Origin of the sequence: Planococcus wigleyi (assembly GCF_014836985.1) — a bacterium.
In the GTDB taxonomy this organism is placed as follows: Bacteria; Bacillota; Bacilli; order Bacillales_A; family Planococcaceae; genus Planococcus; species Planococcus notacanthi.
In genome coordinates, this window is the sequence record NZ_JACSPU010000002.1 from 516,024 (window position 1) to 573,694 (window position 57,671).

Consider the following 57,671-nt stretch of genomic DNA (forward strand, 5'->3'; position numbering starts at 1 on the left):
GAAGGCTTTGATGCCCTGCTGGTGAGAAGCCAAACGCAAGTGACACGGGAATTGATTGAAAAGGCATCGAACTTGAAGATTATTGGACGCGCCGGTGTCGGCGTCGATAATATCGACTTGGAAGCTGCAACCGAACACGGCATTATCGTTGTCAATGCCCCCGATGGCAACACGAACTCTGCTGCCGAGCATACGATGGCGATGCTGATGTCAATGGCGCGCAAAATTCCACAAGCATTCCATGCACTGCGCAATCAAAACTGGGACCGCAAATCGTATGTCGGAGTCGAGCTGAAAAACAAGACCCTCGGAGTCGTCGGTTTTGGCCGGATTGGACAGGAAGTAGCGGCGCGTGCCAAAGGGCAGCGCATGAACGTCATTGCTTATGATCCGTTCCTGACTGCTGAAAAAGCAGAAAAATTAGGAGTGGATTTCGGATCGGTGGAGGATGTGTTGAAAGTGGCGGATTTTGTTACTGTCCATACACCTTTACTAAAAGAGACCAAGCACCTGATCAATAAAGAAGCATTTGAAATCATGAAAGATGGTGTCCAAATCATCAACTGTGCACGCGGTGGAATCATCGATGAAAACGCATTGTACGATGCTGTGAAATCAGGAAAAGTGGCGGGAGCAGCCCTTGATGTTTTTGAACAGGAGCCGATGGTTGATTTCCGTCTGTTGGATTTGCCGGAAATTATTGCAACGCCTCATTTGGGTGCCAGCACATTTGAAGCCCAGGAAAGCGTAGCAGTAGATGTCAGCATGGACGTTGTCAGCTATTTCACGACTGGAACTGTGCGCAATTCAGTGAACTTGCCATCTGTACCGAAAGAAATCATGAAAAAAATCGAGCCTTATTTCGATTTGTCAGAGCGTTTAGGTGCATTTTTGACAGATTTGACGGGTGTGGCTGCAGAAGAAGTCAATATCCGCTATGCAGGGGATTTGGCCAATATGGAAGTCGGACCATTAACACGCAATATGCTCAAAGGCTTACTGAAGCGCCATCTAGGCAAACAAGTCAATGACGTCAATGCCATGTATATCGCCAATCAAAAAGGGATTGTGGTCAACGAGCAAAAGACTACCGAAGCGAAAGGGTTTACGAGTCTGATCACTGTGGAAGTGAAAACGGCCCAAGGGACAAGAAAAGCAGCCGGAACTTTGATGAATGGACAAGGTGCGCGCATAGTCAAAGTGGACGATTATCTCGTTGATGTCGTACCAGAAGGCCATTTGCTGTTTGTGCGACACAATGACCGCCCCGGAGTTATCGGGCGTGTTGGAACCTTGCTTGGACAGGAAAATGTCAACATTGCCACAATGCAGGTTGGACGCTCAAATGCTGGTGGAGATGCGATTATGATGCTGTCAATCGATAGACCCGCCGAAGCAGGCAGCCTGGAGCAATTAGCGAAACTGGAAGAAATCCAGGGAGTCACTCCCATCAATCTATAAATGACAGAAAAAAGGCCCTCGCTTAGAGGGCCTTTTTTTAGGGTTGTATTTGTTCCAATAACTGAAGTAGTTCTTCCAAATGCTGAATTTCGTATGTCGGGATGATGGATTCATGTGGAGCTTTCTCTTCACGGTTAATCCAAACTGAGCGAATACCGGCTTTTTCAGCACCGATGATGTCGGTCATGAGATTATCTCCGACCATCAGCACTTCATCGGCGGAAAGGCCGAATTTTGATAAGGCATGATGGAAGATGTCAGGATCTGGTTTGCCTTTTCCGAACGCGCCCGAGATGATGATGTGGTCAAAGAAAGGAGCTATTTCCGGTGTGATTTCAAGTTTAATCTGCTGCAGGCTTGGCGACCCGTTGGTCAACAACAACAATTCATAACGGCCTTTTAAATCTTCCAATACTTTTAAACTTTCCTCGTAAAGGATAGGGTTTCTTTTGCGTGCTTCCGGGAAGTACTCAGCAAGCTGGCTGCCGATATCTGGATTGTCGATGCCGATTTTTTTCAATCCAACTGTCCAAGATTCCCGGCGGTAAGCCGGAACAATGGCTTTCATCTGCTGGAAATCAGATCCTTCATCATCGAAAGTGCCCCATAAGCCTTCGAAAGGGTTAATGCCGATCATTTTGGTGAAGTCGTATGTATTATATCCTGCATAGAGTTCAGTTGCCGCAGCTCTTACCGCTTCTTCCAAGCCGGAACAGTCCTGGCCGGTTAATTCTTCAGCTAATCGGCACGTTTCCTGGAATGCTGTTTCAACACTTTTCTTATCCCATAACAAAGTATCATCTAAATCAAAAAAAATCGCTTTGACCATCGGTATGTGCTCCTCCTGACAATATCTTTACTTTGCTCTAGTGTACTGGAAAAAGGGATAAAAACATAGGGAGTTCAGAGTTCTGTCACTGAAAATAACAGGGAGCAGGTGATATGATATGGGCAAGGAGTGAATACAATGACGCTAAGCAATTCGACAATGCTTTTGCTGGAAGAAGCCACTGAGTTTATAGAGATTTGTTACGATGAATTAGGGAAAAGCGAAGATCAGAAAGCCGAAAGACTGCTTGAAATCAAAACGGAAATCGAACGGACAGGAATTTACACCCACAGCTTTGAAGAATTGGAACATGGTGCACGCATGGCCTGGCGCAATAATAACCGCTGTATCGGCCGATTGTTCTGGAATTCACTGACGGTATTTGATGAACGGCATCAAACGACGGCTGAAGGAATTTTTAACGCTTTAGTTCAGCACATCGACTTTGCCGCGAATGACGGCAAAATCCGTCCTGCTATCACGGTATTTCGCGCGGCGCCGAAAAATGAAGATTCAATGCGTTTGTGGAACCATCAATTGATCCGATATGCTGGTTACGAAACTGCGGATGGCGTCATCGGCGATTCCAGTTCAGTAGAATTTACCAAACGGTGCGAGGAACTTGGCTGGAAGGGGGCTGGAACTGCTTTCGACATTTTGCCTTTGGTTATTCAGGTTCCAGGCGAAGAGCCTTTTCTAAAAGATATCCCGGAACAGTCAATTACCGAAGTCGAAATCAGACATCCTGAAATTCCAGAGTTCTCACAGTTAGGCATCAAATGGTATGGGGTCCCAATTATTTCCGATATGTTGTTGGAAATTGGCGGGATTGAATACAAGATGGCCCCTTTCAACGGCTGGTACATGGGTACGGAAATCGGCGCCAGAAATCTGGCGGATGAAGACCGGTATAATTTTCTGCCCGCTGTAGCGGAATTGATGGGGTTGAATACCCAATCGAATCGCTCCTTATGGAAGGACAAAGCGTTAGTCGAATTGAACATCGCTGTCCTGGAATCATTCCAGGAGGCAGGAGTGACCATCGTTGATCACCATACAGCAGCTAAACAGTTCAAGAACTTCGAAAAAAAAGAAGAAATGGAAGGGCGGGACGTCACTGGAAACTGGGCATGGCTGATTCCGCCGATGTCTCCAGCCACTACTCATATCTTCCACAAGCCTTATAAGAATAACCTGGTCAAGCCAAATTACTTCCATCAAAAAGCTTCCTATCACTCGTAAGGAGAGGATTCTGATGAAAGAGTTTAAAGTAACTTATTTTTTTGATGAAGAGCATTATATTCGCCGTTTTATTCATGTGGAATCACAGGAGAAAGCAGAAAAACTGGTGCAAAGCGAACGCGATCAGTACGTTTCTTTCCATGACAGCCGCGGAATCTACCACGAATTGAATACACGGAATGTCCGGGTCATCCAGATTTCTGAATACCATCGGACGGATAAAGTATAAAAGAAGCGGTGTTGCCTTAAAAGGCAGCGCTGCTTTTTCGTGGCTGAACGCCAATAAATTTTTAAATGCCTATAAGCCGACAACGCGAGTGCCTAGAGACAAATAAGCCCCCTTGCCGGCTTGACAAAGAGGCTATTCTATGAAATAAACGGAGTTCTTCGATCATTTTGGTAGTTCCGTGCCTTTGATTCGAAGCATTCGATTAGATGAAAACTGTGGTTTTTGACTGCAAAATACGTTACATCTAAAAGATTTGTACTATAATAGTACATAGTGAATATCATTCTGAAGGAAACTTTACAGAGAGAAGGAAATTTAATGGGACGCAAATGGAATAATATCAAAGAAAAAAAAGCATCTAAAGATGCTAACACAAGCCGAATCTACGCAAAATTCGGGCGTGAAATATATGTAGCTGCCAAACAAGGCGAGCCGGATCCAGAATCGAACCAGGCATTGAAAGTGGTGTTGGAACGCGCGAAGACTTACAGCATTCCAAGAGCGATTATTGACCGGGCAGTCGAAAAAGCCAAGGGCGGATCTGAAGAAAGTTACGATGAATTGCGTTACGAAGGTTTCGGTCCAAATGGTTCTATGGTGATCGTGGATACCTTGACCAATAACGTCAACCGCACAGCTTCGGATGTCCGTGCAGCGTTCGGAAAAAATGGCGGCAACATGGGCGTCAGCGGATCTGTTGCCTACATGTTTGACCATACGGCGGTATTCGGCATCGAAGGCAAGACAGCTGACGAAGTGCTTGAGCTGATGATGGAGGCGGACATCGACGTACGTGACATCATGGAAGAAGAAGACGGCGTAATCGTGTACGCGGAGCCGGATCAATTCCATATGGTGCAGGAAGCATTTAAAAGTGCCGGCATTACTGAATTTACAGTAGCGGAATTGACGATGCTTGCACAAAATGAATTGCCGTTGCCGGCAGATGCGCAAGAGCAATTCGAGAAAATGATTGATGCGATTGAGGATCTGGAAGATGTACAGCAGGTCTATCACAATGTGGACTTAGGCGAATAAAACCAAGAGGCGCTTTGATGAACTCAAAGCGTCTCTTTTTATGTAAAAAATTCTGATAATTAAAAATTTGACTTGTAATTCAAAAAAAGAATGACTATACTAACTTTGAATCGTTAGTTGAATTATTTAGTTTATTCATGAAAGTGCTTTCATTTTGGAGGGAGAAGTAAACATGTTTTTAGAGACGCTTAAAAATGAAGAGGCAAGAATTTAGAAAATACATTAAAAATTGGAGGAAAAACAAATGCTGAAAGAATTATCACCGAAAGCTGAAGAACTACGAGGGAAATTACTGAAATTCATGGATGATTATGTTTATCCGAACGAAGCGACTGTCGAAAAGTATCTGCAGGAAGCAGAAGACCGCTGGACAATTCCACCGATTATCGAAGAGCTCAAAGAAAAAGCGAAAGAACAGGGCTTATGGAATTTATTCTTAGACCATCCCGAATACGGAGCGGGGTTGTCGAATTACGATTACTCGCATCTATGCGAAATTATGGGACGTTCCCTGATTGCACCGGAACTGTTTAATTGCAACGCACCGGATACCGGCAATATGGAGGTCTTCGTCAAATATGGAACGGAAGAACAGAAAAAACAATGGCTGGAGCCTTTGCTGCGCGGGGAAATCCGTTCTTGCTTCTCGATGACCGAACCGGCTGTCGCTTCTTCAGATGCCACCAACATCCAAAGCAGCATCGTTCGTGACGGTGATGAATATGTCATCAATGCGAAAAAATGGTGGACTACCGGCGCTATGGATCCTCGCTGCAAAATTGCCATTGTTATGGGGAAAACAGATCCAAATGCAGCGAAGCATCAGCAACAGTCGATGATTCTCGTACCTTTTGATCTACCGGGAGTGGAAATTATCCGTCCGTTGACAGTCTTCGGTTATGATGATGCGCCGCAGGGCCATGCCGAAGTCCACTACACCAATGTACGTGTACCAGCATCGAATATGCTTTTGGGTGAAGGACGTGGGTTTGAAATTGCACAGGGCCGTCTTGGGCCAGGGCGCATCCATCATTGTATGCGTGCCATTGGAGCAGCCGAGCGGGCACTTGAGCTATTGTGCAAACGCGCCGATAGCAGAGTAGCATTCGGTTCAACATTGGCAGAAAAAGATGTTATCAAAGAAATTATTGCTGAAAGCCGAATCGAAATTGAACAGGCGCGTCTGTTGACCTTGCATGCGGCCCATAAAATTGATATGGAAGGCGCTAAGGCAGCGCGTAAAGAAATCGCCATGATCAAGATTGCAGCACCGCGTGTATCATTGAATGTCATCGATCGTGCCATGCAGGTATTTGGTGGAGCCGGCTTAACGGAAGACTTCCCGCTTGCAGCCCATTATGCCAATGCACGGACGCTCCGTCTGGTTGACGGTCCTGACCAAGTTCATTTACGCGATGTTGGTCGTCTCGAACTGTCTGAACAATTAAGAGAAAGTTCAAATGTGAAGTAGAGAACGGATATCACATAAAAAAGAAGAAAATTATTTCACCAACATGGAGGAGATGGTGGATATGAGTCTCCGAGAAAAAAAGGCAGCAAGAAAGAAAGAGGACATACTTCGGTCTGCTAGCCTGGTTATTGCTCGAAACGGATATCAAAATGCAACGATGGAAGATATTGCTGCCGAGTTGCTTATGACGAAAGGATCTCTTTATTACTACTTTAAAAATAAAGAAGAACTTCTATATGAATGTCATGAACTGATATTGTCAGGTGCGATGGAGAGATTAGAAGCACTTTTTCTTGAAAATCTGTCTTCTAAAGAAAAAATGCAGAAAGCCATTAAAATACATGTGGATCTTGTAATTAAGGAAAAAGAAGTTTTTAATCTGATCGGCAAACCGGAACAAATATTTTCTGAAGAGAATATTTGGAAAGTCCTTCAAAAACGGGATGAATATGCTGGCATTTTTGACAAAATAATTAATGAAGGAGTCGCTGAAGGTGAGTTTGTCATTCACCAGAAGAAAATGGCACGGATGATTATTTTGGGGGCCGCTAACTGGGTTCAGGTCTGGTATTCACCGGAAGGGAAATACACAAAAGAAGAAGTAGAAGAAATTTATGCAGAATATTTATTGAAAATACTCATGTAAAGAGTAGAAAACAAAAGAAATAAGATAAGTCAGAAAAACAAAGCGTCCGAGTGGATGATTTGAATTGGAATCTGTAGTACTTGCACAAGTGAATGCAGACTTTAACGTCGAAGTGCCCTCTTTAGAGTATGACTGTCCTAATCTTGGAATGGATGGTTGGAACCTTTTCTGATTCCATGATTTAAATATTTGTTCTTGCTTAAACACTCTAAAGAGTTCTTGCGGCGCATTATTAAATAGAAAATATATTTGTAACAAACAGAGTGGAAACGGTGGAAGGGGAAGTTGGAATATGAACAATGTCTACTTAATAGATGGAGCAAGAACGGCTTTTGGAGGATTTGGCGGATCATTCGCCAATACGGATGCTACCGAACTGGGAGCAGCGACGGCAGTTGAGGCTTTGAAGCGGTCGAACGTTAAAGCGGAGGACATCAACCATGTTTTTTATGGAAATGTCATCCATTCCAGTTTGAATGCCGCGTATATTGCTCGCCACATCGGATTGAAAGCGGGTGTACCGAAAGAGGTGCCAGCGTTGACCTTGAATCGTTTATGCGGCTCAGGCGCTCAAGCGGTCGTAACAGCAGCACAGCATATTTTGTTGGGAGAAGCTGATTTGGTATTGGCTGGAGGGGCCGAGAATATGTCGATGTCGCCATACTCCAGTTTTGACCAGCGTTTCAGCAAGTCAAAAATGGGCAATCTGCAATTCGATGACATGCTGACTGCAACGTTGACGGATCAGTATACAGGAAGCGGCATGGGAATGACCGCAGAAAAATTGGCAAAACAATACGATATTTCTCGCGAAGACCAGGATGCATTTGCGGTGGAATCCAATCAAAAAGCTGCCCGGGCGACTGAATCCGGTGCATTTGCAGAACAGATCGTCGGCGTGGAAGTGAAGACGCGAAAAGGAATGCTCTTGGTCGATAAAGACGAGCACATCAAACCGGATGCCAATCAGGAAGCGTTATCGAAACTGCGTCCATCTTTCAAGAAAGATGGGACAGTCACAGCTGGCAATGCTTCAGGAATAAATGACGGAGCGGCCTCGCTCGTCGTGGCGAGCGAGGAAGCGGTAAATAGGCATGGCCTAAAGCCAATGGCACGAATTGTTTCCTGGGGAGTAGTCGGGGTGGATCCGACCATTATGGGCATCGGACCTGTACCTGCCATCAAGCAAGCCTTGGAGCGGGCGGAACTGACGCTTGACGATATCGACTTGTTTGAACTCAATGAGGCGTTTGCCGCGCAATATTTGGCGGTGGAAAAAGAACTCGGTCTGGACCGTGATAAGGTTAATGTTAACGGAGGCGCGATTGCGTTAGGACATCCGGTAGGTGCGAGCGGTGCACGGGTCTTATTGTCGCTTGCCTATGAGCTGAAGCGCCGCGGAGGCAAATACGGAGTAGCCAGCCTATGTATCGGCGGCGGCCAAGGGATTGCGGTGGTGATTGAACATGCTTAAGCTGCCGGTTATCGTGGCGCCGATGTTTTTGGTGTCAACACCCAAAATGGTTATTGAAGCATCGAATGCAGGAGTGATCGGCTCTTTTCCACTGCTTAATGCACGTCCTGTCGAGACTTGTGCTGAATGGCTGAAAGAAGTGAAAGAATCCCTCGGAGACAAGCCTTGGGCAGTCAATTTCATTTGCCATCGCGGTTCAAATAAACGATATGAAGAGGATTTTGAGCTGATTCGCCAGTATGAACCGCCGATCGTCATCACGTCTCTCGGATCTCCAGCCGATGTTATCGAAATCGTCCACGCATATGGAGGGCTGGTTTATTCGGATGTCGCCAATATTCGGCATGCGAAAAAAGCGGCTTCCAGTGGAGTGGATGGCCTGATTCTTGTATGCGCAGGAGCTGGAGGACATGGAGGCACGATCAATCCATTCGCTTTTATTGCGGCAGTGAAAAAATTCTATACCGGAACGATTATTTTATCCGGGTCTTTATCTACAGGAGCGGATGTCGCTGCGGCTAAATTAATGGGAGCCGATTACGCCTATATGGGTACGCGATTCCTGGCAGCGGAAGAAAGCAGTGCGCCGGAAGATTATAAGCAGATGGTCATCAATTCATCAGTGGAAGATGTTCTCTATACCGATTCCTTCAGCGGTGTGCCGGTCAACGTATTGATTCCGAGCTTAATCAAACAAGGAATCGATCCGAAAACCTTGAAGCCAAAAGATGAGATCGATTTGTCGCACCTTGTCAACGCCAAGGCTTGGCGGGATATCTGGTCAGCGGGCCATGGTGTCACGACCATCACTAAACGGGAAACGACGAAGGAAATTGTGGATCAATTGCTTGCTGAATACGAGGAAGGGGTGGCTGAGCTTGTACGAAACAATTAAAACAGATCTTGAGGACGGAATCCTTACTTTAACCTTGAACCGTCCGGACAAAATGAACGCCTATACGGAACAGATGAACGAAGAGCTGCTGCAATTCTATAAGGAAGTAAATAATGATGATAACGTGCGCGTCATTGTGGTAACGGGAAGCGGCCGGGCCTTTTGTGCCGGTATGGACTTGTCCGAAGGGGGATCCACTTTCTCTTCCGAACAATCTTCCGAAGACTATAGGGACCTTGGCGGCCAGGTGAGCCTGGAGGTATACAAAGTCAACAAGCCGATCATTGCTGCCATCAATGGTCCGGCTGTCGGCATTGGGATGACCATGACGCTGCCCATGGATATCCGGATCGTCAAAAAAGATACCAAAATCGGTTTTGTTTTCGGCCGCCGCGGCATCGGTCCGGAAGCCGGATCCGGCTGGTTTCTGCCGCGTGTTGTAGGAATCGGCAAAGCACTCGAATGGACCCTCACCGGACGTTACATCCCGACTGCCGAAGCGGTTGAAACGGGATTGATGCAATATGAATCGGAAGATCCATTGGCGAAGGCTTATGAGATTGCTCGGGACATCGTAGAAAATACAGCCGCAACCTCCAATAGTTTTACCCGCCAGCTGTTGTGGAAAATGCTCGGGCAGGAGCACCCGCTTGAGTCTCATTTGATCGAATCGAAATTCCTGCACTGGGCGGGACAAAATGCGGATGCCGATGAAGGAATTCAGGCATTCGTCGATAAGCGAAAAGCGGAATTTCCGATGAAAGCCAGTGAACTGCCGGATTTTTTCAGCGAGCATAAGTAAAGCATTAATTACGCAAAGGCTGGATTCAACGTCACAAAAGTGGCGATTGGATCCAGCCTTTTCAGTTAACCAGATGAACGCCCTCTAACAAGCAGTATATTTTACAATATATACCCCGGGTGGTATATTGATATCAATAAATGACTGAAAGGAATTGATGATATGCTATTGAGATATTTCTATGATGAAAATTTAGCGCATGCTTCATATGTAGTCGGCTGCCAAGCAACAGGGGAAGCGGTAGTGATAGATCCAATGCGCAATATGACTGCTTATGAAGAGCTTGCTGCGAAAGAAAACTTGAATATTGTTGGTGCTTTGGAAACGCATATCCATGCTGACTTTGTTTCAGGGGCGCGTGAATTGGCGAACCGCTTTGGAGCTGTCCTCTACTTATCTGATGAAGGTGACGCAGATTGGAAATATGAGAATCTCGAATATATCAATCATCAATTATTGAAAGATGGGGACCAGTTCAAGATAGGGAATTTGGTGTTTGACGTGATGCACACACCTGGACATACACCAGAAAGTATTTCCTTTTTATTGACGGACCGTGGCGGCTCGGCAGATAAAGCGATGGGGATTTTCACCGGTGACTTTGTATTTGTTGGTGATGTAGGAAGACCGGACCTGTTGGAAAAAGCGGCAGGTATGCAAGGGACTTCTGAAGCAGGCGCAAAAGAGCTGTTCAAGTCACTTGAGCGCTTTAAAAAGTTGCCCGATTATCTTCAAGTATGGCCAGCTCATGGAGCGGGAAGTGCTTGCGGAAAAGCGCTTGGTGCTGTGCCTTCAACTACAGTCGGCTATGAAAAGTTGTTTAACTGGGCCTTGCAATATGATGATGCCTTGGCATTTCAAAAAGAATTATTGGATGGCCAGCCCGAACCGCCTTCCTATTTTGCTGTTATGAAAGCAGTGAATAAAACCGGCTTAGAATTGGTGAAGGAACTTTCTGAACCTGCAGAAATAGATTCGATAGAGGAACTGGAAAGTTTGATTGCAGAAGGGCATCAGGTTTTGGATTTGCGCCCGGCTTCTTCATTCAGCAAAGGTTATATTCCCGGATCCATCAATATTCCATTCAATAAATCATTCGCCAATTGGGCCGGCTGGATCGTAGACTATAAAAAGCCGCTCTATCTTTTGTTGGATCCGGAATCAATGGGTCCGGTGCTTGAAGTTCTGCATTCAATCGGTATTGACGATATAGCAGGCTATACAGATGTTTCAAAAGCGCTGAATGAGGCTGCAAAGCTGGATTCATATGAGAATGTAACACCGGAGCAGGCGAGGAAACTGATTGAAGCAAAGGAAGGCTATGTGCTTGATGTACGCAGCCAAACTGAGTATGATGAAGGACATATTAACGGGGCTGACCATATTATGGTCGGTACGTTAAAAAACCGGCTGGACGAAGTCGATCCGAATAAAACCGTTATCGTCCAATGCCAGGCAGGTGCACGTTCAGCCATTGCAGCAAGCCTTCTTAAAGCGAGTGGCTTTGAGAACCTCGTTAATCTGACTGGTGGTTACGAGAAGTGGAAAGAAGAAATATCAGTTTAAGGTTCTTGAAGATTGAAAGGAAAGTAAAGTGGATTTGATTCCAATTGCTGAATTGGAAACAAGGATTTTTTATAGAAGAAGGAGTAATGAAATGGTCACAAGTTTAATGTTGATTGGCGTCCCGGTTTTCCTGACAGCCTATGGCGTTTATAAAAGAACTGTTCCTGTTCACGGAGTAGCGCATGAGGCTCTGGGCCAAGTTGATAGTGAAGTTTATACCTTGCTCGATGTTCGTGCCTATAATGTCTCTTATAAAGAGCCGCTTCCAGAAGCCTTTAATTTGCCGATTTCGTATTTTACAAGAGGATATAAGGAAATACCGAACAAACCAATCCACTTGTTTGCAGAAAATCAGTCGGAAAAAAACCTGGCAATCCGCCTGCTCCATCAAAAAGGTTTTCAAGTGGCAAGCTATAGCTTGATGGGAGAAAATAACGAAGATAAAATGCATACCGCTTGTTGTTAACCAAAAGCCTGTATAAATGGTTCGCCATTTATACAGGCTTTTTTCTTATTTTAAAATAGTTAATTTATTTTGAAGATACTGTAGATTCGGCGAATTACTTAAAAGTTGTCATGAATATACACTTTCCTATAAAATGTTTTTATGTCTAGAAACGAAAGAGGGAAATGAATGAAAAAACCTGGATTAACGGCAAAAGTACTGAGCGGACTTGTCTTAGGTGCACTTGTTGGTTTACTGATCAACTTATTCGCACCTGACTCCTTTGAAGCGTTGAATACATATTTATTTGTGCCGCTTGGCCAAATATTCTTAAGTTTGATTAAAATGTTGGTCGTTCCACTTGTGTTATTTTCTATCATTCTTGGAACCGCTGGACTTGGCGATCCTGCTAAGTTAGGAAGAATTGGTATTAAGACTGTTGGTTATTTTTTAATTACTACAACAATTGCTATCGTTATTGGCTTAGCGCTTGCAGCTGTGGTCCAGCCTGGATTGGCTGGGGATTTTGATTTATCCAGTGCTTCTTTTGAAACAGAAGAAGCCCCATCTGTTGGAGAGACGTTATTGGCAATGATTCCTGATAACCCGATTGCGGCTCTGGGAGAAGGCAATATGCTGCAAATTATTGTATTTGCTGTCTTTATCGGTTTGGCGTTGACGGCTCTTGGTGAAAAAACGAAAGGTCTTGTCCATTTATTCGAACAGGGCAATGACGTCATGATGTATTTGGTAGGCATCGTTATGAAATTTGCTCCGTATGGTACATTTGGCTTGATTGCCACGGCTGTAGGGTCTCAAGGATTCTCAGCAATGAAAGCCATGGGATCTTATATGCTGGTCATTCTAGCAGCTCTCTTTGTCCATGCAATTTTCACTTACGGAGGAACCATCAAGTTTTTGGCGAAGAAAAGCCCAATTTGGTTCTTTAAGAGCTTCGCACCTGCAATGAGTGTAGGATTCAGTACGTCAAGCAGTACGGCGACTTTGCCGATTTCAATGGAAGTGGCACAGGAAAAACTAGGTGTGCCGAAATCCGTCAGTTCTTTTGTGCAGCCTCTAGGTGCCACGATCAACATGGACGGTACAGCAATTATGCAAGGTGTTGCAACAATGTTCATCGCCCAAGCATATGGCATTGATTTATCAGCGATGGATATGGTAACGGTCGTGCTGACAGCTGTTTTAGCAAGTATCGGTACAGCGGGCGTTCCAGGCGTAGGCTTGATTATGCTGGCCATGGTATTGAGCAGTGTCGGTTTGCCTCCTGAAGGCATCGGCCTGGTTATCGGAATCGACCGTCTGTTGGATATGACACGGACGGCGGTTAATATTTCAGGTGATGCTGCATGTGCGGTTTATGTAGCAGAAACTGAGAAAAACAGAGATTTGCGTATGGAAAATATGAATGCTTAAAAAAACGGGTTCCCTTTAACTTAAGGGAACTTTTTTTATAGAAATGAAAGAAAAAATCGTATTTACGGCTTATTTTAGGTTCAAAAGACTATCGTAACTGGTAAATGTTCACATTGACAGATGAGAGGGTGCATTATATATTATGTGTAACCGGTTACACATTGCAGGAGAAACGGAGTCGTTTTAAATGACCACTATTAAGGATGTAGCAAAAAAAGCAGGGGTCTCTGTGGCGACGGTTTCCAGGTTCTTAAATGACAGCGGGTACGTCAGTGCAGATGCGGCAAAAGCGGTAACGGCTGCAGTAGACGAACTTAAATATGAATTAAATCCCGTTGCACGTTCTCTCAATACGAAAAAATCGAATTTGATCGGATTGATTTTGCCGGATATCACAAATCCATTTTTTCCGGAACTTGCACGTGCAGTTGAAGATGTTGCATTGACATATGGTTACACCGTCGTATTATGCAACTCAGATGAAAATCCTGAAAAAGAAAAGAACTATATTGAAACATTAAAGAAAAAATATATTGCAGGATTTATCGTGACTTCCAATCAGTTGGATGCACCGCATTATGCCAATGCCAATGTGCCGATTGTAGCACTTGACCGTGCAATCAACGATAAGATACCTGTCGTTTCCTCGAATAACAAGGAAGGTGCAGTCATTGGCACCAATGCGCTTCTCGAAAGAGGATGCCGGAATGTCCTTTTCTTAAGAGGTCCTGAAGAATTGAACCCGGCCAATGACCGCTACGATGGCTTCATGGAAGCGATTCGGCAATCAGACGCGGATTACCAGGTAGTGACCTGCCCATTCCATTTTGCAGATTCACAAAAAGTGGTGGAACAGGCATTGCAGGATAATCCATCCATCGACGGCATCTTTGCCAGTAGTGATGTGTCAGCTGCGGGGGCTTTAAAGGCCGCAGGTACGATCGGAAGGCAAGTGCCTGATGATCTGCAGATTGTTGGCTTTGACGGCGTGGCGATGGGTGAGATGCTGTCTCCGGGATTGACCACTGTCGCACAGGATGTTTATAAGATGGGCGCAGTTGCAACCCGGGTCCTGATCAAACAAATTGAGAATAAGAAAATTGAACAGAGTTTTTATGAAGTTCCCGTGAAATTAGTGATTCGTGGAACAACAAGGAGTGTAGCGGAATGATTACAGTAGTCGGAAGCATCAATATGGATTTGGTCGTCCAAACCGATCGTTTTCCAAAGCAGGGCGAAACAGCTTTGGGAAATCTATACAAAACAGTCCCTGGAGGCAAAGGAGCCAATCAAGCAGTGGCAGCGGCAAGGCTGGGAAGCGATGTCCACATGATCGGAGCAGTTGGGCAAGATGCATTTGGAACTGAGCTGCTGACCGGATTGGAGACCGAGGGGATTCAAGTCCAAGGGGTCAAACGGATCAATGGGGCAAGCGGAATTGCCAACATCCTGCTATCGGAAGGAGATAACCGCATTATTGTCGTGCCAGGTGCGAATTATAGCGTGACAACTGGAGAAATTGAGGGATTCACGAAGCAATTGGCAGCCAGCGATTTGGTGATGATGCAATTGGAAATGCCGATTCCAGTCATTCAACGGACCTTGGAAATCTGCCATGAGAACGGTGTTCCGACTATTTTGAACCCGGCGCCGGCAAGCGGATTTACCGCTGACTTTTTGCCCTATTGTACGTACTTAACGCCAAATGAAACCGAAGCGGAAGAGATTTTTGGCGGCAATTGGGAGCAGGCCTTGGAGGAGTATCCAAACCGTCTTGTAGTGACGCTTGGACAAAAAGGCGCCCAATTTTTCGACGGAGAAAAGCATGTTATTGTCGAAGGATTTCCTACCGAAGCGGTAGATACAACCGGAGCAGGCGATACATTCAACGGAGCATTGGCTGCTGCAATAGCGGAAGGCCAAGATTTCGAACAAGCTGTTCGCTTTGCCAATGCCGCCGCTTCCTTATCTGTAGAAAAATTCGGTGCGCAAGGCGGTATGCCTGAACGGGATGCAGTCCTTGGACGGATGGGCGGTGCCCGCTCATGAAAAAACATGGCATCATCAACCGTGACATAGCGTCAGCTTTGGCTGCTTTCGGCCATACGGACCTGTTGGTCATAGGCGACTGCGGTTTACCGATTCCGAAGGGCGTTCCGTGCGTTGATTTGTCCTATAGAATAGGCGACCCTGCGTTTTTGACCATCCTGGATGCAGTCCTGGATGACTTTGAAGCAGAAGCAGCGTTTATTGCCCAGGAAATAACCAAAGGCAACCCTGAAGTAGAAAATGAAATTCTAAAGAAAATGAAGGCAGACTATATAACACATGAAGAGCTGAAAGATCTCAGCAAACAGGCGAAATTGATTATCCGCACTGGAGAAGCGACACCTTACGCTAATATTGTCCTTCGCTCCGGCGTCATCTTTTAAAGAAGGCAGGTGAACACCATGATTAACATGACTGATATTTCGAAGTCATTCAGCGGCAATAAAGTTTTGAAAAATGTGCACTTCACATTGGAAAAAGGTGAAATCCATGCACTTATGGGTGAAAACGGTGCTGGGAAATCGACTTTAATGAAAATTATGTCTGGCATTTATACGCGGGATTCTGGAACCGTTGAAGTAAAAGGAGAACAGGTCAACTTTACTTCCCCCAAGCAAGCGGAAGAAGCAGGGATTGCAGTTATCCACCAGGAACTGAACATCCTGCCTCATCTGTCAATCGCTGATAACTTATTTCTTGGGCGCGAAGAGACGATTGGCCGCACCGGAATTTTGAAAACCAAGCAGATGGAAAAAAAGACACGCCAAATTCTTGGGGATCTTGGCTTGGATATCAATCCTTCGGACCCTGCCAGTACGTTATCAGTGGGCAAGCAGCAAATCGTTGAAATTGCCAAAGCATTGTCAGTGGATGCGGAAGTGATCATCATGGACGAACCGACTGCGGCATTGACGGATCGGGAAATTGACAGCTTGTTCAAGACCATACGTGAACTACAGAAGCGCGGTGTATCTTTCATCTATATTTCTCACCGGATGGAGGAGATTTTCTCACTGTGTGACCGGATCACCATTTTGCGGGACGGGGAATTTGTGGGGGAACGGAAAATCAGTGAAACTTCTTTTGATGAAATTGTGCAAATGATGGTAGGACGTGAATTGGGGGAGCGTTTCCCTGAACGGAATTCGGAGATTGGTGAAGTAAAACTTTCTGTCAAAGGTTTGAAGCGAAAAGATTGCTTTGAAGATATTTCGTTTGAACTCCGGAGAGGCGAAGTGTTGTCGATTGCCGGACTCATGGGTGCAGGGCGTACAGAAGTGGCGCAATCGCTGTTTGGCTATAAAAAGTTGGATGGAGGCACCATTGAATTTGACGGCAAGCAAGTTAAAATCGATACACCGAGAAAAGCCAAGGAAATGGGCATCGGGTATGTAACGGAAGACCGGAAATCAGAAGGGCTCGTTGTGGACTTTTCAGTAGAGGAAAATGTCAGCATGACCAATTTTGCGGCTATTTCCAAAAACGGCCTGATTTCCAAAGACAAAGAGCGCAAGCTTTACGACACGATGGTTAAACGCCTCGGAATCCGGACATCAGGTCCAGATCAGGCAGCTAAGTCTTTGAGCGGCGGCAATCAGCAAAAAGTAGTCATCGCAAAATGGCTTGGTATTGAACCGAAACTGTTGATTTTGGATGAGCCGACGCGCGGTGTTGACGTTGGAGCGAAAAAAGAAATTTATTCGATCATCAATGAACTGGCTGAACGCGGTGTTGCCATTCTGATGATTTCTTCGGAATTGCCGGAAGTGATCGGTATGGCTGATCGGGTTCTAGTGATGCACGAAGGCAAAATTACAGCAGATTTACCGAAACAGGAAATGACACAGGAACGAATTATGCATTTTGCAACAGGAGGTGGAAAACTTGCAGTTGAAGACCAATAACCAATCTATGCTTCAGAAGATAGCTCCCTTTATCGGGTTGATCCTTATTATCGTAATTATTACGGCTTTAAACCCCGGGTTTTTATCCGTCTCCAATTTAATGAACGTGCTTCGGCAGGTTTCCATTAACGCTTTGATTGCCTTTGGTATGACTTTTGTTATTCTGACAGGAGGCATCGATTTATCGGTCGGGGCGACTCTTGCCTTAACAGGAGCGGTCACAGCAGGAATGATGGCCAGTGGAATAGATCCGATTTTCGCCATGCTGCTGGGCTTATTGCTCGGTGCAGTATTAGGTGCCATTAACGGATTCATTATTGCCAAAGGGAAAGTGGCGCCATTTATCGCAACCTTGGCGACAATGACCATTTATCGTGGCTTGACGCTGGTGTATACCGACGGACGTCCGATTTCCGGATTAGGCGACAGCCTGACGTTCCAAATGCTCGGCAAAGGATATTTCCTTGGAATTCCGGTACCGGTAGTGACGATGATCATCAGTTTTGGAGTTTTGTACTTCATTTTGAAGAAGACGACATTTGGCCGTCGTGTCTATGCAGTTGGCGGGAACGAAGAGGCATCGATCCTGTCTGGGATCAATGCGGACCGCATCAAAATTTATGTTTATTCCTTGCTTGGCCTGTTGGCAGCATTGGCTTCCTTGATCTTGACATCGCGCCTGAATTCGGCTCAGCCGACCGCCGGTGAAATGTTCGAACTGGATGCTATCGCAGCAGTTGTGCTTGGCGGCACAAGTTTGACCGGTGGCCGTGGATGGATTGTCGGCACATTGATCGGTGCGCTGATCATCGGTGTATTGAACAACGGTTTGAACTTGATTGGGGTTCCGTCCTTCTTCCAGCAAGTAGTGAAGGGTGCAGTCATATTATTAGCGGTTCTTCTGGACCGTAAAAAAACAGCATAAGGGGTGCAGGAAAATGAAAAAAATGCAATTAGGGTTCATCTTGTTGGCAATGATGATTTTGGCGGCTTGTTCGATGGAAGCTCCAGGATCAAGTTCTGAAGAGGAAAGCGGCGATGGCGGCGAAGCAAGCGGCGATTACACAATCGGTTTTTCTGTTTCGACATTGAACAATCCGTTCTTTGTTACGTTGAATGAAGGCGCTGAAGAAAAAGCTGCAGAGCTTGGCGCAACTTTGACAGTAGTGGATGCACAGGACAATGCTTCAAAGCAAGCAAGTGATATTGAAGATTTGATTCAACAGGAAGTGGATCTGATTATGATCAACCCAGTCGATTCTGAAGCGGTTGCAGCGGCAGTCGAATCAGCGAACTCGGCAAACATTCCGGTCATCACAGTTGACCGCAGTGCTGCAGGCGGAGAAGTGGTTTCCCATATCGCATCTGACAATACAGCAGGCGGCGAAATGGCAGCAGAACATCTAACTTCAATCGTAGGTGAAGGCGCTGCAGTTGCAGAGCTTGAAGGCGTACCAGGATCTTCAGCTGCACGTGAACGTGGAGAAGGATTTAACAAGATTGCTGCTGAAAGCTTGGATGTTGTGGCTAAACAAACAGCAAACTTCAACCGTTCTGAAGGCTTGTCCGTTATGGAAAATATCCTTCAGGCAAACCCAGACATTAAGGGAGTATTTGCTCACAATGACGAAATGGCATTAGGTGCTCTTGAAGCGATTGAAGCTTCTGGAAAAGACATTGCTGTTGTCGGATTTGACGCTACAGATGATGCAGTGAAAGCGGTGGAAGATGGCCGTCTGGATGGAACAATTGCTCAGAAACCTGAAATGATTGGTGAAATGGCTGTTGAAGCAGCTGTTCAGTCACTCGAAGGCGAAGAAGTGGAAGCATCGATTCCAGTAGAATTGGAATTGATCAAGTAAAAAAGCAACAGAATAGATTGATATAACGCAGGCTATAGATGTACTCGAATCATTCGAGTCGTCTATGGCTTTTTTCATTTGAAGAATACCTTCGTTTCAACCTGTGGCTTTTCCCAATAGCAGAGATTACCTCAGGTGCATAGTGGTTTTCTATTTCTGTTATACTGGTGTCAAAAGCAGGGACAGGGGGCCAGGTCATGAAGGATATTTGGGTAGTCAAGTACGGTGACCACACCATTCGAGTCGTCAATACATGGACCAACGAAAAATTATTTGTGGATGGAGTTTTACAGGATGAACAGGTGGGTCTGCATTTTACTTCCCGCTTGTTCGGGAAAGTGAAAAACGAACAAGGGGAATTTGAAGAAATCAAAGTATCGATCGGCACTTGTTTCTGTAGGATGGAATGCCGGATTTTTGTGGGAGATCAATTGGTTTATACAACGGAAACGCAATGGGGAGGATGAAGCGGGAACAGGAATGTTCGTTTTGTGGAAATTCTATAACTAATATGATTCAGCGGAAGCTTTTACAGTTCTGCTGAATTTTTTATGGAACGCTATGGGTGCATCGAGCTAGTAGCGGATGTAAATAAAACAATGCTTGAATTCAGGATGGATAATATCCCTATATTGACAAAAAAATCCTATGAAAAAAGATCTGTTTGTGAAGTTGTCTGATAACTTAAGCGGTTGTTATGGTACATTCTTTAACAGATTAATGGATAGGGGATGGAATCATGACAGGCAAGAAATTTTTGGCAGGGGCAATATTTTTAATGGTGACAGGGGCATTGGCGATTTCCCCCCTACAGTTTGCGGAGCGAGAAATAACAGCAGGGGCAGATGATGAATATGCATCTTTGGCGAATGAAATCAATCAGATCCTGCAGGATGAACGGTTGGATGGTGCTTTGGCAGGAGTCAGCATCAGGGAGGCGGAGACAGGTGAAAAAATCTATGATCATTTTGGAGACACGCGTTTGGTTCCAGCTTCGAATACCAAGCTCATCACTGCCGCAGCAGCTTTTGAAACTTTAGGGGAAGACTATCGCTTTACTACGGAAATACATACAGATGGAGCAGTAAAAGGGAAAATGCTTAAAGGCAATCTCTACTTAAAAGGGAAAGGAGATCCTACACTTCTACAGGAAGACTTCGAGGAGTTCGCACAGGAATTGAAAAGCCAAGGGATTCAAAAAATCAAAGGCGATTTGATCGGCGATGATACGTGGTATGACGATGTCCGGTTGTCAGAAGACATCACCTGGCAGGACGAAATTTATTATTACGGTGCACAGGTTTCTGCATTGACTGCCTCGCCCAATGAAGATTATGATGCGGGCTCTCTTATTGTTGAAGTGAATCCGGGTGATTCAGCCGGTATAGAGCCGAAAGTATCGCTGTCACCGAAAACTGATTATGTAACAATCGTCAATCGGGCGAAGACAGTAGCGGCAGACCAACCCAAAACAGTAGCCATCAGCCGCGAACATGGAACCAACCAAATTGTAGTGGAAGGGAATATCCCGGTGGAGGGATCACGGACGCGGGAATGGATTGCTGTTGATGAACCTTCAGGTTATGCCCTCGATTTGTTTGAAAATGCGTTGCTGGCTGAAGGCATCGAGTGGGCTGGAAAACATACACTGGAAATGGGGGAAACGCCGGACGACAGCACCCTGTTGGTGGAGCACGAGTCGATGACGCTGGCTGAGCTTTCGATTCCTTTCATGAAGCTCAGCAACAATGGCCACGGTGAAGTGCTGGCCAAGGAAATGGGCCGCGCGGTAAAAGGAGAAGGCAGCTGGGAAGCCGGACTGGAAGTAATGGAAGATGTAGCAGGAACACTGGGCGTCAATACCGACACTATCCTGCTTCGTGATGGTTCGGGCATGTCCCATGTGAATTTGATGCCAGTAAATGAAATATCTCAATTGCTGTTTGGAGTCCAGAGCAGACCATGGTATGGCAGTTACCTGAATTCGCTTCCGGTTGCGGCGGATGCAGAGCGGTTCGTTGGCGGCACATTGCGGAATCGGATGAAAGAAACAGCCGCTCAACAAAATGTCAAAGCAAAAACGGGAACGTTGACAGCCGTCTCCGCTTTGTCTGGATACGCCACCACCAAAGACGGCAAGCCGTTGATTTTCTCGATCATCATCAACAACGATTTAGCTTCGGTTACCCCGATTGAAGACGCTATTGCGACAGCAATCGCTGAATCAGGAAAAGAACAGTAAGAACAAAACGGAAAGCTTTCGGGCTTTCCGTTTTTCTGATGAACTCTTCCAATTAATAAAGTTGGGAGATGAACTAGTATTCCACCAGTAAATTCTGTATGTTTATTATATTCAGTTTTTAAAAATGGGAGGGTATACATAGATGAAACCGATTATTGGCCTTACGGCATCTCTGGAATTGGGACGCGATGCATACGATATTGAACTGGCGGACTCAGAAGCGATTTTAGCCGCAGGCGGCTTGCCGATCATGCTCCCACACTTGATGGAAGAGGCGGATATCGATGAAATTGCTGAACATATCGACGGGCTTTTCCTGGCGGGAGGTTATGACATTGATCCGACTTTATTCGGCGAGGAGCCGCATCCGAACCTTGGCGTAATTATTCCTTCACGCGATGTATTTGAGCTGGCTCTAACGAAAAAAGTTCTGGAATTGAAAAAGCCGATTCTTGGTGTGTGCCGGGGAGCACAAATTTTGAATATTGCGGTCGGAGGCGATATGTATCAGGACATCACCACACAAGCAAAAGCAGATTTGCTGCAGCATCAGCAAAAAGCACCGCGGTTCCACGGTTCTCATTTTGTTGAGGTAACAGAAGGATCGCTGCTGCACCGCTTAACTGGACTCAAGCGCCTGAAAGTTAATAGCCGCCATCATCAAGCTAACCGCCAGGTGCCTCAGCCGATGATCGTCAGCGGTGTATCAAGTGACGGCATTGTGGAAGCGATTGAAAGTACAAAACATCATTTTGCGTTGGGTGTGCAATGGCATCCGGAAAACATGGCAAGAGCTGCCGATTCGGCGTCGCTGGGTATCTTCCAAGGCTTTATCGAAGCCTGCCGAGAAGAAGGAGATGAGTAGATGAAGATTTTCGATACACATTGCGATGCGCTGCTGAAACTGCAGATTGCAAAACGGAATACGTTATTCGACGGGGAAATGTTGGACTACCGGAAGTCGAATGACCTCGAGACCAATTTTGAACGGCTGCAGGCAGGCGGTGTAAAAGTACAGTTTTTCGCCATCTTCATCCATCCGGAATTTCCTTCTGATGAAAAATGGCAGCACGCTCTCGAGCAAGTGGATTTATTCTACAGCGAAATCCTCGGGAAAAATCCATTGATGAAGCATATCAAAGAATGGAAGGACATTGACCAATTAAAGCCAGATGAAATTGGCGCTGTTTTGACCTTGGAGGGAGCCGATGCGTTCGGCAATGATTTAACAAAGCTGCGCCACCTCTATCGTCTGGGTGTGCTTTCAATCGGACTGACTTGGAATAATGCCAATCTTTGTGCGGATGGTGTCGGAGATCCGAGAGGTGCGGGATTGACGGTCTTGGGGAAAGAAGTGGTCTGCCTCAATAACGAACATCATGTGTTTACGGATGTGTCCCATTTATCCATCAAGGGATTTTGGGATGTCATGGACCTTGCAAAATACCCGATTGCCAGCCATTCCAATGCCCGGTCTCTTTGTGATCATCCACGGAATCTGAATGATGAACAAATTCGGGCGATGTTCACCAACAATGGCATGATCGATGTCGTATTTGCTCCGCAGTTTATCAATAAAGACAGTGAACAGGCAACGATATCGGATTTGGTCCGCCACATCGATTATCTCTGTTCGCTTGGAGGAATTCAGCAAGTCGGCATCGGATCGGATTTTGATGGAATTTCTTCGCACATTACAGGGCTTGGAAATGCATCGGAATTCCCTAATTTGATCAACGAATTGCAAAAGCAGTATACGGAAACAGAAGTGGAAGGGTTTGCGTACCGCAACTTTCTAAACCACCGCCCAGGAATGTGAATAAGGAGGACCGGCATGAAAAAGACACCGAAACAAAAAGTAGAAGAAGTGTTCGGGAAGAACGCTGATAAATACGTCACCAGCAACAGCCACGCAAAAGGGGATGATTTGCCGTTGCTTGTTGACTGGCTGAAACCTGAAAAAACGTGGAAAGTGCTGGATATTGCAACAGGCGGGGGACATGTGACAAAAACATTGGCGCCACATGTGGCCACAGTATTTTCTACGGATCTGACGAGAGCGATGTTGGAAAATACAGCAAAACATCTGCGGCACAACTTCGACAACATCGAGTACGTGGTGGCGGATGCCGAAGCCTTGCCATTTCTCACAGAAACCTTTGATGCAGCAGTATGCCGGATTGCACCGCATCATTTTCCGCAACCAGACCGCTTTATCTCCGAAGTAGCGAAGGTTTTGAAGACAGGCGGCAAGTTTATTCTGATCGACAATGTCGCACCAGCCGATCCCGAATTGGCGGAGTTTATGAATACGACGGAACGATTAAGAGACCACAGCCATTTTCGGTGCTTATCAAAAGCGGAATGGGCCACGCTGCTGAAGGAAAATGGAATGAAAGAACTGAAGTCGGCCGATCGGCGGAAGACGTTTGACTATCCTTCATGGGTAGTACGTACTGCTGAAAGCGAGGGGCAGATGGAAGAGGTTTCCCGGCACCTGACCGGGGCAACTCAGAAAGCCATCGACTATTTTGCGATCAATGGCCAAGATGGCAAGATCCAGGACTTCACAATCGACGAATGGATGGCTCTTTTCGAAAAAGTGGATCAAAAATGAACTGATAAAAAAGCCCCTTCACCTTTTTCGGTGAAGGGGCTTTGTGGTTTAGTATTTGTTCATGGAAGACTCTGTGTCTTTCGCTTCTTTTTGATTTGCTTCGCTTTGCGCAACAGGGTCAGAAGAATCTGCTCCTTTCGCATTTTTGCGTCTGTGCAGAATAGCATTGATTTCAGCACCGATAACAAGAATCAATCCTGTCAGGAAGAACCAAAGCATCAGGACAATTAGTCCTCCAAGACTTCCGTAGGTCGCTGAATAGCTGCCGAAGTTAGCAACATAGATGGAGAATCCGAATGACACAACTTGCCACAGGACTGTTGCGATGACAGCGCCGATAATAACTTCCTTGAATGGGAAATGTTTGTCAGGAGCGAACTTGTACATAAGAGCCAATACAATACTCATGACTGCGATGGAGACAACCCAACGCAATACTTGGAAAATAATTTCGGTTTGCTCTGGCAAGTTCAAAAATGATTTGATCATATCGATAATCGTACCACCGAAAATCGGCAAAATAAGGGCAACGATGACCGCAACCAGCATGCCAAGCGTCAAGACGATAGCTGTTGCTTTCAGCTTGATGAATGAACGGCTTTCTTCGACTCCATAGGCTTGGTTGGTGGCATCGATAAAAGCAGTCAATGCGTTTGATGCAGACCAAAGCGTACCCAAAATACCGAATGTCAACAAACCGCCTGAAGGGGTGGTGACAACACTGACGATGGTATCCTGGAATGTTGTAGCCACTTCTCCTGGAAGAATGGTACCGATGAAATCCACGGCTTTCTGTGGATCAATCTGAAGATAAGGCAAAATAGCCAGCAGCAAAATCAATAAAGGAACAATAGCGAGTAGATAGTAATAAGCCTGTGCTGCAGCCAGGGTCGTTGCTTTATCTTTTTTGAATTCACTGCCAAGTTCTTTGACGAACCCCATAGCTTTACTCATAGAACAACCTCCATTTTAGAATTAGTTATTCTTTATATGCCCTATTGCACAGCTGGTTAACCCTAAAAACGAAAACAGACGCATTTATAAAATGAAGCTAGATTATTTGGAACACAAAAAAAGGATGTCCGCAGGCGGACATCCTTTTTAAGATGACTTTTGCAACAGGTCACAGGCAACTTTCAGAATGTGGTGATTTTCCATTTCCACAATCGACCACTGGCAACCTTCTTTTATGAACTGGTCGCCGGTTTCGGCTTCAATCAATTGATGCTGAATCCAACCAGCGATTGTGTCGATGTCTTCACTGTCTTCGAATGTAAAGCCGAAACGTTCTTCGAGATCTTTTAAAAGGACACGTCCATTCAGAAGATAGCGGGTTTCGCTTTCCTTAATAATTTCCTCATCTTCCTCTTCATCAAATTCATCACGGATTTCTCCGACGATTTCCTCTAATATGTCTTCCATTGTAATCAGACCTGAAGTTCCACCATACTCATCAATGACCAAAGCGATATGCGTACGCTCTTTTTGCATTTTCACTAAGGCATTTTGAAGTGGTGTGGTTTCATGAAAATAAGGAAGGTCATGTATCAGTTCTGACATTTCAAATTGGCCGTTGACGGCATAATGCGTCAACACTTCTTTGGCGTTGATAAAACCGACAAGATCGTCTTTGTCCCCGTCTCTGGCGATAGGATAACGTGTAAAACGATGCTCACGGATTTCCACCAGAAGCTCCTCGTTCGTCAAATCATCAGAAAAAGCGATCATTTGAGTACGGGGAATCATTACGTCTTTTGCACTGCGCTCATCAAAAGCAAAGATGTTCTGCATGTAGGAAAGTTCAGTTTGATTAATTTCCCCACTTTGGAAACTTTGCGCCATGATGATCTTCAGTTCTTCTTCTGAATGGGCTTGTTCTTCTTTGGCAGGTTCTACACCGAAAACCCGTAAAAGAATACGAGCCGAACCATTCAGGATGAAAATGAACGGGTACATGATTTTGCCGAACCAATAAAGGAATGGCGACAGCGTCAAAGTCATCCGTTCAGCAAATTGAAGTGCCAATGATTTGGGGGCCATTTCTCCGATGACCACATGAAGAAAAGTCACCAGTGAAAAAGCCAGCACAAAGGAAATGATGGTAGAAGCAGATGCAGGAACACCGAGCGTTTCGAATAAAGGATGCAAAAGCCGTTCAATAGTCGGTTCACCTAACCAGCCAAGTCCGAGGGCGGTAACGGTAATGCCAAGCTGACATGCGGACAGGTAGTAATCAAGGTCACTGGTGATTTTCTTGACCAATACAGCTTTTTTGTTTCCTTCATCAATCAATTGGTCGATGCGCGACATCCGGACTTTAACGACGGCAAACTCTGATCCGACGAAAACAGCCGTTAACGCGATTAATAAGACGAGCAAAACTAAATTCAATAAAAGTATGGGGTCCAATAAATTCCCTTAAATAAGGGATTCACCTCCGAAAGTATTTGTTGAAGTTAAATTTACCATATTTTGAGCTTGAAATATATACTGAAGCTTTAATGTTCAGCAATGATCTGGCGCGTAATCTCTTTTACATCGATAGCTGTGTCTTCGTTGATCACATCGCCAAGCATGACATCTCTGAAATAAGCAATGCTTGCCGGCAAAGGCAGATCCAGTATTTTAGTCAAAGCAATCCGGTACATCACCACAAATTCTTTGTCGGTATTGCCGCGTTTCAACTCCGCGAATGCTTCATAGAATTGGTCCAGTTTATCCGCCAGTTCCAGCAGCCGCCCTTCTACAGTCGCGTCTTTCCCTTCTTTCATGCGTTCGAAAAAGACATCTTGAAATTCTTCCGGAATCTCACGCAGGATGAACTTTTCCATCATGCCTTCCTCCACTTTTGCAATCATTTCTTTCAGCTCAGGTGAAGCATATTTGACCGGTGTTTTAATGTCGCCGATAAACACTTCAGCAAAATCATGGTTGATGGTCTTTTCATATAATGCCTTCCAATCAACTTCACGTCCGGCGCGTTCTTCGATCGTGGCAAAAAACATGGCGTATTGGCTCACTTTCCACGAATGGGCTGCAACATTATGTTCTTCAAATTTAAATCTGCCAGGTGCACGGATAATCCGCTCTAAATCATTCAATGATGTAAAAAAACGATGAATTCCCATAATGACGCCTCCTTTTAATTAGGTTGAAATTAAGAATGAATGCTCAAACCTGTACACGGAAAGAGATTCTTAAGCAATCGCTCCACGAGTATTTGGTTTTCAGGAGCTGATTTGCGGAATAACTACAGCAGAATAATACCCATTTAAGTGAGTAGCTTAACTTAAATAATTAATTCCCTTGTCTTCAGCATACACAACTTTTTAGTATAATAAAAATAGCACTATTAAAGGAGAGAAGAAAGCATGACAGGCAAGACACACATCCTAGGCGGCATAACAGCAAGCCTTGCCTTTGCACAAATTACGAATTATGAACCGGTGCTATTGCTCGGGGCAGGCGTCATCGGATCGGTGATCCCCGATATCTGCCATGGCAGCAGCAAAATTGGCCGTGCGTTGCCTGTTCTTTCCAAGTTGATCAATGGTCTATTCGGACATCGGACATTCACCCACAGCCTGCTGTTTTTGGTATTATTCGCGGTTCTGCTGAATAACTTCATGCCAGTGGAAGCCATTTCAGCAGGCCTGCTTGTCGGTATGGCCAGCCATATTGTCTTGGATATGGCGACAAAAAGAGGAGTAAAACTGTTCTTTCCCTTCAAGTGGAATGTCCGTTTTCCTGTGACTGCTACGACTGGCGGCACTTCCGAATACCTGGTTTTCGCTCTTTTATCACTTTTGTCTGTCTACTTTGGCTATGGAGTTTTTATCCCTCTATAAAACGTTTTACTTTATGTTAGAAGGGAAGTAGAGGGGTAACTACTTATGGGAGGAATGATGGTATGGCTAAAAATGATTTCTCAAGAGACGCGAATCCGCAAACGAAACAGAATCGGCGGCAGCGTGAAGAGTTTGAAAGCATTGATCAAGAATCACGGGAAGATGGAAAAAGTATGGAGAAAAGTGGAGCTCACAGCAATACTGGAGTTGGAGATGAACGAAATCCAATTGGCGAATCAGAAAATCAATAATACACCGCTAAAAACGATTGAGAAATTCGAAAGATAAAGGGCAGGGATGCATTGTTCCCAGCCCTTTTTTGTGTCCATTTTTCAAAGTGGTTCGATTTTGTCATTTATCCGCTTGTTTGCGAACATATAAACCTATACAATTATGACAGTAATTGTTGAATAATTCTTTTTTTTAAGAAAGTGGAGGGATAGTATGATTTCTGCTACATGGAACTGGATGTGGGAAAAACATGACCAGGCAAAAGACACGTTCCGTTTATTTACTAACCCAGGAGCGGGCATACCGGAAGGCCGTGATCGGGCTGAGGATGCCGGATCTTATGACGAACGCAAAAAAAAGCGTAGTTACAACACACCGCAGTTAATTGGCTTATTTTTGGGGCCGCTTCTTTTTGTCTTAACTTTAATCTTTGTTAATCCCGAAGGTTTACCGCCTGAAGCAAAAGCCATTTTGGCAAGTACAATTTGGATTGCCACTTGGTGGATTACGGAAGCGATTCCGATTCCGGCCACTTCGCTTCTGCCGATTATTCTGTTTCCAATGACCGGTGGTCTGGATGTCAGCTCCACGACATCTGCCTATGGAAATGATACAATCTTCCTCTTTATGGGCGGCTTCATGATTGCCCTGACGATGGAAAAATGGAACTTGCATAAGCGCATTGCCCTTACCATCATTTCAATCATCGGAACCAATACTGAACGAATTGTACTGGGCTTCATGGTGGCTACCGGATTCCTATCCATGTGGATTTCCAATACGGCCACTGCCATGATGATGGTGCCGATTGGTTTGGCCATCATCTATCAAGTATCGGATGCCTTAAAAGACGACCCTTCCATCGATACTTCAAAAGAGAACTTTGGTTTTGGTAAGGCATTGATGCTCGGAATTGCCTACTCTGCCTCACTCGGCGGAATTGCGACATTGATCGGAACACCGCCGAACACGTTATTGGCAGGGGCGGTCAATGAAATTTATGGCATTGAAATTACATTTGCACAATGGATGCTATTTGGTGTTCCGTTAGCATGGATTTTTATTTTGGTTGCTTGGGTATATCTAGTGAAATTTGCTTACCCGCAAAAATTAAAGCACCTGCCTGGCGGAAGCGAAGTGATACGCCAGCAGAAAACCGATTTGGGCGCTGCTTCATACGAAGAAAAAGCAGTATTTGCCGTCTTTATAGCGGTAGCACTTGCTTGGATCAGCCGCTCGTTCATCCTTGATGCTTTTGCGCCTGACTTGGAAGTGACGGACGCGATGGTCGGATTGATTGCGGCCATGATCTTGTTCATTGTTCCTTCCAAGAATAGAAAAGGGGATCATTTATTGGATTGGGCAACGGCTGTTAAACTGCCTTGGGGCATTTTGCTGCTGTTCGGTGGAGGGCTGGCCATCGCTGCTGGCTTTACGAACTCGGGTCTGTCTGAATGGATCGGAAGCCAATTGATCGGCTTGCAGGGCGTCAATGTCCTGATCATCGTTCTGGTAGTCGCTGCACTTGTCTTGTTCTTGACTGAAATTACGTCCAATACGGCAACGGCTTCTATGATGTTCCCGATTATGGCGTCACTGGCTGTAGCGCTCAGCATCCATCCTTATGCTTTGATGGTCACTGCAGCTGTTGCTGCGTCCTGTGCATTCATGTTGCCGGTTGCGACACCGCCAAATGCGGTCGTCTTCGGCTCTGGGTATTTGCGGATTGCCGATATGGCAAAAGCAGGCTTGGCCTTAAATATATTCGGTATTTTCTTTGTCGGACTTGCGGTTTTCTACTTCCTGCCGCTCGTTTGGGGACTTGATCTGCTATCAATTCCAGCGGAATTCCTTGAGTAAAGAAACATTCCAAAAAGACAGCAAAAAGCAGGCTCACCTCGCGGTGGAGCCTGCTTTTTTTCTGAATAGGGTAATGAACGTTATGTATAGGAGCGGTAAAATTGCAGTGAAGAGAACCAATCCACTCCATCCGGCAGCTGTCCACAACGGGCTCAGCAAGGAGCTTCCGGCTGCCACCCCAATGTAATAAGAAACCAAATACAAACTGGAGGCACTTCCTTTATGGTGGGCAGCCTGCTGGCCGACAGAGGCGGCTGTCAGGGAATGGGAAGTGAAGAATCCCAAGCAGGTTACACAGAGGCCGACAACAATCATCCAGAGATAAGGGCTGAGTGTCATGAAAATGCCGGCGGATAAGATAAAGACCCCAGCCAGCCGGACATTGCGCAGGCCGAATTTCTCGGCAGCCCGGCCGGCTAGCGGAGAGCCAATGACACCAATTCCATAGGCAAAGAATAAATAAGAGATGGCCTGCAGCGACATCGAATAGGGAGGGGCTTCCAGATGGAAAGGAAGATATGTCCAAATGCCCGTAAAGGATACCTGCAATATGGCACCAAGCCCAAAAACGACGAGAAGTGCGGGATTCTTTAAATGGAATAGGAACCCTTCAATATCTTTTGCAAAACTTAAGTGACTGGACTTGAAATTCTGTGATGGCGGCAGCAAGTACACCACTGCTGCAAATAAAAGAAGACCTGTGACAGCAAAGGCGTAGAATGAGAGTTGCCAAGAAAAGTGGTCAGTCAGGTAGCCTGTCAGGACACGGCCGAGCATGCCACCCAGCGCGTTGCTGGAAATATACAAAGCGGTTGCATACGCGATATTCTTGCGATCGATTTCCTCACTGATGTAGGCAAGAGCGGCGGCTGGTACACCGGCCAGCGCGAATCCTTGAATAAAGCGAAGAATCAACAGCACCGCAAAGGAATCTGTCAGCGGAATAATGAAAAAAGGGATAGCTGATCCCAATAGAGAATAGATGATGTAAGATTTCCGGCCATTGCGGTCAGAAAAAAATCCGAGAACAATCAATCCCAGGATCAATCCGATGATGGTCAATGATAAAGCTAAACTGGCTGTCGAAACAGACACTTGAAATTCGTCCACAAAAACAGGGAGCAAAGGCTGAACAGCATACATGTTCGCAAAAATAAACAAAGATGCAAACAAAAGGCTGATGATGATTTTCCAAAACTGGCGGTCTTTTACGGTATATCGTTGAGTAGCCATGGGTCACTTCCAATCGATAATCACTTTCCTTGTACAGCAACTGTATTTTAAAAGGTTGCCACCCCAAGAAATTCATAATATTCTTCATATTAACATGTTAAGCAGAAAATCCATACAAAGGATAGAAGAATAAAGAGAAACTTCAACTAGTGGGAGTTCTTTATCATTTACTGACTAAAGTGGAATAAAAAAACCCGCATGCACTCCGGCAGCGGGAAAAGATTATATTTTCTTGAAGAAAGATGCAATCTGTTTTTTTGTAGGCTCCTGCAAACGGTAACGCAGTTCCTTATTCTGTGTATTGACGATATGGTAAGCTGGATTTTCAGCAACTGTGAACTTCCAATGAGGTTTCGTGTTTTTCTTTTTAATTTGGAGTTCAGGAAGCATCATTTTTTTCGTGAAGCTTTCAAGCTTCGCCATTAAAAAGGTGTCCATGTACCGTACGAGCAAAAAGCCTTGTTGGCGTTCAGGATCGAACTTTGCCAAATTGAATTCACTGACGTCAAAACCTTTTTCATATCGCTGAACAGATGGGGATAATACAAAACAATCTTCATTCATAAAGATAGTTGAGTTTCCTTGTTGTTTCAGCCCTAATTCTTCAACCAGAAAATCCTTGTTGACCAGACTCATTTCGCGTGCAGTAGCCATGTAATTCCTCCTAATATAACTCGTTGTTCTTCTATTATAACACTATTTAGCCATTTAAGGGGCTGTAACGTATTTTCCTTGGATTTTGAGTCTTAATGGATGCAAAGGCTTAGGGCTATCGATTTAAAGGAATAAAGATAACTGAAAAAATCTATCGAAACTGCAAGACGTATGGACAAGAAAATGGACAGTTTCAGGTCTTTTAAAAAGGTTTGATATTATCTGAATACTTCGGGTAAACAAGGCAATTGAAAAGAAGAGAGCCACTATTTCTGGTATATTAAAAGTAGAAAACATACAGAGAAAGGCGTGATGAATGTGTGTGGAAGGTATTCATTATTCACTGATTATGCGATTTTGATTGACCGTTTTAATGTTGAAAAAATGGCTGTAGATGAAGGTGAATACACACCAAGCTATAATGTGGCTCCTTCCCAGCAAATCATTGCGATTATCAACGATGGCCATAAAAACCGACTGGGTTCACTCAGGTGGGGACTGATTCCGCCTTGGGCAAAGGACGAAAAAATCGGCTACAAAATGATCAATGCGCGATCAGAGACAGTGGCGGAAAAGCCAAGTTTCCGTAATGCCTTTAAAAAGAAGCGTTGTCTGGTAGTTGCAGACTCTTTCTACGAATGGCAGCGTAAAGATGGTGAAAAAATCCCGATGCGCATCAAATTGAAAAACGGAGAACCTTTTGCTTTTGCCGCTTTATGGGAATCGTGGAAAGCGCCCGATGGCAAGACGGTCAATACGTGTTCCGTTTTGACAACAGAGGCCAATTCATTGATGAAATCGATTCATGACCGCATGCCGGTTATTTTAACGAAAGAAGAAGAGGAAATGTGGCTGGATCCAAATGTGGAGGACGTCGAAAGATTGAAAGGCCTATTGAAGCCCTATAAAGCTGAAGAAATGGAAGCATACCGTGTTTCGGAAGAAGTCAATTCTCCAAAAAACAATAAACCGGAATTGATTGAAAAAGTCGGTTGAGTTGACCGGAGCCTGTGGTTGATTCAACCAGCAGGGGGGATTCGGATGAAAAGTGGATTGATCCTGGAAGGCGGTGGCATGCGTGGTGTTTATACAGGAGGAGTCCTCGAAAAGTTGTTGGAGGAAGAGATTTTTGTCGATTACGTCATTGGGGTGTCAGCGGGCGCTTGCCATGCTGCATCCTATATTTCCAGGCAAAACGGGCGGAACCGGGAAGTGACCATCGGCTATGTGAACCATCCGGAATATATATCGGTTAAAAATTTATTGGTGAAACGGGAATTGTTCGGGATGGATTTAATCTTTAATGAAATTCCGAACAGCCTCGTGCCTTTTGATTATGAACGCTTTAATAATGCGACAGAAGAATTTGTCGTAGGGGCAACGAATTGCCTGACAGGAGAAGCGGTTTATTTTGAAAAACAAAATCAGCCAGAAGATGTATTGGCGATTGTGAGAGCTTCCAGTTCTTTGCCTTTAATGTCAAAACCGGTGGAGTTCGCGGGGGAATTATTGATGGATGGCAGCATTGCAGATCCGCTTCCCATCCGAAAAGCTTTATCCGATGGTGTCACCAAACCAATCATTGTGTTGACGAGAGAAAAAGGCTACCGCAAAAAGAGGAGCCGATTTGCACGCATCTTGCCTGCTTTTGTCCGCCAATATCCGGCTATCGCAAAGAAAATGGAAAGCCGCCACCTTTATTACAACGAAACAATGGATTTTATTGATCAATTGGAGCAGGAAGGTTTGGCAATGGTGATTCGGCCAATGAATTTGTATGGGATCCGAGGGATTGAACGCGATCAGGAAAAGCTGGAAGTTTTATATCAGCAAGGATATCAGGATGCTACAGCCCGTTTTGATGAATTGATCGATTTTCTTCAAAAATAAAACACACAGGCATAGAAGCTCATGGCTTGATTAAATCAGCTGGAGGAGAAATACATGATTGGAGAAATCAATCACCGCAATAAGCAGGTGGCCCAGGAGATATTGGAAATCCAACTTCCTGCCTACGGCATAGAAGCTGAGCTTATGGATTTTTACGAAATTCCTCAACTTCATGAAACGGCTATCGATATTCAAAACAGCGGGGAATTATTTGTCGGTTTCCAGGAGGAAGAACTGATGGGAGTAGTATCGTATAAAATGGTGGACGGACTTGTGGATATTCACCGACTTATCGTAAATCCGGCATATTTCCGCAGAGGCATCGGCAAAAGGCTGTTGGAATATTTACTGAAGCGCTATAAAGGCTATGAGTTCATCGTCAGCACGGGAACTGCCAATAAACCGGCGATTGCCTTATATCAAGCATTCGGTTTTCAGGAACAGCGGAAAGTTGAAGTGGCTCCGGGAATCGAGTGTACAGTGTTCGGTTTAAGAAACTGACTGTTGATAAGATAGAGCCCTGCTGACCGCATTAGCGGTCAGCAGGGTTTTGCTTTGAAAGCAGGAAGTTACTGGGTTTTTTAAATGGGAATATTCCGTATTTTTAGTTTATCGAGTGGAAATATACTACTGGATACTTTATACTTGGGGTTATTCTTGCTTTGTTATAGTGAAATAAAGCTTATTCACAGGCAGGCCAAAAAGTGGGCTGTCTGTGGATTTCGATCGAATAGATTTACACCGAATAGTGGAATAAAGGTTCTGCTTGATGGTGGGGCATAAAAGGGATATTGGGAGAAAGGGAGGGTTAGAATGGACTATTTACATAATCCGTTTGCATCACAAAGACAAACCGTATTTTCAAAAAAAGGAATGGTGGCGACTTCTCAGCCGCTTGCAGCACAGGCCGGTATTGAAATTATGCAAAATGGTGGGAACGCCATTGATGCAGCGATAGCAACCGCTGCCGCTTTGACAGTTGTGGAACCGACTTCGAATGGCATTGGGGGAGATGCTTTCGCATTGGTCTGGGTAAAAGATAAATTACATGGCTTGAACAGCTCGGGGCCTGCACCGAAAAGCATTTCTCCAGAAGCAGTCAAAGCGCTCGGTTTCGAGAAAATGCCGACATTCGGTTTGGTGCCCATAACGGTACCCGGGGTGCCGGCTGCTTGGGCTGAATTATCACGGAAATTCGGTAAATTGTCGTTGGCGGATGCATTAAAGCCTGCAATCCGTTATGCGGAGGAAGGCTATCCATTGACGCCGATTCTCGGGAAGTACTGGAAAGCAGCTTATTCCAAATACAAAAATACATTTACGGACGAAGAATATAAAGGATGGTTCGATACCTTTGCACCGAACGGCCGTGCACCTGAAATCGGTGAAATATGGTCGTCTCCTGGACATGCGCGTACATTGATTGAAATCGGGCAAACCGATGCACGTTCTTTCTATGAAGGCGCAATCGCTGACAAAATTGATGACTTCATGAAAAAGCATGAAGGATTTTTAGCAAAAGAAGATTTAAAAGCATTCAAGCCGGAGTGGGTGGAGCCGGTTTCAACAAATTATCGAGGCTATGATGTATGGGAGATTCCGCCCAACGGCCAAGGTATGGTCGCTTTGATGGCTTTGAATATCTTTAAAGAATTGGGAGAGCCGAAATGGCAATCTGCTGATACGTATCATGAACAGATTGAGGCCATGAAACTGGCATTTACAGATGGAAAAGCGTTTATAACTGAGCCGGAAAATATGCCGGTCAGTACGGAACACCTTTTGTCGAAAGAGTATGCAGCAGCACGGGCCAAGACGATCGGCGAAAATGCCTGTGACCCCGAACCTTATGAATTGCCGAAAGGCGGAACGGTTTATTTGTCGGCAGCAGACGAAGAAGGCAATATGATCTCCTATATCCAAAGCAATTACATGGGCTTTGGCTCAGGTATCGTCATTCCGGAAACCGGCATCAGCCTGCAGAACCGCGGGGCGGATTTTTCATTGGATCCTGAACATCCGAATGTAATAGCTGGAGGCAAGCGGACCTTCCATACCATCATTCCAGGGTTCCTGACAAAAGAAGGGAAAGCTGTAGGGCCATTTGGTGTAATGGGCGGCTATATGCAGCCACAAGGCCATTTCCAGGTAGTCACCAATACCATCGACTATTTGATGAATCCTCAAGCGGCTCTTGATGCCCCCAGGTGGCAATGGATGGAAGGGAAAATTGTTCTTGTGGAACCGACTTTCCCGAATTACCTGGCACAGGCTCTATCCCGCAAAGGCCATCAAATTCAAGTAGCGACCGATAGCGGCAGTTTCGGAAGAGGACAAATCATTTGGCGCAATCCTGAGACAGGTGTCTTGGCCGGCGGCACCGAATCACGTACGGATGGTGCAGTGGCCGCCTGGTAGGCTTTGAAAAGTGGAGGAAAAGAAATGGGACAATCCAAATTAAAAACAAACAAAGATCTTTTTGCCGCTTTTTTTCGTGTCGGCCTATTGGGGTTTGGTGGTGGACCTGCTGCAATTCCGCTTTTTCACCGTGAAGCCGTGGTCAATTATAAATGGATGACAGAAGATGAATTCGGCGATACCTTAGCCTTGGGGAACACCATGCCAGGACCGATTGCCACAAAGATGGCGGGTTATATCGGCTACCGGGTCAACGGAGTGATTGGCTGCCTTATTGCCTTGGCCGCATCCGTTATTCCGACAGTGGTGTTGATGATTCTTCTGTTGGGCATCTTGCAGAAGTATAAAGAGCTGGATTGGGTCAACAGCATGTCCGCCGCTGTCGTACCGGTTGTCGGGGTCATGCTGGCAGTGATGACATGGGATTTCTTTCAGAAATCTGGCCAAGCTTTGGGGATTGGCCGAGCGATTCTGTTTACGGGAATCGCCATCGTTCTATTAGAAGTATTGAATATCCATCCGGCTATCGTGATAATGGGAATTTTGATTCTTTCCTTAACTTCCTTTAAGAAAGGGGAAAGGTCGAAATGATTTACTGGTACATTTTCTTGGCATTTTTTATTCCGGGCATTTTAGGATATGGCGGAGGCCCAGCTTCGATTCCACTGGTGGAAAAAGAAGTGGTGGACCGCTACGGGTGGATGACCACCCAGGAATTCGGTGAAGTCTTGGCTTTGGGCAATGCGTTGCCGGGTCCGATCGCTACGAAAATGGCAGGCTATATCGGCTATATGGAAGGCGGCGTTTTGGGGGCGATCGTTGCTTTATTCGCTTCAGTTGCGCCTTCTCTTATTCTGATGGTGCTGTTGATGGTGACCTTGTTGAAATACAAAGATTCGCCGAAAGTCAAAAATATTACGAGGTTGGTCCGACCGGTCATCGCCGTGCTGCTCGGTGCCATGACATTACAGTTTTTCATGACTTCTGTCGATACTTCAGGCACTGTCCAGACAGTTATCCTGATCATCATCAGCTACTGGCTGTTGGAAATCAGGAAGATCCATCCGGCAATGGTCATTCTACTGGCGCTTGTCTATGGTGCTATATCGGGCATTGTTTAGCTGGTTCTGCAGCTGGCTAATTTTTATCCATTCCATATCAAAGGGGGCTGTCCCAAAAGGTCATGAAAATGACTTTTGGTGGCAGCCCTTTTGTCGTTCCCGAAAGACCCGGCAGATGTCCATTGCGGCGGACGCGTTCCGCGGGCACGGCTTCTGCCGCTTCCCTCGCTGCGCTCAGTCCAGTGGCTCCAGCCCGCGCTGTTCCCGCTGGAGTCGCCGCCTCCATTCCCATCAGCCGGCTACTCCCAGAAAACGTATTCCCCATCCAAAAACAGCCGGAGAGAAAGGCTTTCTTTCTCTCCGGCTGTTTTATTTTAGAGACTTATAGGACAGCCCCTTTTTCTATTTCCGGAATAAGCAGGCATATTTATTTACTTTTAATTCGAGATAGTTTATTGTGGATAACGAGGATAAATTTTATCCTTAATTGAAAGAGGGTGATTTGGGTGCACATGAAACCAGGTGTAGAACAATCGGTATATGCGATTTTATTATTGAATATGCTTCCTGATAAAGCGGTGCTTCCGGGTGAAGCCATCAGCCAACAGCTCGGCACTTCTCCGACCTATTTTCAGAAGCTGTTGAGAAAACTGGTCAGTGCAGGCTTGATCACTTCTGTGCCAGGAGTTAAAGGCGGGTTTAAACTTAATAAAAAACCGGAAAACATCAGTGTTTTTGATATATATGAAGCGATTGAGGGACAGCAGGCACTGTATTCTCCAAGTGGCGTGCTCGGTGATTTGCTTGAACTGGAGGAACCGGAGCGTTGCTGTCTGTTGACGGATTTGATGCTTGACGCAGAAAATGCCTGGCGCCTCCGGATGGAACAGGAAACCATTGCTTTGCTTTCTGAGAAAATGAATGAACAGCGTTTTCAGGAAAAAACGAGAAAATTAAACGAATGGCTGGCACAAAAGCTGGTCGGATAGAGAAACTTCAGACAGGTTCTTTAACCCCTGCTGATTGTTGGTTGATCCATTGCCCGTTAAAGCGGAACAAAAAGGGAAAGAGGAGAAGAAAATGATTGCCATCTTGCCGCGCATTAATCAATTAGCGAAAAAAGCACGTGAAGAAGGATTGACCAATGCAGAAAAAGTCGAGCGCCAAGTATTGCGTGAAGACTATTTGCGGTCCATTCGCGGACAGATTGAATCCACCGTCACCAATATGACGGTCATTGACCCGTTAGGCGATGACATCACTCCGGACAAAGTCCGTGCAAAAAAACAAGCCGTCCAAGAGTAGAAAGCTTGATAGAGAAAGGGAGAACAAAATGAACGATTACTTAGTGAAAGCCTTAGCCTTTGATGGGCAAGTGCGCGCCTATGCGGCACGCACAACTGAAACTGTTGGAGAAGCGCAGCGCCGCCATTATACATGGCCGACTGCCTCTGCTGCACTTGGCCGTTCCATGACAGCGAGTGTCATGCTGGGTGCCATGATGAAAGGCGAAGAAAAATTGACGATCCGAATAAATGGAGGAGGTCCAATCGGAACAATTCTGGTGGATGCAAACGCCAAAGGGGAAGTCCGTGGATACGTATCCAATCCTTTGACCCATTTTGATTTGAACGAGCAAGGCAAACTGGATGTCAGAAGAGCGGTCGGTACGGAAGGCACGTTGGCAGTTTCCAAAGATATTGGCTTGCTTCAGCCATTTGTAGGGCAAGTTCCTTTGGTGTCCGGTGAACTCGGCGAGGATTTTACCCATTATATCGTTACTTCTGAGCAGATACCTTCTTCTGTCGGTGTTGGCGTTATCGTCAATCCTGACAACACCATCCAAGCTTCTGGCGGATTCATCATCCAATTGCTTCCCGGGACAGAAGAAAAAGTCATCACGGATATCGAGGAGCGTCTGAAAACCATTCCGACCATTTCCAATATGGTGCGGCAGGGAATGACGCCGGAAGATATCTTAAATGAAGTATTGGGTGCAGGCAATGTTAAAGTGCTCGAAGAAATGCCTGTCCAATTTCAGTGCCAATGCTCAAGAGACCGGATTTCCAGAGCGATTCAAGGCTTGGGCGCTGCAGAAATCGAAGATATGATCGTGACCGACGGCCAAGCGGAAGCACAATGCCATTTCTGCAATGAGAACTATTTATTCTCCAAAGAAAATTTAGAGGACATGCTGCAGTCTGAAGCCTGATAACAGCAAGAGGCCCATGCACATTCGTGCTATGGACCTTTTCTTTTGAAGGAAGAAAAGATTTATGGTATTATTATCTTGAATTCGAGATAAGTTTCTGGTTAAATTAATTAGGGAATAGAAAAAAGGCATAGAACTCTTAAGTAAACTAAATGCTAATACGTTTCAAACTACAGAAATTTGCTTCTTCATTTCGACTTATCGACATTATAATTGGAGGTTCTCAACTAATGAAACATATTTTTCAACAAGGCAGCAATCCTGAAAAACCGACTTTTCTTATGCTTCACGGAACAGGTGGAAACGAAAACGACTTATTGGCCATTGCCGCTCATATTGATCCGGAAGCGGCTGTATTGAGTGTTCGTGGAAATGTGTCGGAAAACGGCATGCCGCGCTTTTTCAAACGCTTGTCAGAGGGTGTCTTCGATATGGAGGATTTAAAAATCCGTACAGAAGAACTGCATGAATTTATTGGTCAAGCGTCTGAAGAACATGGTTTTAATCGCCGCAACGTTATTGCCATCGGCTATTCAAATGGTGCCAATATTGCAGCAAACTTGCTGTTTACGTATGCGGATTCGCTGAAAGGGGCTATTTTGCATCACCCGATGGTGCCGAATCGTGATGCCGAATTGCCGAATTTAACGGGTGTACCGGTGTTTATTGCGGCAGGCACCAACGACCCGATCTGTCCGGCAGAAGAGTCAACAGACCTGGAAAAATTATTGGCTGGCGCAGGGGCGGACGTCCAATTGCATTGGGAAGACTTTGGCCATCAATTGACGATGCCTGAAGTGGAAGCCGCTAAAGAATGGTACGATAAGCTTTAATAAAATCTTTTATGACAAACTGCACCTTGAGTGAACCATCACTTGAGGTGCAGTTTGTCTTTGGTTAAGGACACATCTATTGGTTGACGTGTTCTCTATGCAGGCCAGTGGCTTTTGACAAAGGCTGTTGCTTTCATTCATGATAGGAAGAAAGTAACTTAAGGAGGGATGGCAATGCATACCAATCCGCATATTCAAGAACAATTAGAAGCTTGGGTTCAAGAAAACAAAGGCCATGCTGTATTGGGGACGACTGCCCAATACATACCGGCACTAGGGAAAGAAGATCCGAGCCAACTGGGGATCTGCATGGTTGATGATGAAGGAAACTATTATTGCGCGGGGGATACGGATAAAGAATTTACCCTCCAGAGCATTTCAAAAGCATTGACATTCATCGCATTGAGCTGCCATTACGGTTTGGAATTTGTACTGGAACGGGTGGATGTCGAACCGACCGGAGAAGCATTCAACTCGATTATCCCATTTGAAATCCACCGGCCGAACAAGCCCTTCAATCCGTTTATCAATGCGGGAGCTATTACGATATCAGCCTTGCTTCCGGGACAAACAAGCCAAAAGAAATATGAGTATCTCCTGCATTTTCTGGAAGAACTGGTCGGCCATCCGTTGGAATTGGATAAGGAAGTGTACGATTCGGAATGGCAATCATCCCACCGTAACCGGGCACTCGCTTATTATTTGAAGGAAGCTAAATTTCTGGATCTTGAAGTGGAAGAAGCGTTGGATATTTATATTCGCCAATGCGCCATTAAAGTGAGCACCAAGGATTTGGCGCTGATCGGCTTGATCATCGCTTATGACGGATACAATCCAATCACGAAAGTAAAACATTTTTCGGAAGAAATTGCCCAAGTGGCGAAAGTCCTCATGGTGACATGCGGCATGTACAACTCTTCTGGGAATTTTGCAGCGCATGTCGGGATTCCGGCAAAAAGTGGGGTATCAGGAGGCATTATGGCTGCTGTTCCTCCCAAACTTCATTCACAGACTTATGAATTCCGTGCAGGAGCGGGAATTGGTGTCTATGGCCCCGCGATTGATGTGCAGGGAAACAGTGCAGCAGGAACGATGATGCTGCGGCAAATATCAAAAGAATGGGATTTAAGCATTTTTTAATAAGGAACTCCGCAGGCTCTCCAAGCTTGTGGAGTTTTTTATTGGAGAAAATCTAAATTGAGGTGTGCTGCGAAAGAAGACAGGGTAGTAAAAGAAAGAATATAAAAACAAAAGGAGTGGCAAAATGGCGAAAAGTCCTGAAGTGAATGAAAACAGCAAAGATGAACAATTGGAGCAATATCGGACAGATGATTCCGGAAAAAGCCTGACGACCAATCAGGGGCTGAAAATGGCCGAAGACGAGTTTTCATTGAAGGCTGGAGAACGGGGCCCCACTTTGATGGAGGATTTCCATTTCCGGGAAAAAATGACGCATTTTGACCATGAACGCATTCCTGAGCGCGTAGTTCATGCTAGAGGCTATGCAGCCCATGGTGTCTTTGAAGCATATGATTCCTTAGAGCATTTGACGAAAGCCAAGTTCCTTTCTGAAAAAGGCAAGAAAACGCCTGTTTTCGTACGGTTTTCCACTGTTGCCGGGTCAAAGGGCTCTGCAGAAACCGTCAGGGACGTAAGAGGGTTTGCGACGAAGTTTTACACAGAAGAAGGAAATTATGATTTGGTCGGCAATAACATGCCGGTGTTCTTTATCCAGGATGCCATCAAGTTTCCAGACTTTGTCCACGCTGTGAAACCGGAGCCGCATAACGAAATGCCGCAGGCAGCCAGTGCACATGATACCTTATGGGATTTCGTCATCAATAATCAGGAAACGGCTCATATGATGATGTGGCTGATGTCTGATCGCGCGATTCCGCGCAGTTTCCGTATGATGGACGGCTTTGGTGTACATGCTTTCCGTTTCGTCAATGCAGAAGGCAAGTCGCATTTTGTCAAATTCAATTGGAAATCAACACTGGGCACTCATTCGCTCGTATGGGACGAAGCACAGAAAATCGCCGGAAAAGATCCGGATTTCAATCGCCGGGACTTATACGATTCCATTGAGCAAGGGGATTTCCCAGAATGGGAGTTGGGTGTTCAGATTGTACCTGAGGACGATGAATACAAGTTTGATTTTGATTTGCTGGATGCTACGAAATTGTGGCCGCAGGAAGAAATTCCAATCCAAATCATCGGTAAAATGACGCTGAACCGCAATGTGGATAATGTCTTTGCGGAAACTGAACAAGTGGCATTCCATCCTGGACATGTAGTGCCGGGAATTGATTTTTCAAACGATCCGTTGCTTCAAGGACGTCTGTTCTCCTATACAGACACTCAACTCCTTCGGTTGAACGGTCCGAATTTCCATGAACTTCCGATCAATCGGCCGGTTTGCCCTTTCCATAATAACCAACGGGATGGTGTCGGACGCCAAACGATCAATAAGGGACGGGTTTCTTATCAAAAAAGTTCATTCACCAACAGTACACCTGCTCCAGTAAGCGAAGCGGAAGGCGGCTATTCTCATTATCAGGAGAAAGTGGATGGACGCAAAGTACGTGCGCGCAGTGAAAGTTTTAACGATCATTTTTCTCAAGCCACAATGTTCTGGAACAGTATGACTTCCCCAGAGAAAGAGCATATTATTGAGGCGTTCAGTTTTGAACTTGGAAAATGCCAGGAATCTTGGATTCGTGAAGGTGCTGTTGAGATGTTCACTAACGTCAACTTGGAAATGGCACAGGCAGTGGCCAAAAACATTGGAGTTGCACCTCCGGCAAGCGGAGGTTCGAATGTCACAAAGGCCTCGCCGGCACTTAGTCTGGAAAATACAGTAAAATCTCCGGCGACTCGTAAAGTGGGTGTACTGATTGATAATGGCTTTAACGAAGAAGAAGTGTTGAATGTCCTTAAAGAGCTGCAGGCGAAAGGTGTGCAGTACGAAGTGGTCAGTGAAATGCAAGGCGAACTGAAAGGTACGGGCGGCAAGGGAATCACCGCCGACCATACTTTCAATACCACAGATCCGGTGCTGTATGATGCCATTTATGCAGTAGGCGGTCCGGATGTCAGCAGAAAATTCGCCAAGGAAGCAGCACGCTATATCGGTGAAGCATTTGATCATTACAAACCGATTGGTGCTACACACGATGGCCAGCAATGGCTGGAAGCAGCATATATCGAAAACCAGCCGGGGGTAGTCGCAGCAACTGCTGGATCCGAATTTGCTTCATCTTTCGTTGAAGCGATTACCGCCCATCGCCACTGGAACAGACAAATCGACTAAGAGAAAAAGTTTACGGAAATTAAATTCTTAAATATCAACATGTTTAAGAAAAGTCCTGTCGGGTATTTTCTAAACTAAGCAAGCATTTTCAAAATACGCATAAAAAATTGGAGGAATAGAAAATGGCCAACAATAAATTTATGGGAACGTTCGACAGCGAAACGGAAGTATTAAGAAAAATCGAGGAACTGAAAGCACAAGGTTCCCGCGAAGAAGATATGTACGTAATGGCACGGGACAAAGATCAAATTTCAATGGTCCGGGGACGCACAGATGTAGATTACAAATCATCTGAAGGAAACTGGATGGATAAGTTCATGGGCTTCTTGTCAGGTGATGAACCTACACGCCAGGCATTCTCAGGAATGGGTGTAGATGAAGCAGAAGCTGACCGTTATTACAAAGAAGTACAGAACGGCAAAATCTTATTATTTGTAGACCGTGAATACGGCGCGAACTATGAAGGTAAAGCACCATACGACAATACGTCTACAAGCGGTGCAGCTGGCACAATGGGCGCAGCTGGAGCTGCCGGAGCTTCTGGATTAGGATCAGCCAGAACTCATAAAGACGATGAGGCAGTAGGAAGAGACGGCTTAACAGTCGACACAAATGAAGAAAATGATGTTTACTACAATAAAAAAGACGATAAATTCAGCAGTGGCACCTCAGAAACTGCAGGTGTCGGAAGAGATTCAGGCACAGGCTTCGGATTAGGATCAGATCGTACGGTGGACGACGTCAACCGCGCAGACCGATTTGATGACACAAATCGTGATTTGAACCGTACAGATACAGACCTTAACCGCACAGGCACGGAAGAAGAGAAACTTCGCTTGCATGAAGAGCGTTTGAATGTTGACAAAGAGCGTGTACAAACCGGTGAAGTAAATGTCGGCAAACACGTTGTTGAAGAAAATCAAACAATCGAAGTGCCTGTAGAACGCGAAGAAGTCTATGTAGAACGCCGGCCTGTAAATGAAGAAACGACAGGAAATTCGTTTGATAAAGATTCCGGTTTAACTGGAGACGCTTATCAAGAAGGCGAAAACATCCACATTCCAGTAACAGAAGAACGCGTCGAAGTAACGAAAAAAGACGTAGTTGCTGAAGAGATTGTGGTAGGCAAGCGCAAAGTCCAGGACACGGAAACTGTCAATGAAACTGTACGCCGTGAAGAAGCGGATATCGATGAAGATACCAATTTGACGGATGATGAGTTAACGCGCAAAAACCGTACAGACCGTACAGACCGCGATCGTTTATAATCGCTGGAATGCTTGAAGGCGGGGGATATTCCCCGCCTTTTTATTATGGATTTTTGGAAGTTTGAGGGCGCAAAGAGCGGGTGACGGCAGAGCAAAAGATTGATGGCCATTATTGGTTTTGATTTGAAGAATTTTGTTCAGCTGTTAGGAATAGCGTATGATAGAAGAAAGCAAGGAGGGATAGATATGGACGGTAAAAAAAGAAGTGATGTAAAACCAGGGATTGAAGTGAATGTGATTTTAAAGCAGGATCAGCGTTCTGGTAAAAAAACACGTGGTGTGGTCAAAGATTTATTGACCAACTCGGCAACTCATCCGCATGGCATCAAAGTGCGTCTGGAAGACGGACAAGTCGGACGGGTTTGTGAGATTCTTTCCGGAAAGTAGGCATTGTTTCGCACTCCTTGAGTGAGGGTAAAATACAGTAACCCCTTAAAGGAGCGATGATGATGCCAAATCGAATTATCGAAACGTATGATACGGAAGAAAATGTTCTCCAGAAAATCGAGGAACTGAAAAAAGACGGTTATCTGGAAAAAGATATGTATATTATGGCTAAATCCGACAATCAATTGTCGCTGGTCAGAGGAAAGTCAGATGTAGAGGCCCACGCCTCTGAAGGTGGATGGGCAGACCGATTTGCCACATTCTTAACTGGTGATCAAAAAGTCCATCAAGCATTTTCAGATATGGGCATTGATGAAAATGAATCCGAACATTATTACCGCGACGTGCAGAATGGCAAATTACTGCTCTTCGTCGATACAGATGCACAGGATGCGTTTGAACTGCCGGAAAATGAGAAAACCGCAATTCAAGAAGACAAGCTCGAATCAGAAGGACCCCGTGTCATAGAAGAAGAACGGGAAGAAAAGGCTGTTGAACTGGATGACCGCCATTACGAAGACCCGGCATTCAGAAAAGACAAACGAAACGCAGATCCAATCAGCAAACCAGACGAAAAGAACTTTATTTAATAGAAAAGCGCAGGCAGCCGTGTAGTCCCGACAAGCGCTGGAAGCCTTGCCGGTAATGGCGTTCTGTGCCATTGCTGGAAAGGCTGAAGCGACTCGAGGGACTGGCTGCCGGAGTGTGGACAATGAAGAAAAGCGAAAGTGCCTGTCCAGCTCTGCCGGGCATAAGGCAGACCAGCGAAGTGGCGCTCTTTGCCACACAGCTGGGTTGACTTATGACCCAAAGAGCTAGGCGCTGGAGTCTGGACAATAAAGAAAATCGGAAGTGCCTGTCCAGTTTTGCCGGGCATTAAAACTAAAAAAACATTGTATTTCATCTGCTTGAAGAGAAACGGACCCGTTAATTGGGGTCCGTTTTTGTGTTAATATAAGGGTATTGAAAAATGAAGGAGTCTCTTACAATGAGCCAATTCTTTGAACGCAAAAAACAGGAACTTGGAGTCCAATTAAATAAGATACAACGAAAAGCGGTAGAGCGAACAGAAGGGCCGTTGCTATTGCTCGCTTGCCCGGGATCTGGCAAGACAACGACAATGATTATGCGTATCGGTTACCTCATCGAAGAAAAACGGGTATCGCCGCACCGAATCAAAGCCATTACTTTCAGTAAAGCCTCAGCAAATGACATGCTCGAGCGGTATAAACGGTTTTTCCCTACTTTGCAGCCGATTGATTTTTCGACGATCCATAGCTTAGCGTTTCAGATTACCCGTGATTATTTTTCAGGGTCACGGTACGTCATGATAGAAGGCAGTGAAACGAATGGCCTTCATAAGAAAAAGTTGCTTCGTGAAATGTATCAGACTGAAAATGACGAGCCGATCACTGATGATCAATTGGAGGAATTGATTTCCTTTATCAGTTTTGTCAAAAACAAAATGCTTCCCAGAAAACAGTGGGCCAAACTGAAGGAACCTTTTCCAGGAGCCATCGAAATTCTAAAAACATACGAAGCCTTTAAAGAAAACTATGACGTAAGGTTAGTTGATTTTGACGATATGTTATCGCTGGCTTTTGAGGCACTTGATAAGGATAAAACCTTATTGGCAAAATACCAGAATCGCTGGGATTACGTCATGACGGATGAAAGCCAAGATACTTCGTTAATCCAGCATGCCATCGTGGAAAAACTGGTGGCCCGCCATAAAAACCTTTGTGTCGTCGCCGATGATGACCAGTCCATTTATACATGGAGAGCTGCCGAACCGACATATCTGTTGAAGTTCCGAACAGTTTATCCCGATGCTTATATTATGAAAATGGAGCGCAATTACCGGTCTTCACAGAACATTGTCCACACCGCCAACCAATTTATCAAAACCAATAAAAAACGCCATGACAAAAATATGTTCACTAAGCAACCCGAAGGCGATCCTATTGTGTTAAAGCGTTTGAGTTCTGAAGAAGCCCAGTTCAAATACCTGATGAAAGAGCTCAAGGAATTAAGTGATTACGGAGATGTAGCCATTCTTTACCGCAACAACTCATCTTCTACGCTGCTGATGAGCGAGCTTGAACGCTTAGGTATCCCTTTTTACATGAAAGATGCCGATAACCGCTTTTTCTCTCATTGGATTGTGGAAGACATGCTGAATTTTATGCGCTTCAGCTTAAAGCCCGAACGCATTGACATCTATTCTAAAGTCGCTTCGAAAACCAATGCCTACTGGTCAGGCAGCCAGCTGAAGATGCTTAGCCGCATGAAACCGACAGGCAAGAATGCTTTTGATGAAATCAATTTGACCATCACTTTGAAAGATTACCAGTTACGCATTTTGGCTGAGCAGAAAAAATGGTTCGCTGCGCTGAATGGCATGAAGCCATTGAAAGTTATCCGAACGATTCGAAGCGAAATGGGCTATGACCAGATGCTGGCAAGCCGAGCCGAAAAATTCGGTATGAAAATGACATACTTGGCACAGATTTTAACGACATTGGAACAAATTGCAGAACCGCTTGAATCCATGGCAGCTTTTGCGAAACGTTTGAAACAATTGGAGCAGGTGACGCAGCAGGCTAAGGTTGAAAAAACCGACGATATGCTGACCTTGTCGACTTTCCATAGCTCTAAAGGTTTGGAGTTTGAACGGGTATACATGATTGATTTAGTGGAAGGCGTCATTCCGACAGAAGAAGATGCGGAAACACCTGATACGTTGGAAGAAGCGCGCCGTCTGTTTTACGTGGGAATGACGAGGGCTAAAAATCATTTGGAACTGATCAGCTACGACAGCGAATCTCGGTTTGTGGGGGAAGTGCGTAACTTGATCATCCCTGAAAAACGGCAAGTGAGCCCACAGCGCACAGCTGTCAAAACACCGATTAAAGTAAAAGTACCGGATAATCCGAATGCCATCGATTCAGAAGATGACTTGCGTGAAGGAGTCCAAGTCCGGCATCGTGTTTTCGGTGCGGGAAAAATTATTGAGCGCGACAAAGAACGGATCTCCATTCAATTCGCCAAAGAGCGAAAAGACTTGATGATCGATATTTGCTTGAGCTACCGATTATTGGAGCTGATGTAACAGCACCTCTGTCAAAACAGTGGTGACATAAAGACGAACGTGGGGAAACGGGAATGAGATTGAAGGATTGGGATCGAAGTTTAAAAGTTCGCCTTGTAGGCGAATTTTTCATGAATACAAGTTATTGGATGGTATTCCCGTTTTTAGCGATATATTTTGCGGAAGAGTTCGGCAAAGGGACAGCGGGTTTGCTGCTGGTGATTTCCCAAGTGTTTTCTGTGGCGGCAAACCTGGTGGGCGGCTATTGCGCGGATCGCTTTGGACGCCGGCGTATGCTGGTGGTGGCTTCCGTCGCTCAAGGATTGTCATTTCTGATTTTCGCATTTGCCAATTCACCTGGGCTGCAATCTCCAGAACTCGGATTTGTGGCATTTACGCTTGCTGGAATGTGCGGATCTCTTTATTGGCCGGCTAGCCAAGCCATGATTGCGGATGTTGTACCGGAAAAATACCGCAGTGATGTTTTTGCCATTTTCTATACAACCTTGAATATTGCGGTTGTAGTAGGTCCGCTTTTCGGCGCCGTGCTGTTCTTTTCTTACCGTTTTGAATTGTTGTTGGCCGTTACAGCCATTTCGATGATGTTGGGCCTAGTGCTGAGGTTATTGACAAAAGAAACCTTGTCGCAGGCAATGGTGGACAAATGGCAATCCCAAACGGCAACAGGGTGGGTCGGAGCAATTTCGAAACAATTTAAAGAGTATGGACTGATCTTTAAAGACCGGTTGTTTTTATTGTTCATCATCGCAGGAGTTTTAGGAGCCCAGACCTTTATGCAATTGGACTTGCTGATTCCAGTCTACTTGAAAGAAACGATCGACAGCCAGACGGTGGCTTCACTTTTTGGGCGTGAGTGGTCCGTCACAGGAGAAACTTCCTTTGGTATTTTATTAGCTGAAAATGGATTGTTTGTGGCGTTGTTGACGGTGATTATCACCCGGTGGATGACCAAGTTCCCTGAGAAATGGGTGTTCTTCACTTCGGCTGCTTTCTACGGATTGGCAATGTGGCTGTTCCCGTTAACTTCTTGGTTCTGGATGTTCGTGGTTGCGATGGCTGTCTTTACTTTTGCAGAATTGATGGTGGTCGGGCTGCAGCAGAACTTCATTTCCAAATTGGCGCCAGAGGACATGCGCGGCCAATATTTCGCAGCGGCGAGTCTGCGGTATACAATTGGCCGGATGATTGCACCTTTATCAATTCCGATGACGGCCTGGTTCGGTTTTGCATGGACGTTTGGTGTGCTGGGCTTGCTTGCGCTTGCCAGCGGTTTTGTTTACTTGTTGATGTTCAAACTCTATGAAAAAAGGCCTTCCCATTGAGGAAGGCCTTTTTATGATTTAGTTTTGCTCTTTCGCCAATTTCACAAGCATGTGTGCGAGCATATGCTGCTGTTCTTTATCGCCAACCTGCCATAAGCGCTGCAATAAATATTCTTCACTGTTTTTCGGATCTTCTTTTTTAGCTAAATATCCAGCTACTTTCTCGGCCAACTGGGCGATGCGTTCTTCACTCAAGCCCATCTTCTCACCGATTTCCACCTTATCGCCCAAGTAATTGATGAATACGGAGAAGTCAGCTAAGATCTGCTCTTTTTTCTTGTCATCTGTGTTCTTTAATTTGTCTTCAACTTGTTTGTTGATGTTTTCCATTCTATTACACACTCCCTTATAGTTTTTTGTCGTACTTTCTATTTACCACTGCTTGAAGATTTTAAACGTTGTTCTGATAATCATTCAGAAGATTCGTTTAAATAAAGTTCTTCAGGGTAATCAAGTAACAAGGATGGAATACAAGGAGGATGATGAATGAATGACTTTATACGACGAAATCCAGGAATTGAAAAGTTTTGAATGTCCAGACCGTTGCGTGTTAAGTGTTTATCTGAATACCAATCCAGCTGATTTGAATGCCCAAAACGGGGCTTGGAAAATCCATCTGAAAAATGGATTAAAACGATTAGACGAATATTTAAAAGCATCCAATGATGAAAAAGAAATGCAGGCTTATAAAACCTTAAGAAAAAAAGTGGAGAAGGAAATTTTGGACAACCAAAACGACCTCCAAAAGGGTGTCGTTATTTTTGCATCACCGCATAACGATCTTTGGTCTGTGCACTATGTGCAGGTTCCAGTTAAAACAAGTTTTCATTGGGAAACTAAGCCAGTTTTAGAAGAGCTTCGATATATGTATAAAGCGTATCCTTACGCGGGCATCATTTTGCCCAGCTTTAAGGGAATCCGTGTAATTGATACTTCAATGGGGATCATCAACGAAGAATTCTTCTATGAGTTTGATGCTGGACTAGAAGTATGGACAGAACAGAAAGGCGTACGCAGTTCCGGCCGTATCCAGGGAAGATCAGGAGCTGGTTCGACTGGCGGCGGTGCAGCTGGAGGCAACAGTCCGGTTATTGGCGGCAGCGGCGGCGGAAGCCCAGTTGATGAGTTGGACCATCGCTTAAAAGAGAATCTCGAACGCTTTTACAAAGACATGGGCAGCAAAATCGAGAAATTGAAGAAAGAACGCAAATGGGAAGAAATTCATGTGGTTGGGGAAGCGGAACATGCCAAATCATTCTCAAAAGCGCTGCAAAAGAAACCGACCAGCTGCGTATATAAAAATTTGATCAACAACGACCCCGGTAAAATCCTTCATGAAGTATTTGAAGTCTAATTAAAACACCTCAGCAAAATGCTGAGGTGTTTTAATTAGGTTTTGGACAAAATGTACAGGTATCAAAAGACGGCAATTCTTTATATAAGCAGCACGTTTTGCGAAGGGGCTTGGAAACGGCTTGCTGCAACGATTTATCACCAAGGAGCTTGGCCATATAAGAAGTTTTGACGGGTTTCCAATTTGCGGAATCCAATAGCCAATCCATATCTTCGGCAGCTTTTCGTGGATCCCGGGACTCCATTCCGGCGTAAAACCATAGAACTGAGCCCAGCACATTCTCCCAGCAAGTGATGGGGGATATTTTTATGTATGTCTTGAATTCATTCAGCAACTCATCGACTTGCCGGTAGAGAATTTCGTGAAATGCTTGATGTCTTTCATGTGGTGCAATCATTTGGAAATCTGATGATTGTACATGTGTCTGCAGAAGCGGCAAACCGTAGTTATGGACACGATCAAATTGCAGTTCGCGCCAAGGAACCGAAAAATAACCGCCATACTGATGAATCAGCCCGAATTGGGCAGTGACAAACAAGGAATACTGGCGAAAGAAAAAAGATACTGCTACTCCGGCATTATCGGTTCCGCACCAAGTTTTCAATTCTTCGATCATAGCCGGGATGTCTTGGCTGAGCGGTTGTTGCAGGGGGCGGTCCACTGCTACTGATTGGTTGCTCAATGCATAGCGGGCTTGTTGGGGAAGTGTCATCTGAATCACCTCTTTATTTTTCATGCTACGGCAAAATGAGATCGTTTGCAAAGTGATAGGATTATCTTATGGCAAATCTTAAAAACAATTGCATATTCTTTTTAAATTAAATTAGCTAAACTTGTGGAGAGGGAGTGATAAGATGGGATTTTCTATTTTACGAATCGATCACGTACAAGTCGCGGCGCCTGCAGGCGAAGAAGCGGCCGCCAGAGAATTCTACGCTGGCATTCTGGGCATGCTGGAAATTGAAAAACCGGAGCCTCTTAAAGGAAGAGGCGGAGTATGGTTCCAGTTCGGCGAGCAGCAATTGCATGTGGGGGTTGAAGAACCTTTTGCGCCAGCAAAAAAAGCACATCCTGCATTCCGTGTAAGCGGCTACGTTGAACTGAAAGATTATTTGACAGCCAACGATGTTGAAGTGAAGGAAGACGACAGCATTCCCGGAGTCGAACGTTTTTTTATTTTCGATCCGTTCGGCAATCGGCTGGAGTTTCTGAAATAAGGACTTGAAAGATACAAAAGGAAAACGCCCTGCTCAACAGCAGGGCGTTTATTTTCGTAAAGGGCAATAAGGGCATTTGTCTGTTTCGGGCAACTCTTTGTAGAGGCAGCATGTGACACGTTTGTACTCGGCTTGTGACTGTTCCAGACTGTGTCCGTCCAAAAACTGCTTGAAATGCGATTTGCGCATTTCGGGCTGCCAAAATGAATCCGCCAATAAATCCTGGAGATCCTGTTGTGCCTGTGCTGAATCTTCCATGCCATACATCCAGATAACATATCCCCAGATGTTCTCCCACAGAATCAGTTTAGAAACAGGTCCGATTTTTCGGAACTGCTCTACAACTGGCCATCCATATTCCTTTAACACCATTTCGAGGTCGCCTTCCTGGCGCTGCCTCATCCACTTCCCATCCAGTTCGAAAGCAATGCCATATTCGGCGTCAGTCAAATGGATTTCATCGAGCGGGCCTGCCCATACTTGCTGATGTGCCAATAAATAGAGCTGAGCGGACATGAAAAAACCGAAGCGCCGCATGAAGACAGACGTTGCTACGGCTTCAGTGGGTGCTCCGGATTCTTGGCGAACTTTTGCGATCAGTTCAAGAGAACGATTTTCCATACCTTCAGATAAAGTCATAAATCCAGTAGCATTCGGTCGGAGATGAACTTGAAAAAGATCGAGTTTCTCCATTATTGGGCACTGCTCAATGCTTGCCGGATTTCAGGAACGATGCAGCGTCCTCTGCCGAACGGAACACAGTGGGGAGTGCCGAATAATGGGTCTTTGGATACTTGGCATTCCATTCCGAAGACCGAACGCACCAAGTCACAATTGATGACGTTTTCTGGTGTGCCCTGCCCGAACACTTCGCCGTCTTTAATGGCGATAATATTATGCGCATAACGGGAAGCCAGGTTCAAGTCATGAAGAACCATAATAATGGTGCGCCCCTGCGTTTCATTCAGCTCGAACAGCAAATCCAGAATTTCAATTTGATGTGTCATGTCCAAATAAGTAGTCGGCTCGTCCAATAGAATAATCTCTGTGTCCTGTGCAAGCGTCATCGCGATCCAAGCACGCTGGCGCTGGCCACCCGACAATTCATCAACTGGCTTGTCGCGGAATTCATCGACGCGAGTCGCTTTCATAGCGGCTTCAACTTTTTCCGTATCTTCTTCAGTCCAGCGTTTTAGCCACGACTGATGTGGGTAACGGCCTTGTTTGACCAAATCATGTACTGTCAGACCTTCCGGTGAAACCGGTGATTGGGGAAGGATGCCCATCTTCTTCGCAACTTCTCGTGAAGACATGTTGTGCACTTCTTTGCCTTCCAATAATATAGAACCTTCTTGAGGTTTAAGTAAACGCGCAATCGAGCGAAGAAGCGTTGACTTGCCGCAGCCGTTGCTGCCGACAAATACCGAAATCTCGCCGCGCGGAATCGATAAATTCAAATTTTCAAAAAGCAGATTATCGGTATAGCCAATTGATAAATCGTTGGTTTTGACCGCTGTTGTCATTGCAGAATTCCTCCATATCTAGTGCTGTAATCTCATTGATAGGATTTTCGTTACCGTTACTATAGCATAAATTCTTATCAAATGAGAACAATTTTCACTACGTTTGCTAGAAAACACTTTACAAATGTGACAGATAGACCTAGAATAAAGACGTATTGAGAATCGTTATCAAAACGCTTGGGGGATTACAAAATGAAACAGCGATTATTACTGGTCATAGCAGCATTTCTTATACTTATATTAGCAGCTTGTTCATCAACTGAAGAAGAAACAGCAACGCCATCGAAAGAAGCGGAGCCAGTGACGATTCAAGGAACCAACGGTGAAGTGACGTTGGATGCGCCAGCTAAAAAAGTAGTTGTTCTTGAATGGACGTATGCGGAAGATTTATTGGCAGTCGGTGTCCAGCCGGCGGGAATGGCCGATATTGCGGAATACGGGGATTACGTAAACATCGAACCGCAATTGGATGAAACCGTTGTCGATGTCGGTGGGCGACAGGAACCGAATCTGGAAGCCATCGCTGCATTGGAACCGGACTTGATAATTGGTGTAAGCTTCCGCCACGATGCAATGATCGAACAATTGGAGACGATTGCTCCAACTGTCATTTTCAATCCTTATCCTGAAGATGAAAGCATCGATCTGTATCAGGAAATGGAAACGACTTTCCTTGAAATCGCTAAAGCGGTAGGAAAGACAGCCGAGGGCGAACAGGTTTTGACTGACCTGGAAGCGCAATATGAAGAAAAGGCTGCTGAAATTGAAGCGGCGAACTTAAAAACAAAAGATGTTATTTTAACGCTTGCCTACAGCGGAGCACAGGCTCCTGAAATTCGTGTCTTTACGCCTAACTCAATGGCTTCCATTATTTTAGAGCGTATCGGTCTGAATAATGTCCATCAGCCGGATCAATTTGAAGTCTTTGGTTCCAGCACATTCAATGTAGAAGGATTGGTGAAATACGAAGATGCCAACTACCTCTATACAGTTCCTGACACAGACAATATTTATGAAAACCAGCTTAAAGGAAACCCGGTCTGGGAAAATCTTGCCTTTGTCAAAGAAGGCCGTACGTATGATTTAGGCGCGGATACGTGGCTTTATGGAGGACCGTTGTCTGCTGAAACATTGATGAACCAAATCACTGATGTATTGGTGACTGACTAATGCTCCGAAGATTAATGAACAAGTCCACTGTCTCTCTGACAGCGGGCTTTTTCCTGCTTATTGCGCTGTCTATTATCCATTTGACACAAGGACAGGCTGATTACACCGTTAAGGAATTGCTGACAGGCGTTTGGACAGAGGGAAGAATTCAGGACATTGTGGTCTCGTTCCGGCTTCCGCGCCTTGTCATCGGCTTGCTTGCTGGGGGAGCTTTAGCTGTGTCAGGAGCGGTTCTTCAAACCTTGACGAACAATCCATTGGCGTCTCCGGGGACATTGGGCATCAATGCCGGAGCATTTTTCTTTGTTGTTATTTCCACCATTTTTTTTCCGGGTTTGGTCGGTGGATTTCCGTTCATCACGGCTCTATTAGGGGCGGTACTCTCTTCTTTAATGGTTGTCGGACTTGCCGGCAAACAAATGGAACCGGTGCGTGTGGCGTTGACCGGGATGATCATCTCGCTGCTTTTTGCTTCGATTACAGGAGCGCTTCAATTATTATTTGAAAATCAAACTAATGGCTTGTTCTTATGGGGTTCAGGAACCTTGGTCCAATTGAATTGGGAAGGCGTCAAATTTGCGGCACCAGTGATTCTGCTGATGTTTATTGGTGCGTTGTTGTTGGCTAAACCAATGGATATTTTATCGCTGGGAGAAGACATTGCGTCTTCCCTTGGGCAAAATGTCCGGTTGGTGAAACTTGTCTCATGGGGCGTCGCCATCGTATTGGCGGCTGCGACAGTCAGTGTAGTGGGGCCGATTAGTTTTATCGGCCTGATGGCGCCTCACATTGTCCGGATGATGGGCATACGCGGGCATCTCCAGATCTTCATCCATTCCTTTATTTGGGGCAGTGTCTTTTTAATCGGTGCTGACGTGTTGGGAAGGTTGATCCAGCCTGGCCAGGAAGTGCCGGTAGGGGCGATGACTGCATTGGTCGGTGGCCCTTGGCTTTTGTATTTGGCATGGCGCACGGCCAAATCGATGAAGCGCGGAGAGCGGCAAATGGGCGGCACCACGAAGCCAATCCGCTTGAAGTTCATTGTACCGATTTTGGTAGTAATTATTTTAGGGATTACCGTATTGGCTTTAAGCTTTAACGGTTCTGCCTGGACATTCGCCTGGATGGAGCCGGTTGTCTGGAATTTCCGGGTGCCGCGTGTTTTGACTTCCTTTATTGTAGGAGTGATGCTGGCAATCACTGGCGTCATACTGCAAGGCGTGCTGCGAAATCCATTGGCTGATGCCAGTGTGCTCGGGGTTACGTCCATGGCAGGGGCCGGAGCGATGCTGCTATTGGTCATTTTTCCAGCCATTCCGCCTGAATTCATGCCACTTGGTGCAACTGTCGGAGCGGCACTGGCGCTTGGCATCATTCTTGTAACAGCCTGGAAGAATAATTTCCAGCCAATGCTGGTTGCCTTGATGGGCATCGCCATTTCCGCTTTCGGCTCGGCAGCGACACAAGTCTTTATTGTCAAAGCGAAATTGGCAGTGGCCAGTGCATTGGTATGGCTGTCAGGAAGTACGTACGGCAAGGGGTGGGAAGATGTCCAATTCGCGTTGATTTTGTTGGCCATTTTCGTATGGCCGGCCATTTATCTGACGCGCAGTCTGGATACACTGACTTTTGGTGATGATGTTGCAGCTGGCCTGGGACTAAACATCCGGTCTACACGCGTGTGGGCACTGATTATCGGGGTCGCCATTTCAACGGTTGCTGTATCGATTGTCGGCACCATCGGCTTTGTAGGGCTGGTGGCTCCGCATATTGCCCGACGCCTGGTTGGTTTCAGGCATTTGCCGCTGATGCTTGCTTCGGGCTTGCTTGGTGGTCTGCTGCTGGTGACGGCTGACTTTGTCGGACGCATCCTGATTGCGCCGAAAGACATTCCGAGCGGCTTAGTCGTGGCATTGATTGGAACACCTTACCTGCTCTATCTGCTTCGCAAAATGAAATGAAAACAATAAAATAATCGTTAAAAGGACCTGCCAATTTGGCAGGTCCTTTTAATTTGAATATACAAGCTGTCCGATGAATGAACGGACAGCTTGTTGTTGAATTATGCTGTTTGAAGAGCAACGGCTGGACCGAAGAATTCAAAGTGGATCTGTTCTTCTTTCATGCCAAGTGCCCGAAGTTCTTGGATCATGGCTTCCATGAAAGGTACCGGCCCGCATACATAGACATCGCCTGTGATGTCGACATATTCTTCTAATAGCGCTCGTGTAATATAGCCTTGGGGCTGATCGGAATAAAGCGTTTTATAGCTCGCATTATCCATAGCTGCAACGTATTTTTGGATATCTTTATCGAAAGCATGCAAGGTTTCATTGCGCGCTGCATGAAGGAAAGCAGTTGGACGCTCGGGAGTCAATGTAGCCACAGTTTCGAACATGCTCATCATCGGTGTGATGCCGACACCGCCGCTGACAAATGCTACCGGCGTATCTTTTTTAGTATCAAGGACGAATTCTCCAGCAGGCGCGCTGACTTCAAAGCGATCGCCGACATTCAATTCGTCGTGGAGATAGACGGATACACGGCCATTCGGATCGT

59 protein-coding genes (2 of these 59 cut by a window edge) are annotated in these 57,671 nt (G+C 45.4%); 47 read left to right on the forward strand and 12 right to left on the reverse strand.

The genetic code is table 11. The annotated features are described in order from the left end of the window. Positions 1-1,461, forward strand: partial view of a phosphoglycerate dehydrogenase gene (gene serA, locus H9630_RS08130; protein WP_191714989.1) — the 3' portion only. 126 nt of this gene lie to the left of the window's left edge; 1,461 of the gene's 1,587 nt are visible here — the last part of the coding sequence; its start codon lies beyond the left edge, outside the window; it ends in the stop codon at positions 1,459-1,461. Positions 1,462-1,498: 37 nt separating this feature from the next. Here the strand turns inward: serA and H9630_RS08135 are convergent, their stop codons facing one another. Further along, complete coding sequence (locus H9630_RS08135) at positions 1,499-2,290, reverse strand: HAD family hydrolase (RefSeq protein ID WP_191714990.1); 792 nt, start codon at positions 2,288-2,290, stop codon at positions 1,499-1,501. Positions 2,291-2,428: 138 nt separating this feature from the next. Between H9630_RS08135 and H9630_RS08140 the strand changes: the two genes are divergently transcribed. From H9630_RS08140 to H9630_RS08245, 22 genes are all read left to right on the forward strand, one after another. After that, entirely contained in the window at positions 2,429-3,532 is a 1,104-nt protein-coding gene (locus H9630_RS08140; protein ID WP_191714991.1) for a nitric oxide synthase oxygenase, read from the forward strand. A 13-nt stretch (positions 3,533-3,545) separates the two neighbouring features. Beyond that, complete coding sequence (locus tag H9630_RS08145; RefSeq protein WP_191714992.1) at positions 3,546-3,761, forward strand: hypothetical protein; 216 nt, start codon at positions 3,546-3,548, stop codon at positions 3,759-3,761. Between the two features lie 318 nt (positions 3,762-4,079). Further along, positions 4,080-4,799 (forward strand): YebC/PmpR family DNA-binding transcriptional regulator, encoded by a 720-nt coding sequence (locus H9630_RS08150; RefSeq protein ID WP_191714993.1) that lies wholly within the window; start codon positions 4,080-4,082, stop codon positions 4,797-4,799. Between the two features lie 244 nt (positions 4,800-5,043). Next, positions 5,044-6,270 (forward strand): acyl-CoA dehydrogenase family protein, encoded by a 1,227-nt coding sequence (locus tag H9630_RS08155; RefSeq protein WP_191714994.1) that lies wholly within the window; start codon positions 5,044-5,046, stop codon positions 6,268-6,270. A gap of 52 nt (positions 6,271-6,322) precedes the next feature. Next, complete coding sequence (locus H9630_RS08160) at positions 6,323-6,916, forward strand: TetR/AcrR family transcriptional regulator (RefSeq protein WP_225218430.1); 594 nt, start codon at positions 6,323-6,325, stop codon at positions 6,914-6,916. A 292-nt stretch (positions 6,917-7,208) separates the two neighbouring features. After that, on the forward strand, positions 7,209-8,390 hold the full coding sequence (locus tag H9630_RS08165) for a thiolase family protein (RefSeq protein WP_191714995.1): 1,182 nt from the start codon (positions 7,209-7,211) through the stop codon (positions 8,388-8,390). Further along, on the forward strand, positions 8,383-9,285 hold the full coding sequence (locus H9630_RS08170) for an NAD(P)H-dependent flavin oxidoreductase (protein ID WP_191714996.1): 903 nt from the start codon (positions 8,383-8,385) through the stop codon (positions 9,283-9,285). The genes H9630_RS08165 and H9630_RS08170 overlap by 8 nt, the downstream gene beginning before the upstream one ends. Continuing rightward, positions 9,269-10,087 carry an enoyl-CoA hydratase-related protein gene (locus tag H9630_RS08175; RefSeq protein WP_225218431.1) on the forward strand — a complete coding sequence of 273 codons (819 nt, stop codon included), beginning with the start codon at positions 9,269-9,271 and terminating at the stop codon, positions 10,085-10,087. Before H9630_RS08170 ends, H9630_RS08175 begins: the two co-directional genes overlap by 17 nt. A gap of 162 nt (positions 10,088-10,249) precedes the next feature. Continuing rightward, a complete protein-coding gene (locus tag H9630_RS08180; protein WP_191714998.1) occupies positions 10,250-11,653 on the forward strand; it encodes an MBL fold metallo-hydrolase in 1,404 nt (467 codons plus the stop codon). Between the two features lie 91 nt (positions 11,654-11,744). Then, positions 11,745-12,119 carry a rhodanese-like domain-containing protein gene (locus H9630_RS08185; protein ID WP_191714999.1) on the forward strand — a complete coding sequence of 125 codons (375 nt, stop codon included), beginning with the start codon at positions 11,745-11,747 and terminating at the stop codon, positions 12,117-12,119. Positions 12,120-12,287: 168 nt separating this feature from the next. Then, entirely contained in the window at positions 12,288-13,532 is a 1,245-nt protein-coding gene (locus H9630_RS08190) for a dicarboxylate/amino acid:cation symporter (protein ID WP_191715000.1), read from the forward strand. A 187-nt stretch (positions 13,533-13,719) separates the two neighbouring features. After that, complete coding sequence (locus H9630_RS08195) at positions 13,720-14,703, forward strand: LacI family DNA-binding transcriptional regulator (protein WP_191715001.1); 984 nt, start codon at positions 13,720-13,722, stop codon at positions 14,701-14,703. Further along, positions 14,700-15,581 carry a ribokinase gene (rbsK, locus tag H9630_RS08200; protein WP_191715002.1) on the forward strand — a complete coding sequence of 294 codons (882 nt, stop codon included), beginning with the start codon at positions 14,700-14,702 and terminating at the stop codon, positions 15,579-15,581. Before H9630_RS08195 ends, rbsK begins: the two co-directional genes overlap by 4 nt. Next, positions 15,578-15,964: a D-ribose pyranase gene (gene rbsD, locus H9630_RS08205; protein WP_191715003.1), complete on the forward strand. Its 387-nt coding sequence runs from the start codon at positions 15,578-15,580 to the stop codon at positions 15,962-15,964. The genes rbsK and rbsD overlap by 4 nt, the downstream gene beginning before the upstream one ends. Positions 15,965-15,982: 18 nt before the next feature. Beyond that, positions 15,983-17,485 carry a sugar ABC transporter ATP-binding protein gene (locus tag H9630_RS08210; RefSeq protein ID WP_191715004.1) on the forward strand — a complete coding sequence of 501 codons (1,503 nt, stop codon included), beginning with the start codon at positions 15,983-15,985 and terminating at the stop codon, positions 17,483-17,485. 7 nt (positions 17,486-17,492) lie between these two features. After that, entirely contained in the window at positions 17,493-18,410 is a 918-nt protein-coding gene (locus H9630_RS08215) for an ABC transporter permease subunit (RefSeq protein WP_191715098.1), read from the forward strand. 13 nt (positions 18,411-18,423) lie between these two features. After that, entirely contained in the window at positions 18,424-19,347 is a 924-nt protein-coding gene (rbsB, locus tag H9630_RS08220) for a ribose ABC transporter substrate-binding protein RbsB (RefSeq protein WP_191715005.1), read from the forward strand. A gap of 197 nt (positions 19,348-19,544) precedes the next feature. Beyond that, positions 19,545-19,814: a hypothetical protein gene (locus tag H9630_RS08225; protein ID WP_191715006.1), complete on the forward strand. Its 270-nt coding sequence runs from the start codon at positions 19,545-19,547 to the stop codon at positions 19,812-19,814. A gap of 272 nt (positions 19,815-20,086) precedes the next feature. Further along, the gene (dacB, locus tag H9630_RS08230; RefSeq protein ID WP_301610813.1) at positions 20,087-21,589 is read left to right on the forward strand and encodes a D-alanyl-D-alanine carboxypeptidase/D-alanyl-D-alanine endopeptidase; all 1,503 of its coding nucleotides are present in this window, start codon (positions 20,087-20,089) and stop codon (positions 21,587-21,589) included. Positions 21,590-21,731: 142 nt separating this feature from the next. After that, entirely contained in the window at positions 21,732-22,454 is a 723-nt protein-coding gene (locus H9630_RS08235) for a gamma-glutamyl-gamma-aminobutyrate hydrolase family protein (RefSeq protein ID WP_191715007.1), read from the forward strand. Then, on the forward strand, positions 22,455-23,408 hold the full coding sequence (locus H9630_RS08240; protein WP_191715008.1) for a dipeptidase: 954 nt from the start codon (positions 22,455-22,457) through the stop codon (positions 23,406-23,408). Positions 23,409-23,423: 15 nt separating this feature from the next. After that, the gene (locus tag H9630_RS08245) at positions 23,424-24,206 is read left to right on the forward strand and encodes a class I SAM-dependent methyltransferase (protein WP_191715009.1); all 783 of its coding nucleotides are present in this window, start codon (positions 23,424-23,426) and stop codon (positions 24,204-24,206) included. Positions 24,207-24,254: 48 nt separating this feature from the next. On the opposite strand, the gene H9630_RS08250 is transcribed toward H9630_RS08245, so the two are convergent. The 3 genes from H9630_RS08250 to H9630_RS08260 all read right to left on the reverse strand — a co-directional run bounded on the left by H9630_RS08250 (position 24,255) and on the right by H9630_RS08260 (position 27,334). Next, a complete protein-coding gene (locus tag H9630_RS08250) occupies positions 24,255-25,160 on the reverse strand; it encodes a YihY/virulence factor BrkB family protein (protein ID WP_191715010.1) in 906 nt (301 codons plus the stop codon). A 147-nt stretch (positions 25,161-25,307) separates the two neighbouring features. Further along, positions 25,308-26,615 carry a hemolysin family protein gene (locus H9630_RS08255; RefSeq protein ID WP_225218432.1) on the reverse strand — a complete coding sequence of 436 codons (1,308 nt, stop codon included), beginning with the start codon at positions 26,613-26,615 and terminating at the stop codon, positions 25,308-25,310. A gap of 89 nt (positions 26,616-26,704) precedes the next feature. Continuing rightward, positions 26,705-27,334, reverse strand: coding sequence for a YfbR-like 5'-deoxynucleotidase (locus tag H9630_RS08260; protein WP_191715011.1), 630 nt, complete (start codon positions 27,332-27,334; stop codon positions 26,705-26,707). Positions 27,335-27,577: 243 nt separating this feature from the next. Between H9630_RS08260 and H9630_RS08265 the strand changes: the two genes are divergently transcribed. The 3 genes from H9630_RS08265 to H9630_RS08275 all read left to right on the forward strand — a co-directional run bounded on the left by H9630_RS08265 (position 27,578) and on the right by H9630_RS08275 (position 30,145). Then, the gene (locus H9630_RS08265; protein ID WP_191715012.1) at positions 27,578-28,054 is read left to right on the forward strand and encodes a metal-dependent hydrolase; all 477 of its coding nucleotides are present in this window, start codon (positions 27,578-27,580) and stop codon (positions 28,052-28,054) included. A 45-nt stretch (positions 28,055-28,099) separates the two neighbouring features. Beyond that, positions 28,100-28,342, forward strand: a complete 243-nt coding sequence (locus H9630_RS08270) for a hypothetical protein (protein WP_191715013.1) — start codon at positions 28,100-28,102, stop codon at positions 28,340-28,342. A gap of 156 nt (positions 28,343-28,498) precedes the next feature. Continuing rightward, positions 28,499-30,145, forward strand: coding sequence for an SLC13 family permease (locus H9630_RS08275; protein ID WP_191715014.1), 1,647 nt, complete (start codon positions 28,499-28,501; stop codon positions 30,143-30,145). A gap of 33 nt (positions 30,146-30,178) precedes the next feature. On the opposite strand, the gene H9630_RS08280 is transcribed toward H9630_RS08275, so the two are convergent. Both H9630_RS08280 and H9630_RS08285 read right to left on the reverse strand, forming a co-directional pair. Continuing rightward, positions 30,179-31,378: an MFS transporter gene (locus H9630_RS08280; protein ID WP_191715015.1), complete on the reverse strand. Its 1,200-nt coding sequence runs from the start codon at positions 31,376-31,378 to the stop codon at positions 30,179-30,181. 222 nt (positions 31,379-31,600) lie between these two features. After that, positions 31,601-32,032: a hypothetical protein gene (locus H9630_RS08285; protein ID WP_191715016.1), complete on the reverse strand. Its 432-nt coding sequence runs from the start codon at positions 32,030-32,032 to the stop codon at positions 31,601-31,603. 318 nt (positions 32,033-32,350) lie between these two features. On the opposite strand from H9630_RS08285, the gene H9630_RS08290 reads away from it, so the two are divergent. From H9630_RS08290 to H9630_RS08315, 6 genes are all read left to right on the forward strand, one after another. Beyond that, positions 32,351-33,028 carry an SOS response-associated peptidase gene (locus H9630_RS08290; RefSeq protein ID WP_191715017.1) on the forward strand — a complete coding sequence of 226 codons (678 nt, stop codon included), beginning with the start codon at positions 32,351-32,353 and terminating at the stop codon, positions 33,026-33,028. Between the two features lie 39 nt (positions 33,029-33,067). Further along, positions 33,068-33,922, forward strand: a complete 855-nt coding sequence (locus tag H9630_RS08295) for a patatin-like phospholipase family protein (RefSeq protein ID WP_191715101.1) — start codon at positions 33,068-33,070, stop codon at positions 33,920-33,922. A gap of 54 nt (positions 33,923-33,976) precedes the next feature. Continuing rightward, positions 33,977-34,423 (forward strand): GNAT family N-acetyltransferase, encoded by a 447-nt coding sequence (locus H9630_RS08300; protein WP_191715018.1) that lies wholly within the window; start codon positions 33,977-33,979, stop codon positions 34,421-34,423. A gap of 312 nt (positions 34,424-34,735) precedes the next feature. Then, entirely contained in the window at positions 34,736-36,340 is a 1,605-nt protein-coding gene (locus H9630_RS08305) for a gamma-glutamyltransferase family protein (protein ID WP_191715019.1), read from the forward strand. Between the two features lie 24 nt (positions 36,341-36,364). After that, on the forward strand, positions 36,365-36,931 hold the full coding sequence (locus H9630_RS08310; protein WP_191715020.1) for a chromate transporter: 567 nt from the start codon (positions 36,365-36,367) through the stop codon (positions 36,929-36,931). Beyond that, positions 36,928-37,461 (forward strand): chromate transporter, encoded by a 534-nt coding sequence (locus H9630_RS08315; protein WP_191715021.1) that lies wholly within the window; start codon positions 36,928-36,930, stop codon positions 37,459-37,461. Before H9630_RS08310 ends, H9630_RS08315 begins: the two co-directional genes overlap by 4 nt. 37 nt (positions 37,462-37,498) lie before the next feature. Here H9630_RS08315 and H9630_RS08320 read toward each other — a convergent pair whose 3' ends face one another. Beyond that, positions 37,499-37,693: a hypothetical protein gene (locus H9630_RS08320; protein WP_191715022.1), complete on the reverse strand. Its 195-nt coding sequence runs from the start codon at positions 37,691-37,693 to the stop codon at positions 37,499-37,501. A 214-nt stretch (positions 37,694-37,907) separates the two neighbouring features. On the opposite strand from H9630_RS08320, the gene H9630_RS08325 reads away from it, so the two are divergent. The 11 genes from H9630_RS08325 to H9630_RS08375 all read left to right on the forward strand — a co-directional run bounded on the left by H9630_RS08325 (position 37,908) and on the right by H9630_RS08375 (position 49,848). Further along, positions 37,908-38,390 (forward strand): RrF2 family transcriptional regulator, encoded by a 483-nt coding sequence (locus H9630_RS08325; RefSeq protein WP_191715023.1) that lies wholly within the window; start codon positions 37,908-37,910, stop codon positions 38,388-38,390. A 91-nt stretch (positions 38,391-38,481) separates the two neighbouring features. Next, a complete protein-coding gene (locus tag H9630_RS08330) occupies positions 38,482-38,706 on the forward strand; it encodes a DUF896 domain-containing protein (protein WP_191715024.1) in 225 nt (74 codons plus the stop codon). Positions 38,707-38,734: 28 nt separating this feature from the next. Beyond that, positions 38,735-39,613 (forward strand): Hsp33 family molecular chaperone HslO, encoded by an 879-nt coding sequence (gene hslO, locus H9630_RS08335; protein WP_191715025.1) that lies wholly within the window; start codon positions 38,735-38,737, stop codon positions 39,611-39,613. A gap of 230 nt (positions 39,614-39,843) precedes the next feature. Beyond that, positions 39,844-40,446: an alpha/beta hydrolase gene (locus tag H9630_RS08340; protein ID WP_191715026.1), complete on the forward strand. Its 603-nt coding sequence runs from the start codon at positions 39,844-39,846 to the stop codon at positions 40,444-40,446. A 174-nt stretch (positions 40,447-40,620) separates the two neighbouring features. Next, positions 40,621-41,586, forward strand: a complete 966-nt coding sequence (locus H9630_RS08345) for a glutaminase (RefSeq protein WP_191715027.1) — start codon at positions 40,621-40,623, stop codon at positions 41,584-41,586. Positions 41,587-41,710: 124 nt separating this feature from the next. Beyond that, positions 41,711-43,759 (forward strand): catalase, encoded by a 2,049-nt coding sequence (locus H9630_RS08350; protein WP_191715028.1) that lies wholly within the window; start codon positions 41,711-41,713, stop codon positions 43,757-43,759. A 122-nt stretch (positions 43,760-43,881) separates the two neighbouring features. After that, positions 43,882-45,027, forward strand: a complete 1,146-nt coding sequence (locus H9630_RS08355; RefSeq protein ID WP_191715029.1) for a DUF2382 domain-containing protein — start codon at positions 43,882-43,884, stop codon at positions 45,025-45,027. A 186-nt stretch (positions 45,028-45,213) separates the two neighbouring features. Further along, the gene (locus tag H9630_RS08360; protein ID WP_191715030.1) at positions 45,214-45,414 is read left to right on the forward strand and encodes a YwbE family protein; all 201 of its coding nucleotides are present in this window, start codon (positions 45,214-45,216) and stop codon (positions 45,412-45,414) included. Between the two features lie 62 nt (positions 45,415-45,476). After that, positions 45,477-46,004 (forward strand): general stress protein, encoded by a 528-nt coding sequence (locus H9630_RS08365; protein WP_191715031.1) that lies wholly within the window; start codon positions 45,477-45,479, stop codon positions 46,002-46,004. A 398-nt stretch (positions 46,005-46,402) separates the two neighbouring features. Further along, entirely contained in the window at positions 46,403-48,526 is a 2,124-nt protein-coding gene (locus H9630_RS08370; RefSeq protein WP_191715032.1) for an ATP-dependent helicase, read from the forward strand. Between the two features lie 53 nt (positions 48,527-48,579). Next, positions 48,580-49,848 (forward strand): MDR family MFS transporter, encoded by a 1,269-nt coding sequence (locus H9630_RS08375; protein ID WP_191715033.1) that lies wholly within the window; start codon positions 48,580-48,582, stop codon positions 49,846-49,848. 18 nt (positions 49,849-49,866) lie between these two features. On the opposite strand, the gene H9630_RS08380 is transcribed toward H9630_RS08375, so the two are convergent. Then, positions 49,867-50,178: a DUF3243 domain-containing protein gene (locus tag H9630_RS08380; protein WP_191715034.1), complete on the reverse strand. Its 312-nt coding sequence runs from the start codon at positions 50,176-50,178 to the stop codon at positions 49,867-49,869. Positions 50,179-50,338: 160 nt separating this feature from the next. On the opposite strand from H9630_RS08380, the gene H9630_RS08385 reads away from it, so the two are divergent. Next, positions 50,339-51,202: a VLRF1 family aeRF1-type release factor gene (locus H9630_RS08385; protein ID WP_191715035.1), complete on the forward strand. Its 864-nt coding sequence runs from the start codon at positions 50,339-50,341 to the stop codon at positions 51,200-51,202. Between the two features lie 31 nt (positions 51,203-51,233). On the opposite strand, the gene H9630_RS08390 is transcribed toward H9630_RS08385, so the two are convergent. Continuing rightward, the gene (locus tag H9630_RS08390; RefSeq protein WP_191715036.1) at positions 51,234-51,914 is read right to left on the reverse strand and encodes a (2Fe-2S)-binding protein; all 681 of its coding nucleotides are present in this window, start codon (positions 51,912-51,914) and stop codon (positions 51,234-51,236) included. Between the two features lie 142 nt (positions 51,915-52,056). Between H9630_RS08390 and H9630_RS08395 the strand changes: the two genes are divergently transcribed. Next, positions 52,057-52,419, forward strand: coding sequence for a VOC family protein (locus H9630_RS08395; RefSeq protein ID WP_191715037.1), 363 nt, complete (start codon positions 52,057-52,059; stop codon positions 52,417-52,419). Positions 52,420-52,467: 48 nt separating this feature from the next. Here the strand turns inward: H9630_RS08395 and H9630_RS08400 are convergent, their stop codons facing one another. After that, positions 52,468-53,112, reverse strand: a complete 645-nt coding sequence (locus H9630_RS08400; protein ID WP_191715038.1) for a hypothetical protein — start codon at positions 53,110-53,112, stop codon at positions 52,468-52,470. Beyond that, on the reverse strand, positions 53,112-53,942 hold the full coding sequence (locus H9630_RS08405) for an ABC transporter ATP-binding protein (RefSeq protein ID WP_191715039.1): 831 nt from the start codon (positions 53,940-53,942) through the stop codon (positions 53,112-53,114). Before H9630_RS08405 ends, H9630_RS08400 begins: the two co-directional genes overlap by 1 nt. A gap of 192 nt (positions 53,943-54,134) precedes the next feature. Here H9630_RS08405 and H9630_RS08410 point away from each other — a divergent pair, with 192 nt between their 5' ends. Further along, a complete protein-coding gene (locus H9630_RS08410) occupies positions 54,135-55,112 on the forward strand; it encodes an ABC transporter substrate-binding protein (protein ID WP_191715040.1) in 978 nt (325 codons plus the stop codon). Further along, positions 55,112-57,073, forward strand: a complete 1,962-nt coding sequence (locus tag H9630_RS08415) for an iron ABC transporter permease (protein WP_225218435.1) — start codon at positions 55,112-55,114, stop codon at positions 57,071-57,073. The genes H9630_RS08410 and H9630_RS08415 overlap by 1 nt, the downstream gene beginning before the upstream one ends. A gap of 101 nt (positions 57,074-57,174) precedes the next feature. On the opposite strand, the gene hmpA is transcribed toward H9630_RS08415, so the two are convergent. Further along, positions 57,175-57,671, reverse strand: partial view of an NO-inducible flavohemoprotein gene (gene hmpA, locus H9630_RS08420; RefSeq protein WP_191715041.1) — the final stretch only. The gene runs 685 nt beyond the window's last position; 497 of the gene's 1,182 nt are visible here — the last part of the coding sequence; the start codon falls outside the window, past its right edge; it ends in the stop codon at positions 57,175-57,177.

What these genes read in the sequence shown, in the direction of transcription:
- H9630_RS08135 (WP_191714990.1), bottom strand. Translation starts at nt 2,290, where the DNA reads ATGGTCAAAGCGATTTTTTTTGATTTAGATGATACTTTGTTATGGGAT.
- H9630_RS08190 (WP_191715000.1), top strand. Translation starts at nt 12,288, where the DNA reads ATGAAAAAACCTGGATTAACGGCAAAAGTACTGAGCGGACTTGTCTTA.
- H9630_RS08225 (WP_191715006.1), top strand. Translation starts at nt 19,545, where the DNA reads ATGAAGGATATTTGGGTAGTCAAGTACGGTGACCACACCATTCGAGTC.
- rbsB (WP_191715005.1), top strand. Translation starts at nt 18,424, where the DNA reads ATGAAAAAAATGCAATTAGGGTTCATCTTGTTGGCAATGATGATTTTG.
- H9630_RS08240 (WP_191715008.1), top strand. Translation starts at nt 22,455, where the DNA reads ATGAAGATTTTCGATACACATTGCGATGCGCTGCTGAAACTGCAGATT.
- H9630_RS08395 (WP_191715037.1), top strand. Translation starts at nt 52,057, where the DNA reads ATGGGATTTTCTATTTTACGAATCGATCACGTACAAGTCGCGGCGCCT.
- H9630_RS08145 (WP_191714992.1), top strand. Translation starts at nt 3,546, where the DNA reads ATGAAAGAGTTTAAAGTAACTTATTTTTTTGATGAAGAGCATTATATT.
- H9630_RS08315 (WP_191715021.1), top strand. Translation starts at nt 36,928, where the DNA reads ATGATTTACTGGTACATTTTCTTGGCATTTTTTATTCCGGGCATTTTA.
- H9630_RS08390 (WP_191715036.1), bottom strand. Translation starts at nt 51,914, where the DNA reads ATGACACTTCCCCAACAAGCCCGCTATGCATTGAGCAACCAATCAGTA.
- H9630_RS08375 (WP_191715033.1), top strand. Translation starts at nt 48,580, where the DNA reads ATGAGATTGAAGGATTGGGATCGAAGTTTAAAAGTTCGCCTTGTAGGC.
- H9630_RS08280 (WP_191715015.1), bottom strand. Translation starts at nt 31,378, where the DNA reads ATGGCTACTCAACGATATACCGTAAAAGACCGCCAGTTTTGGAAAATC.
- H9630_RS08250 (WP_191715010.1), bottom strand. Translation starts at nt 25,160, where the DNA reads ATGAGTAAAGCTATGGGGTTCGTCAAAGAACTTGGCAGTGAATTCAAA.
- H9630_RS08165 (WP_191714995.1), top strand. Translation starts at nt 7,209, where the DNA reads ATGAACAATGTCTACTTAATAGATGGAGCAAGAACGGCTTTTGGAGGA.
- H9630_RS08320 (WP_191715022.1), bottom strand. Translation starts at nt 37,693, where the DNA reads ATGGGAATGGAGGCGGCGACTCCAGCGGGAACAGCGCGGGCTGGAGCC.
- rbsK (WP_191715002.1), top strand. Translation starts at nt 14,700, where the DNA reads ATGATTACAGTAGTCGGAAGCATCAATATGGATTTGGTCGTCCAAACC.
- H9630_RS08300 (WP_191715018.1), top strand. Translation starts at nt 33,977, where the DNA reads ATGATTGGAGAAATCAATCACCGCAATAAGCAGGTGGCCCAGGAGATA.
- dacB (WP_301610813.1), top strand. Translation starts at nt 20,087, where the DNA reads ATGACAGGCAAGAAATTTTTGGCAGGGGCAATATTTTTAATGGTGACA.
- H9630_RS08330 (WP_191715024.1), top strand. Translation starts at nt 38,482, where the DNA reads ATGATTGCCATCTTGCCGCGCATTAATCAATTAGCGAAAAAAGCACGT.
- H9630_RS08275 (WP_191715014.1), top strand. Translation starts at nt 28,499, where the DNA reads ATGATTTCTGCTACATGGAACTGGATGTGGGAAAAACATGACCAGGCA.
- H9630_RS08415 (WP_225218435.1), top strand. Translation starts at nt 55,112, where the DNA reads ATGCTCCGAAGATTAATGAACAAGTCCACTGTCTCTCTGACAGCGGGC.
- H9630_RS08265 (WP_191715012.1), top strand. Translation starts at nt 27,578, where the DNA reads ATGACAGGCAAGACACACATCCTAGGCGGCATAACAGCAAGCCTTGCC.
- H9630_RS08155 (WP_191714994.1), top strand. Translation starts at nt 5,044, where the DNA reads ATGCTGAAAGAATTATCACCGAAAGCTGAAGAACTACGAGGGAAATTA.
- H9630_RS08260 (WP_191715011.1), bottom strand. Translation starts at nt 27,334, where the DNA reads ATGGGAATTCATCGTTTTTTTACATCATTGAATGATTTAGAGCGGATT.
- H9630_RS08140 (WP_191714991.1), top strand. Translation starts at nt 2,429, where the DNA reads ATGACGCTAAGCAATTCGACAATGCTTTTGCTGGAAGAAGCCACTGAG.
- H9630_RS08365 (WP_191715031.1), top strand. Translation starts at nt 45,477, where the DNA reads ATGCCAAATCGAATTATCGAAACGTATGATACGGAAGAAAATGTTCTC.
- H9630_RS08370 (WP_191715032.1), top strand. Translation starts at nt 46,403, where the DNA reads ATGAGCCAATTCTTTGAACGCAAAAAACAGGAACTTGGAGTCCAATTA.
- H9630_RS08185 (WP_191714999.1), top strand. Translation starts at nt 11,745, where the DNA reads ATGGTCACAAGTTTAATGTTGATTGGCGTCCCGGTTTTCCTGACAGCC.
- H9630_RS08310 (WP_191715020.1), top strand. Translation starts at nt 36,365, where the DNA reads ATGGGACAATCCAAATTAAAAACAAACAAAGATCTTTTTGCCGCTTTT.
- H9630_RS08355 (WP_191715029.1), top strand. Translation starts at nt 43,882, where the DNA reads ATGGCCAACAATAAATTTATGGGAACGTTCGACAGCGAAACGGAAGTA.
- H9630_RS08195 (WP_191715001.1), top strand. Translation starts at nt 13,720, where the DNA reads ATGACCACTATTAAGGATGTAGCAAAAAAAGCAGGGGTCTCTGTGGCG.
- H9630_RS08170 (WP_191714996.1), top strand. Translation starts at nt 8,383, where the DNA reads ATGCTTAAGCTGCCGGTTATCGTGGCGCCGATGTTTTTGGTGTCAACA.
- H9630_RS08150 (WP_191714993.1), top strand. Translation starts at nt 4,080, where the DNA reads ATGGGACGCAAATGGAATAATATCAAAGAAAAAAAAGCATCTAAAGAT.
- H9630_RS08405 (WP_191715039.1), bottom strand. Translation starts at nt 53,942, where the DNA reads ATGACAACAGCGGTCAAAACCAACGATTTATCAATTGGCTATACCGAT.
- hslO (WP_191715025.1), top strand. Translation starts at nt 38,735, where the DNA reads ATGAACGATTACTTAGTGAAAGCCTTAGCCTTTGATGGGCAAGTGCGC.
- H9630_RS08385 (WP_191715035.1), top strand. Translation starts at nt 50,339, where the DNA reads ATGACTTTATACGACGAAATCCAGGAATTGAAAAGTTTTGAATGTCCA.
- H9630_RS08410 (WP_191715040.1), top strand. Translation starts at nt 54,135, where the DNA reads ATGAAACAGCGATTATTACTGGTCATAGCAGCATTTCTTATACTTATA.
- rbsD (WP_191715003.1), top strand. Translation starts at nt 15,578, where the DNA reads ATGAAAAAACATGGCATCATCAACCGTGACATAGCGTCAGCTTTGGCT.
- H9630_RS08285 (WP_191715016.1), bottom strand. Translation starts at nt 32,032, where the DNA reads ATGGCTACTGCACGCGAAATGAGTCTGGTCAACAAGGATTTTCTGGTT.
- H9630_RS08245 (WP_191715009.1), top strand. Translation starts at nt 23,424, where the DNA reads ATGAAAAAGACACCGAAACAAAAAGTAGAAGAAGTGTTCGGGAAGAAC.
- H9630_RS08305 (WP_191715019.1), top strand. Translation starts at nt 34,736, where the DNA reads ATGGACTATTTACATAATCCGTTTGCATCACAAAGACAAACCGTATTT.
- H9630_RS08350 (WP_191715028.1), top strand. Translation starts at nt 41,711, where the DNA reads ATGGCGAAAAGTCCTGAAGTGAATGAAAACAGCAAAGATGAACAATTG.
- H9630_RS08340 (WP_191715026.1), top strand. Translation starts at nt 39,844, where the DNA reads ATGAAACATATTTTTCAACAAGGCAGCAATCCTGAAAAACCGACTTTT.
- H9630_RS08210 (WP_191715004.1), top strand. Translation starts at nt 15,983, where the DNA reads ATGATTAACATGACTGATATTTCGAAGTCATTCAGCGGCAATAAAGTT.
- H9630_RS08160 (WP_225218430.1), top strand. Translation starts at nt 6,323, where the DNA reads ATGGTGGATATGAGTCTCCGAGAAAAAAAGGCAGCAAGAAAGAAAGAG.
- H9630_RS08400 (WP_191715038.1), bottom strand. Translation starts at nt 53,112, where the DNA reads ATGGAGAAACTCGATCTTTTTCAAGTTCATCTCCGACCGAATGCTACT.
- H9630_RS08380 (WP_191715034.1), bottom strand. Translation starts at nt 50,178, where the DNA reads ATGGAAAACATCAACAAACAAGTTGAAGACAAATTAAAGAACACAGAT.
- H9630_RS08360 (WP_191715030.1), top strand. Translation starts at nt 45,214, where the DNA reads ATGGACGGTAAAAAAAGAAGTGATGTAAAACCAGGGATTGAAGTGAAT.
- H9630_RS08345 (WP_191715027.1), top strand. Translation starts at nt 40,621, where the DNA reads ATGCATACCAATCCGCATATTCAAGAACAATTAGAAGCTTGGGTTCAA.
- H9630_RS08235 (WP_191715007.1), top strand. Translation starts at nt 21,732, where the DNA reads ATGAAACCGATTATTGGCCTTACGGCATCTCTGGAATTGGGACGCGAT.
- H9630_RS08180 (WP_191714998.1), top strand. Translation starts at nt 10,250, where the DNA reads ATGCTATTGAGATATTTCTATGATGAAAATTTAGCGCATGCTTCATAT.
- H9630_RS08215 (WP_191715098.1), top strand. Translation starts at nt 17,493, where the DNA reads ATGCTTCAGAAGATAGCTCCCTTTATCGGGTTGATCCTTATTATCGTA.
- H9630_RS08270 (WP_191715013.1), top strand. Translation starts at nt 28,100, where the DNA reads ATGGGAGGAATGATGGTATGGCTAAAAATGATTTCTCAAGAGACGCGA.